Here is a 49862-nt window from a genome sequence, read left to right on the forward strand (position 1 = left end):
AATAATATTCTATATAATAATATAAAAATGATTTTCTTTTATTATGAAAGGATATTAATTTATGACTACAATACAGGATATTGCTGATAAAATGGGAATTTCCAAGAGTACTGTGTCAAAAGCACTGAATGATGCGCCTGATATTAGCGAAAATTTACGCAAACAAGTTCTGGAAACTGCAGTTGCACTGGATTATACAAAACTTAGACGATATAAGAATACAGTAAAAAAAATCTGTGTTTTAGTAGAAAAAGAAAATATTGAATATGAAGAGCCGAATCACTTTGCATATGATATTATTATGGGTTTTCGTCAGTCGGCCGAGCCTGCCGGCTTTGAAGTGGAGATAGTACCTGTTAACAGTGTATTACAAATAAATACACATTATGATGTATTTATGCTTGAACATGGCTATGCAGGCTCATTTGCACTTGGATTTTCGCTCAACGCACCATGGCTTAAAGATTTTAAGAACAGTCGCACTCCGGCTGTACTTTTTGACAATTATGTTATAGGAAATCCTGCTGCCGCCTATGTAGGTATTGACAATGATGAGGGAATGGAGCTGGCACTTACTCATCTTACCAATCTTGGACATAGAAATATAGCCTACCTTAGCGGTTCACTTGGTTCTTATGTACTTCAGATGAGACATGCATCCTTTTTGCGTGCCATGCATCGCCATGGACTTAGAACCGCTTTTGCAAATACAGGATGCTCCTACCATATCTTTGAATGTACAGAAAAGTATCTGCCTAAATTTTTGGAAGCCGGAATGACAGCTGTTATATGCAGCCATGATAATATAGCCTTGGCGGCAATTATAAAGTGTCAACAGCTCGGCTATAAAGTACCTGAAGATATAAGTATTATAGGCTTTGATGATTTGCCGGCATCGGCATATACATCACCGCCGCTTACCACTGTTAAACAGGACAGAGTGGAACTTGGCAAAAGCGGATTCTTTGCACTTTCAAGTCTGTTAAATGATATACCTATAAGTACATTTTTGCTACATGCAAAACTTATTAAAAGAAAATCCACAGCAAATATTTGTCTAAATAAAAGAAGCAATATTCTGTAATAATACAAACGACCCCAAAATTCAGAACAAAAATCTGATATTTAGAGGTCGTTTTTATAGGTAGAATATGCCGAATATCGGCTTTTATTTTACCTTTAACTCCTTTATACGAATTTTCTTTTTATAAATACTTTATTTACACAAACAGATATAAATATAGTAATTATCATGCTCGGTACAGTGCTTCCTATCGGTGTATCCGTCTTTATCAATACTCTGTATATTATAAATCCTATAGCCCATATAAGAATATTTTGTATTGAAAACTTATTTTTTTCATGACTTATTTTTAATATAAAGAAATCAGCTATTTGTATTGCAATCATAGGTGCAAAAACCGATCCTATAAAGTATAAAAATCCTGTTATATCATCCATAGGTAATATGATTGCCCCCAAAGTTCCTATGATTGTAACAACTACAGCCATCCACTTTGACTCTAATTTTGCAAATATGGATTCTGTTGATATTCCCGCAGAATATGCATCCAAAAATGTTGTGGTCACTGTAGAAAGTACCACTATCAAAAGTCCCATTATACCGAATCCGGCTTTTGATAAAATTTGAGCTATATCGGATTCCTTTGTAAATAATGAGGCACTCATTCCGATAACATACATCCAAATACTTACCAGACCGTATATAATACTGCTTACAGCAGTAGCCTTAAAAGGATTTTCGGCTTCTTTTGTATAATCACTTATAAGCGGCAGCCATGAAAGCGGCATGGCTATTGAAAGTTCAAGTGCAGCACCGAAGCTCATACTTTTATCACCTGTATCAAAGGCCGTTCCACCTCTAAATATGATAAAGCTTAGGATAATTGTCATTATAAATAATGCCGACATGGCGACTATATTTATTTTTCCAAGGTTTTTAATCCCTATAAGTATCCATATCAAAATAAGTCCTCCGATAATCGGACACCATATAATATGACCAACGGGAAGTATTCCCCCTGCGGCCAAAGCACCGTCATAAATCATTATACCTGTCCAGCCTAAAAGCTGCATAATATTAAGTACTGCAAAAAAGGTGCTTCCTTTGACTCCGAAGCTTATTTTTACCGTGTCCATTGCACTTTTTTTGGTCTTTGCACCTATCAAACCCGCCAAAAAAAGTAAAATACATCCTATTATATGGCCAAGAATTATTGCAAATAAGCCTTTAAAAAATCCTAAAGATGCAAAATATGTTCCTGTTAAAATCTCCGCTATAGATACCGCAGCCCCAAACCAGATTAGACCGTTTTCAAATACTGATGTACGCTTACTCATTATCACTCTCCTTTGCATACTCTCCTTTTACATTAAAGGCATGATTTAAAGGTCCACTTCCTTTTCCAAGATCAAGCATGGCAAGAAGAGCCTCCGATATATAGCTCTTTGCTCTTTTTACAGATTCTTCAAGAGAATATCCCTTTGCAAGATTAGAAGCTATTGCAGATGAAAGTGTACAGCCGCTGCCATGAGTATTAGGATTATCTATACGTTTTCCAAAGAACCACTTTACCTTTCCGTTTTCATACAATAAATCATTTGCATCATTTATACTGTGTCCCCCTTTTAACAGTACTGCACAGCCATGATTTTCATAAATTTTTTTTGCAGCCTTTAACATATCTTTATCATCTTTAATACTTATACCTGAAAGTACTTCAGCTTCCAAAATATTAGGTGTTATAACTTTTGCTGTCGGGAAAAGTTTTTCCTTTAATGATTTTATTGCAGAGTTTTCTATCAATCCCGCTCCGCTTGTAGCCACCATTACAGGATCAAGTACTATGTTTTTTGCCTTATATTTTGTAAGCTCATATTCAATTATATCTACAATTTCTGATGAAGACACCATACCTATTTTTATTGCATCAGGATAAATATCCTCAAAAACCTTCTCCAACTGCTTCTTTACAAAACCGGTATCTACATTTATAATTCCTGATACACCTGTAGTATTCTGTGCTGTAAGTGCCGTTATTACACTCATTGCATATACATTATTTGCAGTCATTGTTTTTATATCCGCCTGGATACCTGCACCGCCGCTGCAATCACTTCCGGCTATTGTTAATGCTGTTTTCATAATACCTCCCAACAATTAAATCAACTCATTTACCAAAGTATCAAGTTCTTTTGTAGCTTTTCCTATGTCTTTTGCACCGAATATCGCAGAAACTACCGCAACTCCGTCTATTTTGCTGCCCTTAAGTTTCAATATATTTTCAGCATTTATTCCACCTATAGCAACCTTAGGTATATCTACAGCTTCGCATATAGATTTCACTTTTTCATATGGAATAATATCTACATCATTTTTTGTAGATGTTTCAAATACCGCTCCTATACCTATATAATCCGCACCGTCTTCTTGTGCCGACTTTGCTTCATCCACAGTATGAACCGAAACTCCTATTATCATATTTTCACCGACAAGCTTACGTACATCTTTAAGCTTCATATCATCCTGCCCTATATGTACTCCGTCGGCATTTGAAGCAACAGCCACCTTTACATTGTCATTTACAATAAAAGGAATACTATACTGTTTGCATAATTCGGATATTTTCTTTGCTTCTTCTATAAAACTGATTTCATCCAGATTTTTTTCCCTAAGCTGTACACAGGTCACACCGTTTTTAAGTGCCTCATTTATCTGCTCATATAAAGTTTTTTTACCTGTCCATGCTCTGTCAGTCACCGCATAAAGGTGCATATACTTCTTATCTAATCTCATACCTTGCCTCCTTTTCAAGTTCATTCGGTGTGAGATTATAAACGGCATCTATCAAATAATTTCTATAGCTGCTGTTACCGTCCTTATCTGCCATACGTTTTTTTGCAATTTCACCGCAAAATCCCATTGCACATACACAGGCAAGAGCGGCTTCTAATATATCCTTAGGATTGGCACTTATATATGCCGCCATCATTGCTGAAAGCTGACATCCGCTCCCTGTGATTTTACTCATCATCTTATCACCGTTGTATACACAATATGCTGTTTTACCGTCTGTAACTATATCTACAACAGATGTTATAACTGTTATGGCTGAATTCTTTAATGCAAAATCTTTTGCAAAATCAATCACTGTATCCAGATTTTCTTTATTTATATATTCTACCGAATCAACTCCCCTTGTATTGCCGCTTCCAAGAGCCAAACTTTTGATTTCCGACAAATTTCCACGTATTACACTGAATTTTACCTTTTCAAGAAGTTCTTTAACTGTATTGGTCCTTAGTTTTGATGCACCTGCTCCTACAGGATCAAGCAATACGGGATGATTTAATTCATTTGACTTTTTACCGGCAATAAACATTGAAGGAATTGTATTTTTATTTAATGTGCCTATATTTATATTAAGCCCGCAACATATAGATGTTATATCTTCAACCTCTTCCAAATCATCTGCCATTATAGGACTTGCACCACAAGCAAGAAGTATATTTGCACAGTCATTTACAGTGACATAATTTGTTATATTATGTATCAACGGTGATTTTATTCCGACATTTTCAAGCATTTCTTTTAACATAATTCTTACCTTCTTATTTTCTATAAAACTTATAAACTTATATTAGATAAATTTTGCAATAAAAAATGAGATACAAGAACCTGTATCTCCTGAAAAGAAAGTAAAAAACATCTCCCTACGTTGGCATTATCCAAATCAGGTAAACGGTCGAAAGTCACACTTCCCTCTCAGCCTATAATATAAGCTCCCTCGTTAATATAGTTATATTTTATAAAAAGTATATCACTGAAAATAAAAATGTCAATGACTTAAGTTTATTCTTCTCTTCCGTATAAAATAAACAGTGCAACTCCGATAAATAACATTCCGCCTACAATATTTCCGAGAGTTACCGGAAGTTCATTCTTAAGAAAGAAGTTCTGCCAATTAAGTGTAGCAAGTTTTTCAGCTGAGATACCATACTTTGTCATAGCCGATTCGGCAAATTTTGAATTTGAGGATGCAAAGATACCTGCCGGAATATAGAACATATTTGCAACACAGTGTTCAAATCCTCCGGTAACAAAAGTCATAATAGGTAAAAAACTTGCCAAAACCTTACCTGAAATATCCTTTGAAAGTCCTGCCATAACAACACCGAAGCATACAAAGAAATTACAAAGTATACCTGAAATAAAGGCACTCCCAAAAGAAATGTTCGCCTTTGACAGAGCAAGTTTTATAGTAAATGCACCCATTGCACCGTCACCAAGTTTAAACTGACCGCTGTAGGCAACAAGTATTGCAAGTATAATTCCGCCTATAAGATTTGAGATGAATACTGTAATAAGTACTCTGACCATACTTATAAGGCTGTATTTACCTTTAAGCAGTCCCATAATCATAAGGCAGGCTCCTGTAAAAAGTTCTCCGCCAAACAGTACCATCATAACAAAACCTATCGGGAAAACAAGACCTGCAACAAGTCTGGCAAGCCCTGCATTTGCAATATCATGTATAGCCACACTGCTTGCCATAGCACCTGCACCTATCAACATACCTGCAAATATTCCCAAGATAACCGTCTTATGGAGCGGGCGCCCTACTTTAGTATCACCTGCAACTATAAGATTGGAAGTAACCTCAGCCGCCGTGTTGGAAAAATTCATAATACATTCCTCTTTCATTTATATTTATATAAGCTACATTTGTTAAAAAAATAACCCTTTATATTGTACAAAAAATTTATTTTATGTCAATAATAAATCACAGTATTTTTTATCCGAAAGAATATATATTCAGATAAATACTTATCATTTAATTACATCATTTTTAGATTATATTTAGATTGAAATACTCTTACCAACTATCCAAAGAAATAATATAAAAGCGGCGGCACAAATCTGTTAAGAGTTTGTGCCGCCCTTTAAGTTTATACTTAGGAAATTATTTATCTTATCTATAATTTATTTTACCCATGCTCCGTCACTTCCGACTTTGTATTCACCTATTTTCGTATTACGTGCCATACTTCCTTTAATATGATGCTTTTCAGTACTTTCATACATATAATACCATTTTCCGTTTATAAGTTTCCAGCCGGTTGTCATATATCCCTGCTCGTCAAAATAATACCAGCTTTTTACACCGTTATAGCTTATCTCTTTCCATGTTGATTTAGGATATGAGCCGTTTGACTCCTTATACCACCATCCCTTTGCATCACTTATCCATGCACCTGATGTTGAGGAATTGTTGTTTTTATTGTTTGTACTGCCGCCTCTCTTTGAGCCTCCGCCTGAGCCGCCGCTTCCGCCTCTGCTTCTTCCTTTGCCACCGCCCGGTTTTTTCGGTACGGAAGGTGTTGCCTTGCCCGGCACTGTATTCTTTCCCTTATCCGGTTTTTCAGGGCTTACGACATCTGAAGGCTTTTTTTTCTGATTTTGTCCGTTTTGCGGTTGTTGTTGCTGTTTATCCTGTTGTTGCGGTTTTTGAGGCTGTTGCTGCTTCTGCTGCTGCGGTTTTTGAGGTTGCTGCTGCTTATCCTGTTGCTTTGGGTTTTGTGTACCTGTATCCGCCATAGCACTGATTTCAAACGGAATTGTCGCACCAAGCGGCATTGAAGCCGCCAAACAACATGCTAAAACTACACCCTTAAACTTGAACTGTTTCTTTTTCATTACTTTCTTTCCCTTTCATATATATTTATCTGTTACCACAGATAAGCTTTTTAAGGCCTATCTGTAGAATCAGTTATTTGATAAAACTGTTTACTTTAAGATAACAAGTCTGTTTGTCTTTATATTCGGCATTTCCGTACTTGTAGTTGTAATCATAAAGTTTTCCGACCAAAGTAAACATCTGTCACCTTTTTTAATTTCAGAAAAATCCACTTCCTTTCCTGTTGATGCCAAAACAGGTTTTGCAGATTTATCCAAAGTCCACTTAGCCTTATTCAGAGTATCTGTAAGCTCAATTTTTCCGTCTACCTCTTCAACCTTATCAATACTGTCGGTATACATAGGCATATGCAGGTCGTCTTTTTTTACATTTGTCAAAACCACATATGAATTTACCTGTGGAGGCATACTTGCCATATATTCAGGAGCTACCCATGCGTAGATCTCATCACCTGCTTTCGGAGCGTCACTTACAAGACCTGTAGCCATATCTACATAATTTATTCCTGAAGGATCTGTTAATAAGTCAACTTCTTCCGGAGTCTCCTCTTTACTTTCGCCGCTCTCACTGCTTTGAACCTCATTGCTTACATATGATATCCTCTCTATACGGATTACATTATCGGTAACTGATTTTACCTTTCCGTTTTCCGCACCGGGCAGGTTAGGCATTTCAGCGGACATATCTGAACTTGGAGCCGCACTCGGATCTATACTCATTCCTGCCTTATCTGCTTCAACACTCTCCGCCACTGTACTGTCCGCTTCGGCTTTTGTTGTTTCAACCGCCTTGGCATTACTTCCACATGCCATAAGTACCGCTGCCACTGTTGTCGCCATAATAATCTTTTTAAAATTTTTTTTCATATCTTTCTCCTTTTTAATCTGCTTATATTTAAAATAAACCCATACCTATAAGTATTGCTTTACTTAAGTATCTTATTACATCTTACTTAATGCATCCTCGACTGCTTGTGTAAATGCCTCCAAATTTCTGCCGCCCTCTATTTTTCCTACTATATTTCCTTTTGAATCCACCAATACGGTAGTGGGGAATGCCTGAATACCCATTACAAAGTCGGTAACAGCACCCTCCGGCACTATGTTTTGATAAGTGACCTTGTTTTTACTGATAATATCCTTTACCGCATCTATATCGGTTCCGGCATCCTGTGCCAAACCTACAACATTCACACCCTTATCTTTCATATTCTCATAGAGTTTTTGAAGCTCAGGTATCTCGGCTACACATGGTCCGCACCAGCTTCCCCATGTATTTACCACTGTAAGCTTACTGTTTTTAAAGATATCACTGCTTATATCTTCACCGTCCACCGTCTTTGCTTTAAATTCAGGAAATTTTTCTGAATTATCAGATTTTTTATCTGTGCTTGCAACAGTGCTTTCAGTTTTTACATCCGTTTCATCTTTCTTGGTTGTGCCGCTTTTACTGCTGCAAGCTGTTGCACTTGCAATCATCATCAAAGCAACACCTAAAATTAATAATTTTCTTTTCATATCTGTTCTCCTTATAATCTTTTATCTTATGTCTATATCTTAACACAGCCTTGGTTAAGTCTAAGTTAAGATGCAAAGTTTAATATGCATAATTTGATTTTGTTCTTAACAGTTTATAAAGCATACTTCCAAGCGGTAAAAACATAATTATTGTAAAAGTCACCCATATCAAATTTGAAGTCAATTCATATGTTGCCAATGTATTTATAGTTATATGTATTATAACAGGCCATATAAGCTTACGTGTCTTCATATACACAATGCCTGCAATCAAACCCATAACGGTTGCATATACCGATTGAACAAATGATAAATGTACAATTCCGAATAAAAGAGAAGACATTATAAGGGCATATACACTGTTTACTTTTTTTTCAAGAAAACCGAAAATAACTCCTCTGTAAATCAACTCTTCTGTAACAGGACCCAAAACTCCGGCCACCACCAGTGTTATCATAAATGATGATATGGATTTATTTGCCGAAGATGCACCTAAATACTCCAGACTTCTTTTTATAAAGCTCACATCGGACAACGGTGTGTTTTTCAAAAATTCCACCCACACTGTAGACAGTCCTCCAAAAGCTATACCTGCCATTATGCTGCATATCACACCGGTTTTTATATCCCAATGTACATCTTCTTTCGGCTTGTTCTTATTTATCCAATTAAAAAATATCAATGAATATATAAAAATTGAAAGAGGATAAACGACCAAATACAGTCTGTCCGCCTCCTGCGGCAGAGTCAACCAGTCAAGTAATGCATTCCCGGTCTTACTGTAGGCAAAATTCAGAGTAAATACGCTAAGTTCGGTAATTACAAAAAATATCAGTCCGAGTAAGACAGATAAAAATGTGGCTCCAAAAATCTTCAATGCTTTCATCTCTTTCTCCTATCCTATACCTATACATTCAAGACATATATTGACAGCTTTTTTTAATACAATCAGATGCTCTTCTCTTATCACACCTGCAATGATCATTACCACACCAAGTCCCAAAGCTATATAAGGGATTACTTTGTTTTTTTCCGCTTTTTTAATAAATTCCTTCATATAATCATCCTTTTCATCATTCTTTAAAATCTATTATAAATTCAACAAATTCATTTTCTACACTGTTTGCATTTATACTGAAGCCATGTCTGTCCATAATTTCCTTTACTATTGCAAGTCCAAGTCCGCTTCCACCATATTTTTTGGCTCTTGACTTGTCTACACAATAAAAGGCTTCAAATATTTTCTCAAGGCTTTCTTTCGGAATGCTTTCGCCATGATTTTTTATACTCAGCAAACTTTTTCTAAGCTTGATTTCTATAAATGCATTCTCTCTTGAATATCTCACCGCATTATGTACAATATTAAAGACAGCCTGCTTTATCAATACCCTGTCGGCCTCTACAGTCATATCCCGGTTATCAAATACCAAATTTACAGTCTGGTTTTTTTCACTGATCTTATCTTTTAAATCTTCAACTATTTCATTTATAATCTGATATAACCTAACCTTTTCAAGATTTAAGCTTTCCTTATTACTTAAGAGCCTAAGCCCGGTCACTATGGAGTTCATCATTTCAATTTGCCTGTTTACAACTTCCACAAACTCTTTGTACTCTTCAATCTTCGGCTCATCATCCAGATATAACACTTCAAGATTTGCCCTTATAGCGGCCACAGGGGTTTTCAGTTCATGTGCGGCATTTTGTGAAAATCTTTTCTGCCTTTCATATGAATCTCTTATATTTCCAAGCATATAGTTAAAAGCATTCTGCAAATCACCAAGCTCATCAGTACTTTTAACTATATGTATATCGTCATTAATTTTAGTGATATCAAGTTTCTTTATTTCTTTGCTGAATTTATTTAACGGTATCAAAACCTTACCTACCACCCACCACATCAATACCGTTCCGGCAACGGAAAAGATTATTAATGTATAAAAACTGTTTGTTCTGAATATGCGTTGTGCAATATCAAAATCAAAGGTAAAGCTGGCATCACTGTTAAAAGGTACATCCACATTATCAGGAATTATAAAAATATTTGCAGCATTTTCTACATTAAATATAAATAACAATAAAGAGATAATACACAGTACCGCAGCTGTAAGCAATGTTACCTTTATTCTTATAGACAGCTTATTCCACATTTTTGCAACCTCTGCAACTGCTTGCACAACTCTTTATTCCGACACTTTTTGCCTCTTTTTTCTTTCCGAATCCTGCAAATCCCGCATATGATGTAGTAAGTGCAGAATGTCTGCAAGCCGCAGTACAAGCTCCGCATCTGATACATTCCAAGGAATTCGGATTGGCTCTCACATTTATATCCATTTTACAAGACTTTTCACACAGTCCGCAATTTACACATTTATCAGGAACAAATTCCATCTTATAAAATCCTATTTTGTTAAAGAATGAATACATTGCTCCAAGAGGGCATATATATTTGCAAAAAGGTCTGTATGTAAATATCGACAGTGCCACTACTACTATTAAAATACTGAGCTTCCAAAAAAATAAAAAGCCTATCGTACTTCTAAGTCCTTCATTCTTTGCAAGTAGAGGTAATGCTCCTCCCAAAGTTCCTGCCGGGCAGATCAACTTACAAAAATAAGGTGCCCCAAGACCGAAAGCATTGGTCAAAAACATTGGAAGCAATATTACAAAAACCAACAGTATTACATACTTTAAATATCTGAGAGGTCTGTCTACTTTTACAGGTATTTTAAATTTCGGAGTAGGTATCTTATATAAAAGATCCTGTACAAAACCGAAAGGACATAAAAGCCCACATACCAATCTTCCGAATAGCGCCCCGATAAGTATTATTATTCCGAAAACATAATATGATATGTTAAACTTTTTGCTCCCTATTACAGCTTGCAGCGACCCTATCGGGCAGGAGCCTATTGCTCCCGGGCAGGAATAGCAATTCAGTCCGGGAACACAGGCTACTTTAGTATTTCCCTTATATATCTTACCTTCAAAAAATCCTTTTAAATTGGCATTGGTAATTAATGTAGCCGCCGCCTGTATTATATTTTTCTTTATCTCCTGAAGTTTTGTATATTTATTAGTGAAGTATTTCATCTCTTTCTCCTATAATTTATTTTTATATATATTATCATACTTCGGGTTAAGATAAAGTAAATTTTGCTGTATTAAAAAATCTGTTTTCGGCATGTATCAATCTGATTACATTTTTTTGATATTATCCCCTTTTAATATCATGTTTGCATTTTTTACCCTCTCCTTAGTCGGAGGTTCTATTCCGTCCAGCTTATACGTGATTCCAAGATTATCCCATTTATGTCTGCCAAGAGTATGATATGGCAATACTTCCACCTTTTCTACATTTTTCAAGGTGTCAATAAACTCTCTTAACTTCTTAAGATCCTCATCATAGTCACTTCTCTCCGGTACCAATACATGACGTATCCACATCTTTTTACCCATTTCATCCATAGTTCTTGCCATCTCTAAGATGTGGTCATTATTTATACCTGTAAGTATCTTATGACGCTTATTGTTAATCTCCTTTATATCAAGCATTATAAGATCTGTATATTGCATCAATATTTTAAACTTTTCAAAGAATTTCGCCTCCTTGCTAAACGGTCCTCCGGCAGTATCAAGACAGGTATTGACACCATTTTCCTTACAAAGTCTAAAAAGCTCCGTCAAAAAGTCTATCTGCAAAAGCGGTTCACCGCCGCTTACCGTAATTCCGCCATTGTCCTTCCAATAAGGCTTATATCTTATTGCTTTATCAAAGACCTCTTTAGCAGTAAAACTTTGATTTTCATCGGTAGACCAGGTGTCAGGGTTGTGGCAAAATTGACATCTCATAGGACAACCCTGTACAAACACCACAAATCTTACTCCCGGACCGTCTACAAGTCCAAATGTCTCAAATGAATGTATATTTCCTCTTACTTCCATAAATCCTCCAAAATTAAATGGCTATGCAAAGATAAACTTCACATAGCCATTTATCACTGCAAAAGCAGCATTATCAATTAATATATTAATTACAGCCTGTCATGGCATGTTCTTGCGATAACATCAAGCTGTTGTTCCTTTGTCAGGTCAATAAACTTAACGGCATATCCCGAAACTCTGATAGTAAAGTTTGCATACTCTTCTTTTTCAGGATGTTCCATAGCATCTATAAGTTTTTCCGTACCGAAGACATTTACATTAAGATGATGTGCACCCTGATCAAAGTATCCGTCCATTACCTGAGTAAGGTTTTTCTTTTGTTCATCCTCACCATGTCCTAAAGCTGACGGGTTTATAGTCTGAGTATTTGAAATACCGTCAAGTGCATATTCATACGGCAACTTTGTAAGTGAGTTTAGCGAAGCCAACAGACCGTTTTTTTCCGCACCATAGCTTGGGTTTGCTCCCGGTGACAGCGGCTCTCCCGCCTTTCTGCCGTCAGGCATACTTCCTGTTGCTTTACCGTAAACAACATTTGAAGTGATTGTAAGTATTGATGTGGTAGCCTCTGAATTTCTGTAGGTATGTCTTTTCTTTATTTTTGTAAGGAAAGTCTTTAAAAGCCATACCGCAATATCATCAGCTCTGTCATCATCATTACCATATCTCGGGTAGTCACCTGTTGTCTCATAATCTGTCACTATACCGTCTTTATCACGGATTGTCTTTACCTTGGCATATTTAATGGCGGAAAGTGAATCAACCACATGTGAGAAACCTGCAATTCCTGTTGCAAAGGTTCTTCTGACATCTGTATCTATCAGTGCCATCTCGGCAGCTTCATAGTAGTACTTGTCATGCATATATTGTATCAGGTTCAGAGTATTGACATAAAGCCCTGCAAGCCAATCCATCATCAAATCATACTTTTCCATTACCTCGTCATAATCAAGATACTCGGATGTAACGGGTCTGTAAGCCGGTCCCACCTGTTCCCTTGTCTTTACATCCACGCCTCCGTTTATAGCATAGAGAAGACATTTTGCAAGGTTTGCTCTGGCTCCGAAAAACTGCATTTCCTTACCCGTCTCTGTAGCCGATACACAGCAACAGATAGAATAATCATCACCCCATATCGGACGCATTACATCATCATTCTCATACTGAATTGAACTTGTTCTTATAGAAACGGCCGATGCATACTCTTTGAATTCCTTTGAAAGTCTGCTTGAATAAAGCACTGTAAGGTTAGGTTCAGGTGAAGGTCCCATATTTTCAAGTGTATGTAAGAATCTGAAGTCACTCTTTGTAACCATTGACCTGCCGTCTATACCTATACCCGCAACTTCAAGTGTTGCCCATACCGGATCACCTGAGAAAAGCTGATTGTATGAAGGTATTCTTGCAAACTTCACCATTCTAAATTTCATTACAAGATGATCAATAAGCTCCTGTGCTTCGCTTTCAGTAAGCTTTCCGGACTTTAAATCTCTTTCAATATATATATCAAGGAAGGTTGATATTCTTCCGACACTCATTGCCGCACCGTTTTGTGTCTTTATAGATGCAAGATAACCGAAGTACAGCCATTGCACCGCTTCCTTTGCATCCTTAGCAGGTTTTGAAATATCATATCCATAGGATGCCGCCATCTGTTTCATCTCTTTAAGTGCATTTATCTGCATTCCAAGTTCATCTCTCTGACGTACTATTTCATCAAGCATTGTACCGTCGCCACAGTTTGCCAGGTCTTCCTGCTTCTTTTCTATAAGGAAGTCTATTCCATAGAGTGCCACTCTTCTGTAATCTCCTACTATTCTTCCTCTGCCATATGTATCCGGAAGCCCTGTAATTATCCTGTTATGTCTTGCGGCATGCATTTCAGGTGTATACGCCTCAAATACAGCCTGATTATGTGTTCTGTGATACTCTGTAAAAATCTTATGAAACTTCTCATTAATCTCATATCCATATGTACTTGCAGCCTGCTCAGCCATCTTGATGCCTCCAAACGGCATAAATGCTCTCTTTAGCGGCTTGTCGGTCTGTATTCCAACTACCTTCTCAAGATCCTTCATATTCTCATTGATATATCCGGGACCATAGGCGGTTATTGTAGAGACAACCTCGGTTTCCATATCTAAAACTCCACCCTTGGCTCTCTCTTCCTTTTGAAGCTTTGAAAGCTCAGCCCAAAGCTTATTTGTAGCATCTGTAGGGCCTGCCATGAAACTTTCATCTCCATCGTATATTGTATAATTATTTTGTATAAAATCACGGACATCTACATCGTCACGCCACTTTCTTCCTTTAAAACCGTCCCAACACATAAGCACCTCCTTAAAATAAAAGCAATTAGTTAGGCTTTACTAACTTGTTTACATGCTGATAATATCACCAACCGGTTTTTAATTCAAGTGATATATGTTAAAATTTTCTCATGTTCACAATAAAGAACAATTCATACTGATATAGTATGAATTGTATTTATAATTATACATAGTTTTATAATCCTAACTCCCTTAAAATTTTATACTTCCTACTCTTTGGAATATAAAATATTTTTACAAAAATATTATTATACAAAAAACGGAAGGCAAAAACCTTCCGTAAAATCATATTTACAAAAATATTTATAAAATTTTATAAAGCAGGATAACAGTTACAAGTATTATACCATGTAATCAATAGATACCCTTGAGTTCGTATTCGGATTTATAAGAGTATCCACAATATCCATATGCTTTCTTGATGTTGCATATTTTTGTAGTGCCGCCTTATCCGCTACATCCATTGAAAGTATCATGTCATGTGTACTTGTAGGAAGTGTATTGTATATGATATCAGCTCTTACTACTTCATCCATTTTTTCACATAGTGCCAATAACTCTGTCCTTATCTCTTCTCCTACCTTTGGAATATTTACACCGTCATTAAATTTCCACATTACGATATGTCTTAACATAAAATCTCCTTTTTTATTTTTAATATCAAACAAAAATCAAACGTTTTGTTGCTTTGCTTTTATAAAGAACTCATTTACTGCAATTGCCGCCTTCTTATTCATTCCCTCTATCTTCATAAGTTCTTCTACAGTAGCATTTCTGATATTTTCAATATCTTTAAAATGCTTCATAAGTGCTCTTCTTCTTACACTTCCTATGCCGTCAATATCATCAAGTATAGACTTAACCTGTGTCTTTGACCTTAGGCTTCTGTGATACTCTATTGCAAATCTATGTGCCTCATCCTGTATCCTTGTAATAAGCAAGAAACCCTGTGAATGTGTATCTATAGGTATCTCTTCATTATTGTAATACAATCCTCTGGTTCTATGATTGTCATCCTTTACCATTCCACACACCGGAATATGAAGTCCGAACTCCTCTATAACCTGAAGACAGATATTGACCTGTCCCTTTCCTCCATCCATCAAAATAATATCAGGCAGCTTATTAAATCCGTTATCATTACCGTCGGTTACATGTTCAAATCTTCTTGTCAAAACCTCTTTCATTGATGCATAGTCATTCGGACCGATGACTGTCTTTATTTTAAACTTTCTGTAGTCACTTTTTTTGGGTATTCCGTTCTCATATACTACCATAGAACCTACAGATTGAACACCTGAAATATTTGAAATATCATAGGCTTCCATTCTATGTAAATCAGGTAATGATAAAAGCTCCTCAATCTCCTTGACCGCACCTATACTTTTTGCCTCCTGTCTTTGCAGCTTTTCTCTGTCTTTGGTCAATACGATCTCCGCATTTTTCATTGCAAGATCTACAAGTTTTTCTTTTGAACCTTTCTTCGGCACAATGATATTGACCTTTGAACCTCTTTTTGATGAAAGCCATTCACAAATCAGTTCACCGTCCTTTAAATCATATTGTGAAATTATCTGACTTGGAACAAACGGAGTTCCGGCATAGAATTGCTTTATAAAACTCTCCAAAATATCCGCCTTTTCCTCATCCATTGCCACCTGTACATAGTGATGCTCTCTGCCGACCATCTTGCCCTCTCTGATAAAGAATATCTGCACCACCGCATCTTTGTCATCCCTTGCCATAGCAATAATATCTCTGTCTTTTGCATCATCTGAAGTAATTTTTTGCTTTTGTGTTACATGAAGCACCGAGTTTAACAGATCTCTTTGCTTTGCGGCTTCCTCAAACTTAAGTTCTGCTGAAAGTCTCTCCATCTCAGCTCTAATCTTGTCTACTATCGGTTCAAAATCTCCGCTTAAAAAGCGCAATACTTCGGCTACATTTTTATTATAGTCTTCTTTTGAAATATAATTTTGGCATGGTGCATCACATTGATGTATAAAATAATCCAGACATGGGCGTTCCTCTCCTATATCCTTTGGGAGATTTCTGTTACAGGTTCTTAGCTTATAAACCTTATTTAAAAGATTTATAGTATCTCTGACTGCATTTCCGCTTGAAAAAGGACCAAAATATTTATTTTTATCTTTTTTTATCTGTCTTACAATCTGTAGTCTTGGATAATCCTCCTTTACTGTCAACTTGATATAAGGATAGGTCTTATCGTCCCTAAGCATTGTATTATATCTGGGTCTGTTCTCTTTTATAAGATTATTTTCAAGTACCAATGCTTCAAGTTCCGAGTCTGTAACAATATATTCAAATCGCTCAATCTTTGATACCATCTGCTTTATCTTCGGACTCTTGTCCTTACTTGATTGAAAGTATTGTCTGACTCTGTTTTTTAATGAAACCGCCTTACCTACATATATAATATCATCTTTTTTATCATGCATGATATATACACCCGGTTGGCGTGGCAGTTTTTTCAGTTCATCTTCTATTACAAATCCCATTTACTTTCTTAGTCTTTTCCCCTCATATTGTTGCTGCATATCAAGATAGCCTATCAGGTCTGCAATATCAATATCTTTATCAATATTTTGACGCTTAAGTCCATATATTTCATACATTGTATCAAGCTCTCTATCACTTATAAATTCTCTGTTTGCCAGAATTATCTCCTTTTTATCACTGAAACTGTCCGCCTCCAAAAATTCCATAAAATAGTTCTTACCAAGATTTGGTGCTTTATCTGATTGTATATTGTCTTTTAATACTTTATCAGATATATTTTTTTCATCTGTATATAAACTTTCCTCATTTTCACAATTTGATGAACTGCTGTTTTTTGACAGTTCACCTATATTTTCTATTTTTTCAAAGCGATATTTCTGTACCGCATCAGGATACTTTGCTTTATCCACTTCACTCATAAACATATCAAGCGGTCTTGCATACACTCCATACTCCCCATAAAGTGCTTGATATATAACCAGTTTTTCTTTTGTCTCGGAGTGAACGGCAACTGCAATTATCTGATACATCTTATCTTTAAAATGCCTGTAAAACTCTCCAGGTTTTGGATCTTCTCTCATTTTAATCTCTCTTTTTCTATAAAAATTAATACTGCTTAAAACATATTCTTAAGCAGTATCGGTTTATCCTTTACCTGCTTTTGTATTAAGATATAATACTGTAAATACAACTACAGATCATATTGTATTATAACACATTTAAATCAGTTTTTTGGAAGAAACATATGTAATTTCATTTAAAAAATGAACCGCTAGTTGTGGTGAAAAAAGTTATATAATTCTTTTAAAAAGTATTGACTATATATATATAATGGATTAAAAAGATTTTTGGAGGGTAATTTAATGGCCAATTACAAGTATAGTTTTAGAATCAAAGACAGACAAACAGGTAAAGTTACTACTGTTTATGTTGAAGCTGCTAATTCCAAAGAGGTAAGATCAAAGGCTATAGCAACATATGGCGTGGCATATGAAGTCTTATAAACTTTATTTTATATGTAATTTGTCTTTATATGATTGTCTAAAGCCGTGATATTTGATAACTTTTCATAGCTTTGTTTGATCATAGTACTACTATTAAGGAGTGTAAAATAATGGACACTAAACAAGAAATGTTAGATTGTATAACAAGTAGTGTTGATTTGATAATGGTTACCTCAGACTATAGTCTTATACCTTATTATAGTTTAGATAACAATACCATTGGTAGGATAAAAGAATATTTTTCATACGATATAGAAAGTGAAGATATAGTTGCACTTATATCAACATCTGTTATGGATCCGGGAAAAACAGGAATTGTGTTTACTACATCTACTGTATATACAAGAGATTGGGGCTTTTTTCCTGATACAGATGAAAACTGGTATTGGGATGCTGATGGTGCAAATTTCAGTTCTTCAAATGATTTTGATAAGGAAATGCTTAGAATCATTATGAAAGAACTATTTGATATATCTATGAATGGAATAGTGGAAGGATTTAAAGATGTAAAGGATGCTACAAAGGATATAGCACAAGGTTTTAAAGACCTTTTTGATGCACTGGGTAATTTAAATAAATAGTATTTTATTGTACTCTAGAAAATACCGTTTAAAAAGTAAGAAGGATATCAAGTTCAAAAGAGCTTAAATCCTTCTTTTTAAGTATATATTTAGTTATACTGTCAATCTTAGCTTCAATAAACTGCTTACACTTTACAGTATTAATGTCACTATTGTATGTAAATTTTTTGTGACTATGGCTGTGTCAAATTTTATTTCAATTAAAGCCCTACCACAGTTTTGCTATAAATACCATATTTTGAGCCGTCATCATATTGTAGGGACCGACTTCCTTTGACCTTGAAACATTGATTGCAGTCATCTCCGTATCATAGCCATATCTTTTTGCCTGTTTTAGGATATCACTTATCTGTGCAACCGTTTCTAATGTAATAGCCGAGATGACTACAGTCGGGTGCTTTTGTGAAGCAAATATTATATCCATTACAGCATTCAGCTCTCCACCGCTTCCTCCTATAAATATCCTGTCAGCCTCAAGTATATGTTCTAAGCCTTTTGGAGCTTTTGCAAAAATAAGTTCTATATTTTCAGCATTGAAATTATGTATATTCTTTTTTATAAGCTCAATTGCCACCGGATTTTTCTCTACAGCGTATACTTTCCCCTCATAGGCAAGCCCTGCCATCTCTATACTTACAGAGCCGCTGCCTGCACCGATATCATAGCAAATACTGTCCGAACTTATATTAAGCTTACTTAAAATCACAGCTCTTACTTCAGACTTTGTGATTGGCACTTTATCCCTTGCAAATACTTCATCAGGAAGACCGAAGCTGATTGCTTTCTCACTGTCAGGATTAGAAATAATCATGCAATTTAAATCTGATATATCCATATCAAGCAAATCCCATGCCTTTGCCGTAGTTATTCTTTCATTAACATAGGACAGATTCTCACCAAGTGTAATATCAAGGTCAAAAAATCCGAAGCTTATAAGTTTTCTACAGATTTCCTTTGCTCCCTCACCATTTGATGTAATTATAAAGGTATATTCATTTGATCCTATATTGTGGTATAAAAGCTCATCTTTACCATGAAATGATAATATCTTAACCTCAGATATATCAATATTTGTCTTTGCGCATAGATAACTTAGACTTGATATTCCCGGGAATGTATTTATCTTACAGTCCTTAAGATCTTTCAGTCTTTCAAACAATTTAGAACCGCCGCTAAAAAGTGAAATATCACCGCTAAATATTACAGATATTTCACTGCCTGCATTTGACTTTATTATATCTGCTATCTTTTCTGTACTATATTCCAAAAAAAACTTCTTACCTACAAAGTCGGACCTTATACTGTCTACTATTCTTTTTGCACCTATCACAATATCTGATTTTGATATAGCATTACAGGCCGCTTTTGTTAGAAGCTCGGGATTACCAAGCCCTATTCCTACCAGATTTATATTCATACTTTTTCCTTATTAAAGATTTTTTATATTTTGTATACATTCTTCAAGACTTATTCCGACAACCTCTGATTGCGGTAATATAATCACAGGTATGCAACCTGTATTCTCACAGGCCTTTATCTTTTCATCAAAACCTCCACTCTTACCTGAAACTTTGGTAACAAGGTACTTACAATGAAATTCTTTTATTATTGCTTCATTTAGGTTTTTTGAAAAAGGTCCCTGCATCGCTATTATGTTCTTTGACTGTATACCTGCATTTATACAGGTATTTATAGAGTCTATACTTGGAAGTACTCTTGCAAATATACGGTTTGAAAGTTCACAAAACTGTACTATATCCTTACTGCCGGTAGTCAGAAGAATATTTCCTTCGGTTTTTAAAAGATAGTCTGCCGCCTTAATATTTGAATCAAATTCAAGAGAATATCCTATATTCAAATCTGCGGTTTCTCTTTTTATTCTAAAAAATATCACCTCTTTTGTAAGCATTTTTATAGCAGATAATATATTTTTAGAAATCTCGTAGGCATACGGATGTGTAGCATCTATAATGCAGGTGATTTGATTTTGCTCTATCAAATGCACTATTTCATCTACATTGAGCCTTTTATCACTGATATTTACATATTGAAATTTCGGCAATACTTCCTTACCGTACCCGGTAGCTACACAAAGTATTGTAGAAAGCTTCAGTTTATCACAGACTGATGCAAGCTCTCTGCCCTCTGTAGTACCGCCAAATATTAAAATTTTATTCATTTTTATAGCCTCTTGGAGTTACAAGCTTATTATCAATTACCTTTGTCATTGAATTGCCTATAAATACCGTTTCAAACATTCCTACTTTAATATCTTTTAATTCATTTAGAGTATAAAGCGTATACTCCTCCTTATCTCTTCCGATATTTTTTGCTATAGCACATGGTGTATCCGCACTTTTATATTTTAAAAGTATTTTACAGGCCTTTTCTAAATAGTCTGCACGCTTTTTGCTGCCGGGATTATAAAGGCAGATGCAAAAATCTCCTATTGCCGCACATTCAAGCCTCTTTTCTATCTTTTCTAAAGGTGTTAAAAGGTCGCTTAGGCTGATTACCGCAAAGTCATGTATCAGCGGTGCACCTATTATTGCAGCCCCTGAAAGTGCGGCAGTTACACCCGCTACAATCTTTACCTTTACTTCCTTAAACCGCTCTGAGATACCAAGCATCAGCCCGGCAAGTCCATATACTCCGGCATCTCCCGAACAGACAAGTGCTACAGTCTTTCCCTTATCAGCCTCTTCAAAGGCAAGTATACATCTGTCATATTCCTTTGTCATCGGTGTTGAAATACAATTTTTATCAGGCCAAATGTTTTTTATAAGATCCGTATACACTGTATAGCCTATTACAATATCACTTTCTTCTATCTTTTTGACAGCCTCAACTGTCATCTGCTCATACTTGCCGGGGCCCATACCTATTATATAAATTTGTTTCATTTTAAGTCTCTCACTATAATTATTGTAAAATATCCGCTTGTTTCAGGGAGATTTTTTGCACCTACAAACAATCTTTCATTCTCCATGCCGCAATTTTCCACCATATATATATCACAATGCGGCTTGTTTTCTCTTATATATGAAACCAGCTTTTCATAACTTTTTCCTGATTTCATAAGTACCAGAGTTCCTTTCAGACTGAAGGCTTCTTCAAAGGAATAAGATGAAGGTATCACATGAAGTTTTTCATCCGCAACTGTAAGCGGAATACCAAGTCTTGCAGCGGCGGCACTAAAGGACGTGATTCCCGGTATTGTAACTACCTGTATATTATCTGCTCTCATCCTGTCTGCAATATATGAATATGTAGCATATATTCCGGGATCACCCAGTGTAAGAAGTGCTACATCACCTTCTTTTAGAAGTTCTTTTATTTGAGAGGATATCTTTAAATGTGACTCTTCAAGTATATATTTATCTTTAGTCATCGGAAAATCAATACATATCTTTCTTTTCTCATTTATCTCAGGCATCGCCTTTTTTGCAATACTAAAAGCAATTGATGTATCTTCACTTTTACCCGCAAAGCACACCACATTTGATTTTTTCAGTGCCTTTAATGCCTTTAAAGTCATAAGATCCGGATCTCCCGGACCCACGCCTATTCCAAACAATTTACCCACATTTTTCTCCTGTATCTATTACTGTTTCATTGTCACTGAATACGATAATTCTTATTTGTAACTTTTCTTTGAACTCGTCAATACTTGCAAATTTATTCTTATGATAGAATATCTCCGCTTTAAACGCACGATTATATGCATAATAAAGCATCTTGTTTGCAATTATATCAAAACATTTTTCTAATTTATATTCTTTTATTATACTGACAGCAGCCGTAGTAGTCTTTTGTTTCAGTATATCTAAGAGAATAGGAGCAAGTAAAGAAAACTCCATCACATTATTTTGTAATACTTCTTTTATAACTGCTGCAAGCAAAAGTTCAAGCCTTGAATCCGAATCATTTGAATGTGTATTCATTATTCCGCCTGAGAGCTTTATAAGTTTTCCCATATCTCCGCAAAGTACTATATTTTTTGCATCATTTGATATGGCATAATCAATGCTCTCACCGATAAAATTGCTTATGATTGCTACTGTAGATGCCTCTATTGCAAAGTTTTTTTCAAGGAATTTTGCTCCGATATTTCCCGGTGCCATATATACGGTATTTGTATCTGAATTTTGTATTCTGAATTTTATATCCGCTTCTATAGTCTCAAGCAGTGCCGTTTTACTCATAGGCAACACCATACCTGATGTTCCAAGTATTGAGATACCTCCAATCACTCCAAGCCTTTCATTAAAAGTCTTTTTTGCAACTTCTATACCGTTTTCAACCATAATGGTGATATTTACCTTTGCGATCAGGTTATTCGCCAGCAGAACCTTACTTATATTATCAATCATCATCTGCCTTGGCACCGGATTTATAGCCGGCTCTCCCTTCGGCAGTGCAAGACCGTCTTTTGTAAATGTACCTACTCCCTCACCTGCAAAAAAATGAAATTCAAGTTTATCGCCCTTTATAAACTTAAGCTTACTGCTGATTAGGATACCGTCTGTAACATCAGGATCATCCCCTGCATACTTTCTTACACAACAGATGTATTCATCATTTTCGACTTTTGAATACTCTATCGGAATACTGAGAGTTATACCGTAAGGCAATTCCACATCCACTGTCTGTTTTTCTTTTTGCAGATATAGGTATACTGCTCCCAGAGCTGCGGCTGTTGCGGTTGTACCTGTAGTAAATCCGTATCTTTGTGTATGACCGTTTTTATTGTTAAACTCATCAATTGTCATTCTTTCATCCTTGGTATCTTAAAGCCGAACTCCACACCGTCTGTTTTGTTGACTACTCTTACCGCTCCGCCATGTGCCTCAACTATCGCCTTTACTATAGACAGTCCTATACCGCTGCCTCCATAGCTTCTTGAGTGTGCTTTATCCACCTTAAAAAACTTCTCCCATACATTGTAAAGATCTTTTTCAGGTATTTGTTTGCCGGTATTATATACACTGAAACATATATCTTTATCATCTTCAGATACATTTATCCTGATTGTACCGTTGTCATTTACATGGTTTATAGCATTGCTTATATAGTTTGTGACAACCTCTTCTATTTTAAATTCATCGGCATATAAAAATATATCCTTCTCAGTATCAAAATCTACTTTTACATTCTTTTCACTTATAAGTATAGATGTGGAGTTTAGAACTCCTTCCGTAAGTGAGGTCAAATTGAAGTTTTCTTTATGTAGTATACTGTTGCCTGACTCAAGTGATGAGAGTGTAAGCAGTTGCTTTACCATCTTATTCATCTTTTCACTCTCATCCATAATAACTTCGGTATAGTACTTTCTGCTTTCTTTATCCTCACAAAGTCCCTCATTAAGTCCTTCCGCATATCCTTGTATCAACGAAATGGGGGTCTTTAACTCATGTGATACATTGGCTATAAAATCCTTTCGCATCTCATCAATAGCTTCTTTTCTCTTTATATCCTCTTTCAGAACCTCATTGGCTTCCCGAAGTTTGCCTATTGCCTTCTTTAATTTATCTGACATATAGTTCATATTTTGACCCAGAATCTGAATCTCATCATTTCTGTTACCTGTATATCTGGCTGTAAAATCAAGTTTTCCCATTTTGACGGAAATTTCAGCCAGCTGTAAAATAGGATCGGTAATCATCTTTGTAATAAGGAAGGTAATTATTACAGTAATAAAAAATCCGATGATTGCAACATATATAAGAAACTTATTTGAAATATTTACACTCTCTTTAAGTCCCGCCACAGGAGTGGACATAATAACCATAGTCTGATTATCACTGCAATATCCGAAGCCCTCTATAAATGAGCTGTTTTGAGGCGTATTGTGAAGTATTATTGTATAACTGTCACTACTGTACAGGACTTTCTTTGTTATATTTTTATTTCCGATAAAGCTCTCCTGTATTCTGTCCAGCAGCATATCTCCTTCTCTTTGAGAAGAATATATTGCCTTATTGGTCATTGAATCTACCAAAGCAATGGTAATATTATGCTTATTTGAGTAGTCTAATATAATATTTGATACTCTTTCATTGACAACGGAGCGGTTATCGGCACTTTCTCCTATAATAGACTGACCGTCATCTGTCAGTTTTTGTACTTCATTATCAAGTTTTAGATATGCCTCATGTATTTCACTGACCTTTTCATTCTGATAGTACCAAGTCAGACCGAAGTTATTTAAAATACCTATAGACAAAAGCAGTATAGAAATCAAAAGCAGTATTACAAGAGTTATTTTAACACGCAGTGAATGACTGAACTTTTTTATCATATATATTCCTTATTTAGGTTTTGTAGAAAGTTCTATAACAAAGTTTGACTTACCTATAGACTTCCCGAAATTTTCCTTACAATAACATATAAAAAGCTTTTTTTTCGCTCTTGTCATTGCAACATATAACATTCTTCTCTCTTCTTCAATCTCATCTGCCCCCTTTGCCTTCTTATACGGTACACTTCCCTCATTAACATCAATTATATAGACTATATCAAATTCAAGCCCCTTTGATGAGTGAAAAGTCATAAGTCTTACACCGTTATCATTTTCATTTGACTTTTTTCTTGCCTGTATCAGCTCATTTCTGTACTCATCCATATGTACAAACCAGTCATTAAAACTGTTGTAGTCTGTAGCACTGTTTTCAAGGTCCCCTAAAACAGTGTAACATTCATCGCTTTCAACACCGTTCATATCACAGTACTCTTCTATATATTCATCATATCCGACCACATTTCTTATATATCTGATCGCAACGGCAGGTTTTAAATTCTTTATAGTGCGAAGTTGTTCTCTTAATTCTATTATTCTCTTTATCATATAGCTTTTATCATCATAGTAGTCAAAAAGCGTTTCAAGGTTTGCTCTTGAAGAGGAAAGTGAATCCCTGCTTATATACCTGTTCGGCTTATTTGAGATACGAAGCAAATCGCTTCTGTTTCCCATATTTAAAGCAAGTTTTATATATGAGATAATGTCCTTTGCTATCCAGTGATCAAAAAGGTTCGGAATAGCATCCCTTATAGTGAACGCAATATTATTTCTCATAAGTCTTTCTATCAAAAGTCTGGGTGAAAGATTGGTTCTATAAAGTATGGCTATATTATTTATATCCTGCTTTGCCTTTATATACTCCTTAATATCCTTTACAATAGTATTGACCTCAAGAAACGGATTTTTAAATTCAATCAAAGATACAGGAGCTCCATCTCCGTTCTTTGCCTTAAAGCTTTTTGGAAATCTCTTATTGTTAAAGGATATAAGCTTTGTGGAAGCATTCACTATCTGTGTAGTCGATCTGAAATTTATGTCAAGGAATACCTTTTTTACATTCTTAAAGTCTCTTTCAAAACCGAGCATTATCTCAGGTCTTGCCCCTCTAAATCTATATATTGACTGGTCATCATCTCCTACTACAGTGATATTTTGTTTATTACCTGCCATAAGCTTTATTATATTATACTGTAAGAAGTTGATATCCTGAAACTCATCCACCAGTATATAGCGGTATCTGTTTTGTACAGCCTGTAAAATATCAGCTCTCTCACTTAACAGTTCAAATGTAAGTGAGAGCATGTCCTCAAAGTCAAGCTTCCCTCTTGACTCAAGTTCAGTTTCATAATCTCTATAAAGCTTTTTGAAGGTGTCACTTGATATGCTGTTTGAATAATAATTTTTTATATTGATATTGTCCTGCTTTACAAGTGCTATCTCATTTAAAAGATTGCCGGCAAGTGTATTTATATCCTCATTTTCTATAGCATTTCTTTTTATCAGCTCCTTAATAAGGTTGTATCTAAGCTCATCTGAAGCTATCTGCTCCGAGCCAAAGCCGTAAGCCGTTTTTAACAAACTGAAAAAAACCGAATGAAATGTTCCGAATGTTACAGGACTTTTTGAATATAACTTTTCAAATCTGTCCTTCATCTCTTTTGCCGCCGCTCTTGAAAAGGTTACAACTAAAATATGAGCCGGGTTTATACCCGGCCCCTTTATCAGATATTTTATTCTATGTGTAATAACAAAGGTTTTTCCGGAGCCGGGTCCTGCCAATACCATTAAGGGACCGTCACCATGCTCTATGGCTTTTTTTTGATTACTGCTGTAATTTATCAATTCCAATCTTAATCCTTTTTATTGATTCGTCTTTTCCAAGAATTTCCATAATTTCGGTAGCACCGGCAGGAGTCATTTGCTTTCCTGAAAGTGCTGTTCTTATAGGCCACATAATAAATCCTGTCTTGTACTCATGTTCTTTACCGAATGCAGACAGTATACCAAAGAGATTGTCATTTGAGTAGTCATCTGTAGTCTCCAAAATCGGCAATACCTCTTTTAAAAGTTCAAGTGAATTCTCACTGTCTGTCTTCATCTTCTTATGTGTATACATTGAAATATCATACTGCGGCAACTCCTCAAAAAAGTCTATATGGTCTGCAATCTGAGGTAATACCTCAATTCTTGTCTTGACCATATTTGCAATTTTTCTTATATCAAGCGGTTTTGTAATAACCTTATCGATATATGGCTTTGCAAGCTTAAAGAAAGCTTCCTCATCCATCTTTTTTAAATATTCACCGTTCATCCATGAAAGCTTTACCATATCAAAAACAGCCGGTGACTTTGAAATATGCTTATAGTCAAAGGCCTCAACAAGCTCTTTAAGTGAGAATATTTCTCTGTCATCCTCAGGTGACCAGCCAAGCAATGCCACAAAGTTTACAATAGCCTCTGCGACATAGCCCTGTTCAATCAAATCTTCAAATGATGAATGACCGCTCCTCTTTGAAAGCTTCTTATGTTCTTCATTGGTTATCAGCGGACAGTGTACATATGTAGGTATTTCCCATCCAAATGCCTCATACAGTCTGTTGTACTTCGGTGAGGATGAGAGATACTCATTTCCTCTTACTACATGTGTGATACCCATAAGGTGATCATCAACCACATTTGCAAAGTTGTAGGTAGGATATCCGTCCGACTTTATAAGCACCATATCGTCAAGTTCTAAGTTATCCACTGTGATATCTCCGTAAATATCGTCATGGAAGGTAGTGGTTCCTGTAGCAGGGTTATTTTGACGGATAACATACGGAATACCGCTTTCAAGATTTTTCTTTATTTCTTCCTCAGTCAGTGAAAGACAATGCTTGTCATATTTCATTATCTCTTCACCGTTTACATTTGAGCGAAGCGAATTAAGACGCTCAGGGGTACAAAAACAATAATATGCCTGCTTTTTATCTATAAGTTCCTTTGCATACTTCAGATAAAGCCCCTCTTTTTGTCTTTCACTCTGCACATACGGACCATATCCTCCATCCTTATCAGGACCTTCATCATGTATAAGCCCCGTTTCTTCAAGTGTTTTATAAATTATCTCTGTAGCACCCTCTACATATCTTTCCTGATCTGTATCCTCTATTCTAAGCAGGAAGTCTCCTCCCTCATGCTTTGCAATCAAATATGCATATAATGCTGTTCTAAGATTTCCGACATGCATTCTTCCTGTCGGACTTGGTGCATATCTTGTTCTTATCTTTGTCATACCTGCTCCTTATCTATATTTAATCATGGTGTGATTTCAAACTTATATCCCATGCCCCACACAGTTTTTATATAGTCACCTCGCTCACCCATCTTTGCACGAAGTTTTTTTACATGAGTATCAATAGTTCTGGCATCACCGAAATAATCATAGTTCCACACTGAACTTAGGATTTTTTCTCTTGACAGTGCAATCCCCTTATTTTCAATAAAATATGTTAAAAGCTCATATTCTTTGAAGCTTAAATCTACCGGCTTTTTATCGATATATACACTTCTGGCAACCTTATCCACCTCTATCGCACCTGCCACCAATTTTTCTTCGGGTTCACCCACTGTTCTTCTAAGTACCGCCTCTACCCTTGCTACAAGTATCTTCGGTGAAAACGGCTTTGTGATATATTCATCTACACCGAGCTTATACCCTTCAAGCTCATCTCTTTCTTCACTTCTTGCAGTCAACATCATAACAGGCACTTTAGAGTACTGTCTTATGGCTTCCAATACTTCAAAGCCGTCCATTTTGGGCATCATTACATCCAACAGTATAAGCTTTATATCCTTATTAGTATCAAAGACCTTCAGTGCTTCCTCACCGTCTTCTGCTTCTAATACTATGTAGCCTTTAATGCTTAGAAAATCTTTTACAAGTTTTCTCATTCTGGCTTCATCATCCACCACCAATATTTTTATATCTTCCATATAATCTCCAAATCAGCAGACTTTATGTCAGTTTTCTTCTATTTTTATTCCAAGTTCCTTTAGCTGTGCATCATCAACTTTATCAGGTGCATTTGTCATAAGATCGGATGCATCCTTTACCTTAGGGAAGGCAATCACATCTCTGATTGAATCTGCACCTACCATAAGCATTACCACTCTGTCAAGACCGTATGCAAGACCTGCATGAGGCGGAACACCGTACTTGAATGCTTCCAACAGATATCCGAATCTCTCATCGGCAACTTCCTTTGAAAGTCCAAGTACATCAAACATCTTTGACTGAATATCCGCCTGATGTATTCTGACAGAACCTCCGCCAATTTCAGTACCGTTAAGTACTATATCATATGCCTTTGCCCTCACTCTGCCCGGATCCGAGTCAATATACTGCCAATCCTCATCCATAGGTGCGGTAAAAGGGTGGTGCATTGCCTTAAATCTGTTCTCTTCATCAGACCACTCAAGCAATGGGAACTGTGTAACCCAAAGGAATCTGTAGTCATCCTTTTTTAAAAGTCCAAGCTGATTTGCAAGTTCAACTCTTAAAGCTCCAAGTGTATCCCAAACTATCTTATTGCTGTCGGCAGCAAAGAAAAGCATATCGCCCGGCTTGGCATCAAGAGCTTTCCTTAATCCTTCGATCTCTTCTTCCTTCATAAACTTGGCAAATGACGACTTGATACTTCCGTCAGCTTCAACAGCCATATATGCAAGTCCCTTTGCCTTATAGCTCTTTACAAACTCAACAAGTGCATCAATCTTTTTTCTCGGCATACCTGCCTGTCCGCTTGCATTGATACCGCGAACACTTCCGCCGTTTGCAAGTGCATTTTTAAATACTGCAAATTCGGAGTCCTTTACAATATCCGATACATCTTTTAATTCCATACCGAATCTGAGATCGGGTTTGTCGGAACCGAATCTGTCCATAGCTTCCTGCCATGTCATTCTTTGTATCGGAAGTTTTATATCAATATCCAAAACATCCTTAAACAGTCTTTGCAACAGTCTTTCATTTACATCCAATACATCATCTACATCTACAAATGAAAGCTCCATATCTATCTGTGTAAATTCAGGCTGGCGATCCGCCCTTAAATCCTCATCTCTGTAGCATCTTGCAAGCTGGAAGTATCTGTCATATCCCGATACCATCAAAAGCTGTTTAAAAAGCTGCGGAGACTGTGGAAGTGCATAGAAGCTTCCCGGATATACACGGCTTGGAACCAGATAATCTCTGGCTCCTTCAGGTGAGCTTTTTATAAGTGTAGGAGTTTCAATCTCTAAAAATCCGTTCTCGGCAAGAAAGTTTCTTGTGGTGGTAGCCACTTTACTTCTGACCATAAGATTTCTTTGAAGATCAGGTCTTCTAAGGTCAAGGAATCTGTACTTTAATCTAAGCTCTTCTTTAGTCTTTGAGTCCTCTTCGATATGGAACGGCGGTGTCTCCGACTCTGAAAGTATTCTAAGTCCCATAGCTCTTACTTCAAGTTCACCTGTTTTTAGTGATTCATTAAAAGCACCGCTTCTTTTCTTTAAAATTCCGGTTACAGCAATGCAAAACTCCTGTTTAAGCTTCATTGCCTTATTAAATACTTCACTGCCACATTCATCCTCTTCAAATATTATCTGCAATATTCCTGAACGGTCTCTAAGGTCACAGAAAATAATTCCACCCTTGTTACGGTTTTTTTGAACCCATCCCATTACAGTAACTTCACTCTCAAGCGGTGCGTTTACCACCTCCGCACATCTATGACTTCTCTTTAAGCCAAGCATTGATTCTGCCATCTTTATCTCCTAACTCTATTTATTTTAAGGCTTCTCTGTAAAATTCCTTAAACTCCACATACCCCTGTTTTTCAAGTCCTTCTTTTTGAAACTTTTTATTCTTATTCATCTTTGAAACCAGTACAATATTTCCGGCTTCACGAAGAGATGCCGCCTCTTTTAATATGTCCTTTAAAACATTGCCGTCTATATTCTTTTCATATAGGAAAGCAATCTTCCTGCTCTCATCAGGGATCTTAAACCCTTCATCTAAGAGTATTGCAATGATACGCTCAAAACCTATAGAAAATCCGCAGGCAGGTATATCATTGCCTGTAAATTTCCCGATCATCTTATCATATCTTCCGCCACCGGCAACAGAACCCGAAAAACCTTCCATACTGACTTCAAATATAGTACCGGTATAATATCCCATACCGCGAACCAGAGTAGGGTCAAATACAAGTGAAAACTCATTTGTCTTTACTTCAAGTACCGTATCTATTATCTCACAAAGACTGTCAAGTACACCGTCTTCAATAAATCCTGCAAGCTTATCCTTCAAAGACAAAACAGCTTTTGCATTATCCGATAATCCGTTAAACAGGCTTAGATATTTAACACATTTTTCCACACCGTCCAGTTCGGTCAGCTCTTTTTTCACTCCGTCCGAACCGATTTTATCCATCTTGTCAAGGATTATAAATACATCATTTATATTATCCTCGTTATAGCCTGCAAAAAGAGCCATAGCCATAAGGATTCTTCTGTCATTTATTCTTACCTTGAAGTGTTTTCCATTTGCTATCTCACCAAGTGCCTTTGTGGTGGCAAGTATAAGCTCTATTTCTGCAAGATTTGAAGCTTCACCCAAAATATCTATATCACATTGAGTGAACTGCCTGAATCTACCCTTTTGCGGTCTGTCGGCTCTGTATACATTACCTATTTGTAATGCCTTAAACGGGCTTGGAAGATTTGCCTGATTGTTTGAATAATATCTGGCAAGAGGCAATGTAAGGTCGTATCTTAAACCGGCATCAACCAAATCATTCTCATCCTTTATATTTTCAAGTTTGAGTTTTTCTCCTCTTTTTAAAATCTTAAAGATAAGCTTTTCATTGTCACCGCCTTGCTTACTTAAGAGATTTTCGATATGCTCCACAGCCGGAGTTTCTATAGAGGTAAAGCCGAAGCTTCCATAAGTTTTTTTAATAATGTTTATCAGATAATCCCTGATAAACATCTCTTCAGGAAGAATATCCTTCATTCCGGTGACACTTTTTTTAATTAATGCCATTCATATTTTCCTTTCTCTTTATCATTTCATCAAGTCTTTCAATATACAGCTTCGGATCCTTTACATTTTCTATTCTTTCTATTCTGCCGTCTTCAAACACAATCTTACTTGATGTTCCGGCACCACAAGCTATGATAGTCTGTTTTTCTTCCATAATCAATATATTATAAAGACATTCTTTATCAGGTTTTGAAAAGCCTATATTTTCAAGATTACCTGCCATATTTTTTTGTCTGTACAGATAGTAAGGCTTTAGGCCAAGCTCATTGCAGTTATTCGTTGCCACATCTGTCATAGACAACATCAATTCATTGTCCACAATTTCTCTTTTATTTTCGGTATTCAGTCCTGCCGCTCTTTTTAGTGCCAGAGAATGTATGGTTATTGACTCAGGAGCCAATTTTTTTACCTTTATAAAACTGTCCTTTATATCAGAGAGAGTTTCACCGTTTAAACCGATTATAAAATCCATATTTATATTGGTAAAACCCGCTTCTCTTGCCAGTCTGAAACTGTTGTAGATATCTTCTGTCGTATGCTTTCTGCCTATCAGATCCAAAGTCTTTTGTTGCATAGTCTGAGGATTTACAGATATACGGTTTACTCCCGAAGCTTTCAGTGCAATCAGCTTTTCTTTTGTTATACTGTCAGGCCTGCCTGCTTCTACAGTCAGCTCTAAAAGATTTGAAAGATCAAAGTTTGTCTTTACGGTGTCTAAAATCTCAGTGAGTTGATAAGCCTCAAGCGAAGTCGGTGTGCCTCCACCCATATATATTGTTTGAAGCTTCTTTCCTCTAAACATCTTTGATACTGCTGTCAGTTCTTTACAAAGTGCAGCCACATATGTATCTGTTTCTTTTTTCCACAGTGCTATAGAATAGGAAGTAAATGAACAATAAAGGCATCTTGTCGGACAAAACGGAATACCTATATATAGGCTGTATCCATCCTTGTAATCAATCTTTTTTAGAATATTAAACTCTCTTAAAGCGGTGCTTATACAGAGATTTATTCTCTGCTCACCTACCAGATATACCTCTTTTAGATGTATTTTTATATCTTCAAGAGGAATATTCTTTTCAAGCATTTCCATTACTATCTTTGTAGGTCTTATCCCTGTAAGTGTACCCCAGGGCAACTCTTTATTCCCAAGTTTTAAAAGATTTAAATAAATATTTCTTTTTAACTCATTCTTCGTATCAAACTTGGCAGCTTTTATCTCTGAACAAAACTCTATGGCTTCATTTTCCGTATTTATACTTATATGATACTCCTGCTCTTTCTTATATAAGTGAAGCCTTAACAATACCGTATCGTCTGTATAAATATATTTTTCACCGGGATAAAATGCCATCAAAAGCTCTCTTATGTCCTGTTCAAAGGTCATATCCTCCAGTAGCAGTGAAATCATCTGTCAATACCATGCTTTTTAACATAGATTGCTACCGGATTATACTTTTTCTCATGTGCTACTGTGGTCATATCCATATGTCCGGGCAATATATTTACATCCTCAGGCAAAGTTAAGACTTTGTCATAGATTGACCTTATAATAGCAGGATTGTCACCGCCATACAGGTCGGTTCTGCCACAGTCTTCTCTAAAGACTGTATCACCTGAAAATAACAGTTTTTCATCTGCAATATAGTAGCAACCTGAACCCTTTGTATGTCCGGGAGTGGCAATAAACACTATATCTTTATCAAGCAGATGCAATACATCATTATCATTTAATAATACATCAGCCTTTGTAACATATCCGCTTCCGATAAAGGAACTGCCGCCTGATTTTCGGCTGTCATAAAGCATCTCTTCATCAAGTTTTGAAATATATACCTTTATATTATATTCTTTTAACAAATCATTTACCGCCATTATATGGTCAAAATGCCCATGTGTCAGTAAAATGGCAACCGGCTTTAATTTATGTTCCTTTATTACATTTATAATCTCCTGTGCCTGTGCGGACGGATCCACTATAAAGCATTCCAAGCTTTCTTTATTATATGCTATATAGACATTAGTCTGTACCGGACCGAGTGTCATCACATATACTCCTATTTTATTCATTAACCTGTAGTCCTTTCAATATCTATTACTCCACTGACCTGCCGCAACTTGCCTATAAGTGAATTGAGGGCTTCCCTTCCTTTTATATCAAAAACAAGATTTATAGTGGAAATATCATTCTTATTTGTACGAACATTTATGGATGTAATGGAAATATCATTTTCACTATAAATTTTTGTTATATCCATAAACAGTCCTGTACGATTGTGTGCAAAAATCTGCAATTCAGTCTGATACTTCTCACCAAGCTTTGAATCCTCAAACTCCTGCCACTCGGCAGGTATAATTCTGATTCTGTCATCTGACGGCAAATTCATGATATTGATACAATCAGTTCTATGAATGGATATACCTCTGCCTCTTGTTATAAATCCGACTATCTCATCTCCTGGAACAGGGTTACAACATTTTGAAAACCTTACCGCCAGATCATCCACACCCTTTACGATAATGCCTGTTTTTGAATTTTTTACAATGACTTCCTTGTCACTGCCGTCACCAATGCTCTCTAAAATTGCATTGTCACTAAACTCTTTCTTTGTGATTCTGTTTTTTTCTTCCATCATCTTATTGATGATTTGTCCTTCTTTCAGTCCGCCATGTCCTAAAGAAGCCAGAATAGAATCCCAATCTTTTATGGCATACCGCTTCATTACCTTTTCCTGGAATTGAGGTTTGTTAATCTCAACCCAGTTGATACCTTTTGCCTTGCAGTATCTTTCAAGCATATCCTTACCGCGAAGAATATTGTCCTCTTTTAATTCATTTTTAAACCACTGCTGTATCTTTGATCTGGCTTGATTTGATTTTACAATATTCAGCCAATCTCTGCTTGGTCCTTTTGAGTTTTGTGAAGTGATTATTTCAACCCTGTCACCGCTTTTTAACTCATAGTCAATATTTACAAGTCTGCCGTTTACTCTGGCACCCACCATCTTATTGCCTACAGCAGAATGTATAGAATAGGCAAAATCTATAGGGTTTGAACCGGCAGGCAGATTCTTTACATCTCCGTCAGGAGTAAAACAGTATACATTATCTGAAAATAAGTCAAAATCACTCTTTATTACTTTTAAAAACTCAGCATTGTCAGACATATCTCTTTGCCATTCAAGGATTTGTCTAAGCCAATTCATCTTGGCATCTTCAGCTCCCTTTGCTTCAGAACCGCTTCCGCTCTCTTTATATTTCCAATGTGCCGCAATACCGAACTCAGCAGTCTTATGCATCTCATAGGTTCTTATTTGTACCTCAAAAGGTTGTCCCGTATCGGAAATCAAAGTAGTATGTAATGACTGATACATATTAGTCTTGGGCATAGCTATATAGTCTTTAAATCTGCCGGGAATAGGCTTATATATCTCATGTGCGGTACCGAGTGCAAGATAACAGTCTGTAACACTTTCAACTATAATCCTTATAGCAAATACATCATATATCTGATCCAGAGTTTTATTTTGATTTACCATTTTCTTATAGATAGAAAAAAGATGCTTTACTCTGCCGTTGATTGTATACTTCATACCTGTTGCAGACAGATGTTGTGAAAACTTTTTTATAATTTCGTCAACAAACTGTTGTCTCTGTTCTTTTCTGAATGCAAGTTTTTCAGATAAATCATAGTATACATCAGGATGCAGATACTTTAATGAAAGATCATCAAGCTCTACCTTTATTTTTGAAATACCGAGCCTTTGTGCTATAGGAGAATATATATCCATAGTCTCCCTTGCCTTTTCTTTTTGCTTTTCAGGCTTCATATACTGAAGAGTACGCATATTGTGGAGTCTGTCCGCCAGCTTTATAAGTATAACTCTGATATCCTTTGCCATAGCCAAAAACATCTTTCTTAAGTTTTCAGCCTGCATCTCAATCTTATCGTTCTTCAGTGAGAGCTGTGTCAGCTTTGTAACGCCGTCTACAAGATTGGCAACATCTATACCGAACATATCTGCAAGCTCATTATATGTGATGACTGTGTCCTCTATCACATCATGCAAAAGCCCCGCAGCTATTGTTTCTTTGTCAAGTTCAAGTTCTGCAAGAATTATCGCAACACAAATAGGGTGAATAATATACGGTTCACCGGACTTTCTTTTTTGATCATTATGTGCTTTTTTTGCCAATTCATAAGCCTTTGTTATCATAGAGATATCATCTGAAGGATGATAATGCAATATGATTTCAATAAGCTTTTTATGCAAGCTTTCAGGTGATGTAAAGTCAGCAGGCTTATCAATCTGAGTTTCTATATCTCCATTTAGACAGTAAAAATTATCCTCTTTCATCAAACTCCTTACTCTTAGGCTAAATATTGCAACTTATTGTATATTTGTCTAAGGTTCCATTATACGAATATAATGTAAAAAAAGCAATAAGACCAAAATAAAAACCGGCATAAATATGCCGGTTTTTATTGTTTTAAATATATTATCTTCCTTTTTTACTCTTACAAAGCTCAAGCAAGATATAAATCGGTAATCCTATGATTATAAGCAAAACCATGCCGAACATACGTAAAGCCTTGCCGAAAGCCTGTGATGATTTACTGCCTTTAAACACACATAACCCACTAAAAATTACAGCAATATTATTTTGCCATATTTACTTCTCTGAAAGCATTGCCGTTCTTTAAAACAGGTGAAAACTTTTTGTATAAAACTATAGTAAGCATTGACACCAAAGTACCTTTTAATAAATTCATCGGTGCTACAATCATAAGTGCAAAGGTCTGAATATTACTTACTGCCGGATTTACTGTACTTCCCATACCTATAATAGAACTTAAATCCATTCCGAAAAGCTGTGCAAACTTCGGTAAAAGATAAACTGCATTAAATACTGAACCGAATACCGTCATAGTGATTGTACCTGCGATACTGCCAATCAAAGCACCTTTTCTGGTCTTGTTGAAGATATAGATAATACTTGACGGGAGAATAAGTGATGCACCTACACAGAAATTTGCAAGTTCACCTACAAAAGCTGTAGATGTGGATTTGAACATTACCTTAAGTAAAATCTTTACAAACTCTGTAAGTACTCCTGCTACAGGACCGAAGGCAAAAGTCACTATCATAACAGGCAACTCTGAAAAATCAAGTTTATAAAATGTAGGTGCAAACGGCAATGGAAACTCAAACATCATAAGTATAGTACTTATTGCACCGAATATACCGATCATAGCAATTTTTTGAGTGGTAATAACAGGCCCTATATATCCCGACCTGTCATTTGCAATCTTCTCAAAAATAAATGCGACTACAAATGTGGCAAATACAATCCCAAGGAACTCTGCCACAAAAACCAAGTTGTTAATTACTGCTGTCAACATAAACTACCTCCATAGCATATGCTTCGGAGTGTGTTTTCAAAATAAAAAGCCCCCTATGCTTAGGGGGCAAAAGACGAATCATGAAAACACTCTTCTCTCATCCAGACTATACTGTCGGTTTTGGAATTTCACCAAATCAACTGCCATGCAGGTCGCAGACTATACTGCCGGTGGGGATTTTCGCCCCGCCCCGAAGATTTATTTTTTATTAATTCAATCTTAAAACTTTTTGGTAAAAAAGTCAACAACTTTTTACCGGCATTCCGTTAATTTCTACATCATCCTCAATAGGCACAAGCAAATACTTTCTTCCGTCTATCACTCTTGTTTCAAGCTTATCAATAGAATCGGTATCGGTTTTTACAGTAATACCCGGAGTTTTTACCTCAAACTTTTTTGTATCTATAACATTATCCGCCAGCACTTCAATATCCGCATCTTCACTTTTTTCATAGGACTCTATTGCCTCATCAGATACACCGCTCTTTGATATAAGCTTAACCATATCATTCTTTGTAAGTACTAAAGGCTCGGGATTATCGAAATTTTCAGCTATCAAATCAAGCATATTTGAGCTTAGAGCGGACATAACGGGCATTGTAAGTTCATCTCGCAATATATCATACAGCACCGCCTCAAAAGTTTCCTTTTGCATAGCGGATGACATAGGCGGATTTACTCCTATTATTTCATTTATAAAGCTTTCGTTTAATGCATCATTTTTTTTGCTGAAATAAAGTGTCGCATGTATATCTGTAGTTCGCTCCGTAAATGCCGGGAACAAAAAACCGTGCATAGGCATTCCCACAACCCAATCTCTGATTCGATTGGTTATAACACCTTCATTTGCAAAATAGCTTAATGCCGGTTTTGAAAGACTTACAGGGCAAATACTGCAAAGCAAAGCATGATATACCTCACTTGAAGCATCATCCATAGCAAGTTTATCACTTGCCTTGCCCGGTATATCATACATAATATCTATTAAAATTATGTAGTAATTCTCGGCATATTCATATGATTCTATTACTTTTCTAAAAAACTCATCCAAAAGCAGTTCATCATCAAGTTTGCTTTCTCGAAGCTGCATTAAAAAGGAATGTGGACTGCCCTCTTCTTCATTATCAATAGAAAAATCCAGAGTCAACAAAGATTTTCCGACAGCACCTGAAAGAGTCTTTCTGAAAATCTCCTCATATTTGAAGGCGTCTTCCTCAGGTAATGAGTAAAAAGCATCCTTTGTCATAAATTTTATATTTTTTTCTGCATCAACATAGCAACCGGCATACTTTGTAATAACATTGGTATCCTTATTAAATTGCTTTTTGATTTCATTTATTTCTTCTCTAATCATCTAAATCACCGCTTTCTTCTTTCAACTCATCCAGATAAATCAAGTCTTTTTTGCTAAGATTGGCGTCTTTTAATAAATCCGGTCTGTTATAAAAAGTTCTCTTTATAGACTCTTTTCTTCTCCATTCTTCAATATTTTTATGATGTCCCGAAAGCAGCATATCCGGAACTCTAAGCCCCTCATATTCCACAGGTCTTGTATACTGAGGATATTCAAGCAAATTGTCCTCAAAAGACTCAAAATCCGCACTTTCATTATTGGTAAGTACGCCTTCCACCATTCTTGCTATTGCATCCATCATTACCAGTGCCGGAAGTTCACCTCCAGTAAGCACGTAATCACCTATGGAATAACATTCGGCATTTGTAAGTTCCAATGCCCTTTCATCCACACCCTCATAATGACCGCAAAGAAAAACTATTTCATCAAGCTTTGCAAGCTCTTTGGCATCATTTTGATTAAAAACCTTGCCCTGTGGAGAAAGATATATAAGCTTTGCTCTTTTATCAAGCCTATTACAAATACTTTCATAGGCTTTATGTATCGGCTCCGCCTGCATAACCATACCTGCACCGCCGCCATATGGATAATCATCCACCCTTCTATGTTTATCCAATGTAAAATCACGAATATTTATGGCTTCCATTGAAATAAGATCGTTTTTTATAGCTCTTCCGACAATGCTTGTGTTCATACACATATCTATCATTTCGGGAAATAATGTCAAACAAAAAAAATTCATATCTATAAATCCAAAAGTCCGTCCAAAACATGGACTCTAATTTCTCCCTCTTCAAGGTTTACATCCAGTATACATTGGCTGATATATGGGAATAATACCTTTTTTTCACCCATATCAACCTCCATTACATGATTTGCACCGGTTGGAAATACATCGGTAACCTTACCGAGTATAATCCCATCTTCATCAGTAACCTCAAGACCTATAAGATCTGCAATATAGTTTTCATTTTTCTTTAGCGGAATGGCATTATCTCTATCTACAAACAAATCAGTATTTCTTAAAGCCTGAATCTCTTCCGGTGTGTTAAACTGCTTAAATTTTACAAGTGCCATATTCTTTTGAAATCTGACCGTTTCAATATCAAGTACTGTCTCAACTCCCTTAATATCAGCATATACTTTTTTTATCTTTTTTAATCTGTTGCTGTCATCAGATGTAGGATACACCTTTGCCTCACCCTTTATACCATGGGAACTTGTAATAACCCCCACTCTAAATCTGTCTATCATCTTATTCACTTTCTTTTTATTTGATAATATCATTATCTAATGCAATATCATATATAGCATTTACAATAAGTTCAATATTTGTTATATATTTTTCTACAAACTCTTTTGTAATATCCTGTTTTTTTGCTGAAGCATGACTTCTATCATTTTGGTGAGCAATATCATTTCTTCTTTGAAATAAATCTATTACAACTTGTTTACCATACTTAAGAGGATCTTCGCTTTCTTTAGAGAAAGCCCTTTTCATAGTCTTACTAAAATCAATTCCGATTAAATTTAATTGATCTTTCATACTTTCATGAGATAAAAAGACATCTCTGCTGAATCTATCATTAAGATAATCAAAAAACCAATCTTTTGAATTCACAGTATTTATTGCATCCTCTACTTTTGACATAGGAACCATAAATCTGTAGTATTTTTCCGACTTACTCCATTGTCCTGTAAACATTTTAAATAAACAGAATTTACTCATCTCATGAATAAAAAAATCAAGGAGTCCCTCTGCAAGAACAACTTGAGAGCGCCATATTGTTTTACCATCGTTTTCATTTCCATTTTTATTTAACAAATCCGCTACAGGATACTGTGCTTTTACTTCGTTTAAACTTTCTTCAAAATGTTCCTTAATTTCTTTAAGTGAGAACTGTACCGGTAATTCGATTACTTTAAGTTCTCTTTTTTCTTCAACTCTTGGTGAAAGGGATAAGTCTCTTCTCATTATTTACCCTCACACTCATATTCCGTCTACGATTTTAGCAAAATCAAGATTTAGCATCGGAATCGCACCATATTTACCTGTAATATAACCATTCCCAAATTTTTCTTCGCGCCTTACATTTTTGATTTCTGCCAGCGAGAAAAGATCCGTTGAACGATCGTTCTTCATCTCTGTAAACCAAATTTGATCTCTTCTAAATAAATCAAAATTCAATAATCCTGTTTCATGTGTAGTAAAAATAAGCTGCGGAGTTTTATCTGTTTTAGTAGAAACAAAAAGTTTTATCAGTCCATAAACCAATGCTTCATGAAGATTGGCCTCCAATTCATCACAAATTAGTACTTTGCTATTTACCATAATATCAATAATAGGGCATAGCATTCCGAAAAGCTTCTTTATACCCGTTGATTCTTCTGACATAAGATCGGTTTCAAATTCATCATAAACAATCTTAGTTGAAATGCTCTCAGCCCTCGCTTCAGCTATCGCCTTTTTAAATTCATCCGATAAAAACGGAAGAAATTCAACAGATTCAACTTCAGCTTCATTGATGGTAACATTTATGTCTTTTATTCCTGTGTCCAATTCCTTTAGAAAAGTCAACACAGAGTTCTTAATATTCTCATTTTTATATATTTGATGTAAAGAATAATCCATCCATATATCCTGTTTACTGTCTTTATATATAATTAAATAATCATTGAAAAAATTAAAAACATCTTTAACCTCATCTACATTACTGAAGTTTGCAGCACATGACAACATTAATCTGTTTGGCATCAATACATCTTTGCATGTTTCGAATTTTTTACGAAACTTACTTCCCTCAGTGAACTCATTATTTGTTCTTTCAAAAATTTTAGTCTGTTTTCCGTTAGGAAAATAATATAAATACTCTTCTACTACAAGCATGTTTTTTAGAGAAAAACCGAAAACATATCTTATTTCTTTTACTACAAAATGAAGTTGATATCTGCTTTCTTTTTCAAAACCGTCCAATTTGTGAGGTGATTGTCTTATACCCTGCCCGGGCTGATGTAGTATACTGTTTAATACAAGATTTCTTACAAAATCAATTGCATCAACAAAATTGCTCTTTCCCGATCCGTTTGCACCATATATCACTGCCGATTTTAAAACATCCAAACCTGCAATCTTTTCTATTTTTTCCTCATGTGAAGTGTCTTTCCCTGCCAAAGCGGAAAATATTATTTTTTCTCGAATAGATTTATGGTTTGAACAGGTGAATTCAATTAGCATATTATTCCTCCTTATTCTTATAATATAGATGATATCATATAAATTAGAATTAAACAACGATATTTGTGATTAATATGCAAATTCACAGCTTTAAATTGTCGTAAATATCATTTTATATTCTTTAAAATAAAAATAAAGCCACTACATATGTAGCAGCTTGCTTGTTATTTTATCTCTAATACTACTTTTTTTTCAGCTCTTATAGATGCTGATTTTATAATAGAACGTATAGCCTTTGCTATCTTTCCGGACTTACCTATAACCTTGCCCATATCAGCCTCGGCTACAGACAGTGTACAAACAGTAGTATCACCGTCAATTGTTTCTTCTACTTTTACCTGAGACGGGTCATCTACCAAAGCTTTTGCTATAACTTCAATGACTTCTTTCATAATCAGTCCTTATTATACCAATCCCGCACTCTTTAAAAGCTTGGCAACTCTGTCTGTAGGCTGTGCACCGTTTGCAAGCCACTTCTTTGTGTTTTCCTCATCAAACTTGATTACACTCGGATCAGCTGTCGGATCATATGTACCGACTTCAGCGATAAATCTACCGTCTCTTGGTGAACGTGCATCAGCAACCACTACTCTATAAAAAGGTGCCTTCTTCTGTCCCATTCTCTTTAATCTCATCTTAACTGCCATTTTATTATCCTCCTAATAGCTATAAAAATCTATATATGATCAATTCTAATATTTAGAATAAAATCCTTTAAAAACCTAATTTCCCCCCAAAGAGGCCTCCAAGGGCTCCTCTTTTTTTGTTGTTTTTCATCATTCCGGGGAATTGTTTCATCATCTTTTTCATCTGCTCAAACTGCTTGACCAGACGATTGACTTCTCCGATATTTACTCCCGAACCCTTTGCAATCCTGTTTTTTCTTGAAGGGTTTAAAAGACTCGGATCAAGCCTTTCCTTTTTTGACATACTCTGTATTATGGCCTTTATCTTTACCACTTGACCGTCATCTACCTGAGGCAACGCCGACTTTCCTCCGATTCCCGGCAACATACTGAGAATACTTGTCATACCGCCCATCTTCTCAAGCTGTTCAAGCTGCTCAAGAAAATCATTAAAATCAAAATCGGCTTTTGCAATCTTTTGAGAAAGTTTTTTTGCTTTCTCACTGTCCATATCCATTTCAGCTTTCTCAATAAGTGAAAGAATATCTCCCATACCAAGTATACGGCTTGCCATTCTGTCAGGATAAAACTGCTCCAAGTCGGAGAGTTTTTCACCCATACCTACATAAAGTATAGGCTTACCTGTAACGGCACGTACTGAAAGTGCAGCACCACCTCTGGTATCACCGTCAAGCTTTGTCAGAATTACCCCTGTAATATCAAGCTTTTCATTAAAGGTTTCCGCTACATTTACAGCGTCCTGACCTGTCATAGCATCCACTACCAAAATAATATCATCAACATTTACATTGTCCTTAATTTCTATAAGCTCATTCATCATATCTTCATCTATATGAAGTCGTCCCGCGGTATCAAGGAATACGATATTGTGATGATTTTCTTTAGCATATTCTAATGCTTTCTTTGCAATCTCTACAGGCTTATGGTTTGTTCCCATATCAAAAACAGGCACATCCACTTTCTCACCGTTTCTTTTTAACTGCTCTATTGCAGCAGGTCTGTATATATCACAGCCTACAAGCACCGGTGAATTACCTTTTTTCTTTAACTTGGCGGCAAGCTTTGCGGTAGTGGTTGTTTTACCCGCACCCTGAAGACCTGCCATCATTATAACGGTTATATCCCCTGACGGTTTTATCTTAAGCTCAGTGGTCTCACTTCCCATCAGTGAAACCATCTCTTCGTTAACAATTTTAATAACCTGTTGAGCAGGTGTAAGTGAGTTCAGTACATTGGAACCTGTTGCCTTTTCCTGAATACCCTTTATAAAATCCTTTACCACCTTAAAGCTTACATCTGCTTCAAGAAGTGCCAGCCTTACTTCCTTTAAACCGATTCTTACATCATCCTCGCTCAGTCTGCCCTTGCCGCGAAGATTCTTAAAAACATTTTGAAGTTTTTCAGATAAGCTTTCAAAAGCCATTTAAAACCTCCTATACATCCAGTATCTTAGATAATAACTCATTTATTTCAGTTATAAGCTTCTCATCCTTTATATTCTGATATATCCCTACAATCCTTTGTATTTCTTTTACATAAGATTTTGTTTCATCAAACTTTTTTATCAAACCAAGCTTTTCCTCATAAGAAACCAGTGATTTATTGCATCTTTTTATAAGATCGCTTACTCCCTGTCTGCTGATGCCTTCATTCTCGGCAATCTCACTAAGTGATAAGTCATTAAATACAACATCCTCATAAATCCTTTGCTGATGCACTGTCAAAAGCCTACCGTAAAAGTCATATAAAGTACCTTGATTGATATATTTTTCTATATCATTATTTTCCATACTGAGAGAGTATAACAGCATAAAAGGAAGCTGTCAAGTGTTTTTACTTGACAGTAGCTATTTCAGCCGGAACTCTATAGTCACCAACACGATATCTCCACTGACCACTTCTATTTGCAAACAGTGCTTTACCATAATATTAGAAAATTTAATTAAATATCATTCACTGAAATATTTTTCCATTAAGTTAATCCACTCTTGACTTCCGGGGCTGTAGCAAACAGAGTTTCCAAAAATAAATCCTTCTCCTGCAAATATTCCTAAGTAATATGGCGTAATCTGTAGTTCTATCTCGCTTCCGTCTTTTTTTGTAAGAATCAATAAATCCTCATAAGACGGTCTGCCCATATAAGATACTTCAGAGCTTTTTAAAATTTTAACTATTTCATTAACAGAATCCGAATCATCTATATTTATAATCTTACTTTGCCAATCTTGTGCATTTTTTCGAATCAGTTTTATGGAAGAAATATCTGTAATCTCATCTAAAGAACGAACCTCAAAAAAATCTTTAACATTTTCATAAAGAGTTTGATTAACGGAGTCCATAAACGGCATAGCTTCACCATTATAACCATATAAAAGTACACATTCATTGTTTATTTTTGATGAATCGACTTTTCTATTGTCCTCTGTAATTGCAGTCAGTTCACCATATGAAATCGGTTTGTATGCATAAAAATCCTCCCCATGTTCCCATTTATACATCAATATATATGGTGTCTTAAAAGGCTTAAGGGCTCTTAATTGTTTTTCATGTAATTGATTGATATATTCAAACCTGTTTTTATTTAGTATTTCATTAAATACCTCGCCTAAATTCATACCTGAGTATTTTATATCACCTGATATATCCTCAAAATCTGAATATTGTTTAATACCTAAGTATATATATTCCCCGTCTTTACTTTGATAAAAGGACAAAACTCCCGGAAAATCATATATTTTCTCAAAACTATCCTCATTACCCATTTGATCGTCAATCAATTTTCCCAGCTGAACATATCCGTTTTCTTCAATCCATGAATTTAAATCCATCAAAGGTGGGGTTTCAGTTTTAGATATCCCAAGAATGTATGCATATCCGTTATCAGAAAATCGCCCCAAAAACTTATAGTCATCTTTTATAGGCTTTGTATAGAACTCTAAAAGAGCCCCTTCCATGTCCATATATTTGATTTCCGGAGTTTCTTCCTCCATTATGCTTATCAAACCCCTTATTTCACCCATTTCTGTACCGGTAAGCTCATTTTCTGCAACACTCTCAGAAACAGAACTTGTTTGTTTATCAATATCCGTATTTTCAATAGTTTCTGTAGATTTTAATTCCTGCCTCCCGTTACAGGCAAACAATAATGCTATCGGTATAAAAATATATAGCCAAGTTTTTTTCATAGATTTGCCCTCCCATAAAATATCATCAGTATGGATTTTTATAACCATACTAAAATCAAGTTCTTTTTTAAGAAATTTATCTCTAATCTGTAGCAAATAATCTTAATAATATTATCCTGATACTAAACCATCTCTTTATATAATTATATTATATTTATTTTATACCGTCTATGATATAAGTGTATAATAAATATATCTATATCCGGCAGGTTTTATTTTAAAAATAATGACCGTTCTTTCCGATAATAATTATGTGCTGATCTATAATGTATACATTTACAAAAGTTTATATTTGACATATACTAATACTGAAGCACAAATATGTACATCCATATTAAGGATGTTTATTTTATAAAGGAGATTTATGAAGGATATAAAAAGAATACTTAATCTGAATCTGGCACTTTATGAGAAATATGGCATACCTGTTGCAAGGCTTGAAGAATTTGTTTTCGGATTCAAATGGGCAATGGCAATTGATGATAACAAAAAGATAAGCTTTGCACTCAGAATAGGTAAAGAAAAACCTGTTAAAGAGTATGAGCCTATTATAAGAAATCTTATCGGAAAGCCTCTTGATGAGTGCATTAAAGAGCTTTTACTTATGGAAGATGAAACATTGCGTACACTGCTTGTTGTACTTAGCAGTCTTATGAGTAAGCCTCTTAACAGTGTTGAATTTTTGGCAGACAGAGGTATTGAACGCACTCCCGGACTCAATTTCAGATATGATGTAAGCGGTATGAAAGTAGGTCTTGTAGGCTACGGTGTCTATATAAAATTTTTCTTAAACAAGTGCAAAGAGTTCCATGCTTTTGACCTCTCACCACAGGATAAAGTTTTAAGCTATAGAATTTCAAAGGATAATACGGAAGTTTATCCGAAGGATATATATTTCCATTTAGGTGAGGATGCACTAAAGCATAAAGATATACTTGAAAGCTTGGATATAATAATTATGTCAGGTTCTACACTGGTAAATGAATCCTATCTTGATATATTGCATGCCTGCAAAAATGCTACAATAAAAGGAATATACGGACCAAGCAGTGAGCTTTCTCCCGACTATCTCTTTGAATGTGGCTACAATTATATTTTCAGTATGGATGCAAAAGACAGTGCCGAATATCTTAAATGCTCATTTGCACCGATACCTGATTTTTCAACTTTTGAACTTATGAATTTATATGAACTGAAAAAATAAATAAAAATTCCCCCGGATAGTCAATATCCGAGGGATTTTTTAATTTTCAAGATTTTTTAATATATCTTTTTTATATTCTAAAAACTCTTTACTGAGCCTGAAATTATTAATTCTGTTATCAACATTTATTTTTATTTCTCTTATTATTGTAGCCGGCTTTCCTCCCAGTATATAAATCCTGTCTGATAAAAGTATCGCCTCATCCACATCATGTGTGATAAATATAGTTGATGTATTATATCTTTTTCTCATATTCATATACCATTCATGCATTTCATCCTTTGTAATAGCATCAAGTGCAGAAAAAGGCTCATCAAGCAGCGACACATCCTTTGAAAAAAGATATGTACGCAAAAGTGCAATCCTCTGCCTCATACCGCCTGACAGTTCCTTCGGATATTTTTTTGCATATGACTCCAGCTTAAACTCTCTAAGCATATCATTTGCTTTTCTTATAGCTGTCTCTTTCTTTTCTTTCTTTATCAAAAGCGGTAATGCCACATTCTCTTCAATCTTCATATATGGAAGTAATAAATCTTTTTGAAATGAGTAGCTGATAATTCCGGATTTTCCTGTTATATCTTTACCATTATATATTATCTTCCCTATATCAGGTTTTAAAAGACCTGCTATTATATTAAAAAGTGTACTCTTTCCGCTTCCACTTACTCCAAGCAAAGATACAAGCTCATTTTTATTCAAAGTCAAATTTATATTTGAAATGATTTTTCTATTATCATATCCAAAACTTATATCTTGAACAGCTAAAAGCATCTCACTGTTTTGTGATAAATTCATTGTCAAGTCCTGCTCCCTCATCTATCCGGTGCTCCAACAGATTGTTATCATTTATCCACCTATAGAAGTTTTTCCATCTTTCACTGTCAATATATCCCCATGGAATATCCTTATCAATATAACAGGTGGATAAGTACCCCTGTGAAGCATTTGCAAGTTTACTGTCTATTTCAGGAGCATACTTAAGCAATATTTCAGCTGCATCCTGTGGATTACCTGCTGCAAACTCATAGCCTTTCTTAGTCGCTTCCAAAAATTTTTTGACCGTATCACTGTTGTTTTTTATCATATCATCATTTGTAATAAGTACAGGAGTATAGTAATCAAATGTCGGATTGATATCTTTGAATGCAAAATAATCAAAATCAAATCCCTTTTCTTTAGCTGAAATACCTGCCCAACCATAATAAACCCATACCGCATCTATCTGTTTTGTGCTTAATGCAGACACCTCATCTGTAACTGTAGAAGGTATAAGCTCCACCTTTGCAAAGTCACCACCATCCTTTTCCACTACATTTTTCAAAATTGCTTTTTCTATAGGAAGATCCCATGTGGCATACTTTTTTCCTTCAAGTCCCTTTGGAGTGGTAATACCGTCTCCTTTTCTTGACATTATTCCGGAGGTATTATGCTGTGTTATTGCAGCAACAGCCTTTATAGGAAGCGGACTGTCTTTTGACAATGCTCCTGCCATAGTATCTTGAAATGATATACCGAAATCGGCCTTACCGCTTGCAACCAAAACTTCCGCACCGTCCTCAGGCGGCTGTACTATCTCAAGTTCAATACCTGCATCCTTATAGTATCCCTTATCCATTGCAACATACAATCCTGTATGATTTGTATTAGGTGTCCAGTCAAGCACCAATTTTAATTTCTTCTCAATGGAAGTTGATTGTTTTTCACTTCCACAAGCCATACTTGCCGCAGCTATTGCAAATAAACTCAAGCCGATATATAAACCTTTAATTATCTTTTTCATTTTTCCTCCCATGGCATGGCTATCTTCTGCAATAAATCCACTACCTTTAATAATAATAAACTAAGTATTGAAATAATAATAATTACTGCAAACATCTTGTCAAATGCATATGCTTTTCTCACTCTGGTCATATAAACTCCAAGTCCTCTAAAGCCTCCAAGCCACTCTGCTATCACACCGCCTACTACAGAGTATGAGGCGGAAATCTTCAGTGCCGCAAAGAATTTTCCCATAGATGACGGTATCTTGATAAACTTATATATATCAAATTCACTTGCACCCATTGACTTAAGCAGGTTTATCTCATCACTGTCCGCACTCTTAAAACTTTCTAAAAGTCCTATAGTTATAGGGAAGAATGTAACAAGCACTATAAGTATAACTTTGGGCAAAAGATCATACCCGAACCAAAGTACCAAAAGCGGTGCTATTGCTATGGTCGGTATGGTTTGAGTAATAATAACAAAAGGATAAAATGTCTTATACACATTTATAAACCTGTCCATTAAAAGAGCAAATATAAATCCCAGAAATACGCCTACAACCAGTCCAATCAAGCTTTCTGCCAAAGTGATGACAAGGTGATACATAAGCAGCAAAAAATCTTCTGTCAATGCCTTTACTATCTGTATCGGTGACGGCATCAAAAATACCGGTATTACCTTTAATGTACAAAGTATCTGCCAAACCGCTAAAAATATAATGCCGAAGGCAACCGGATATATACTGTCTGTTTTATTTTTCATCTAAATGGTGTTTTGTTACCTTTCTGTCTATTGTAAGCAAATCCCCGTTCGGTCTGAAACTTACCTTGATATATGCCATCACCGCAGGGGCACCTGCTCTTATTGCTATATGCTGACATTCCTTTACCATATCCATAAGCTCATCATAATCTCCCTCAACAGTAGTTTCAAACGGACCTACATAATATTTATATCCTGTACTTTTTATATAAGCTATCACCTCATCCACTATCCTGACTGTCTCATCATTGTCATAGACTTCAGGTAATGTCTGTATTGCTACACTTGCATTCATATCTACCTCCAAAAAAAGGGGGTGTG

General features: G+C 35.7%; 51 protein-coding genes and 2 riboswitches. Of the genes, 4 read left to right on the plus strand and 47 right to left on the minus strand.

The genetic code is table 11. The features are described from left to right. Positions 1-61: 61 nt before the first annotated feature. Positions 62-1084: a LacI family DNA-binding transcriptional regulator gene (locus HMPREF0381_RS08440; RefSeq protein ID WP_008751543.1), complete on the plus strand. Its 1023-nt coding sequence runs from the start codon at positions 62-64 to the stop codon at positions 1082-1084. 104 nt (positions 1085-1188) lie between these two features. Here the strand turns inward: HMPREF0381_RS08440 and cytX are convergent, their stop codons facing one another. From cytX to HMPREF0381_RS08520, 17 genes are all read right to left on the minus strand, one after another. Further along, on the minus strand, positions 1189-2361 hold the full coding sequence (gene cytX / locus HMPREF0381_RS08445) for a putative hydroxymethylpyrimidine transporter CytX (RefSeq protein WP_008751544.1): 1173 nt from the start codon (positions 2359-2361) through the stop codon (positions 1189-1191). After that, positions 2354-3166, minus strand: coding sequence for a bifunctional hydroxymethylpyrimidine kinase/phosphomethylpyrimidine kinase (gene thiD, locus HMPREF0381_RS08450; protein ID WP_040461314.1), 813 nt, complete (start codon positions 3164-3166; stop codon positions 2354-2356). Before thiD ends, cytX begins: the two co-directional genes overlap by 8 nt. A 15-nt stretch (positions 3167-3181) precedes the next feature. Then, the gene (thiE, locus tag HMPREF0381_RS08455; protein WP_040461317.1) at positions 3182-3817 is read right to left on the minus strand and encodes a thiamine phosphate synthase; all 636 of its coding nucleotides are present in this window, start codon (positions 3815-3817) and stop codon (positions 3182-3184) included. Then, positions 3804-4619 carry a hydroxyethylthiazole kinase gene (gene thiM / locus HMPREF0381_RS08460; protein ID WP_008751547.1) on the minus strand — a complete coding sequence of 272 codons (816 nt, stop codon included), beginning with the start codon at positions 4617-4619 and terminating at the stop codon, positions 3804-3806. The genes thiE and thiM overlap by 14 nt, the downstream gene beginning before the upstream one ends. Before the next feature lie 95 nt (positions 4620-4714). Next, positions 4715-4820: riboswitch (TPP riboswitch) on the minus strand. A 53-nt stretch (positions 4821-4873) separates the two neighbouring features. Then, a complete protein-coding gene (locus HMPREF0381_RS08465) occupies positions 4874-5707 on the minus strand; it encodes a formate/nitrite transporter family protein (protein ID WP_008751548.1) in 834 nt (277 codons plus the stop codon). Between the two features lie 297 nt (positions 5708-6004). Then, positions 6005-6718, minus strand: a complete 714-nt coding sequence (locus HMPREF0381_RS08470) for a cell wall-binding protein (protein ID WP_008751549.1) — start codon at positions 6716-6718, stop codon at positions 6005-6007. 90 nt (positions 6719-6808) lie between these two features. Continuing rightward, positions 6809-7585: a hypothetical protein gene (locus tag HMPREF0381_RS08475; protein WP_008751550.1), complete on the minus strand. Its 777-nt coding sequence runs from the start codon at positions 7583-7585 to the stop codon at positions 6809-6811. 75 nt (positions 7586-7660) lie between these two features. Further along, positions 7661-8236 (minus strand): TlpA family protein disulfide reductase, encoded by a 576-nt coding sequence (locus HMPREF0381_RS08480; RefSeq protein WP_008751551.1) that lies wholly within the window; start codon positions 8234-8236, stop codon positions 7661-7663. A gap of 79 nt (positions 8237-8315) precedes the next feature. Next, on the minus strand, positions 8316-9122 hold the full coding sequence (locus HMPREF0381_RS08485; RefSeq protein ID WP_008751552.1) for a CPBP family intramembrane glutamic endopeptidase: 807 nt from the start codon (positions 9120-9122) through the stop codon (positions 8316-8318). Positions 9123-9131: 9 nt separating this feature from the next. Then, on the minus strand, positions 9132-9293 hold the full coding sequence (locus tag HMPREF0381_RS15030) for a CD1871A family CXXC motif-containing protein (protein ID WP_008751553.1): 162 nt from the start codon (positions 9291-9293) through the stop codon (positions 9132-9134). Between the two features lie 16 nt (positions 9294-9309). After that, positions 9310-10413, minus strand: coding sequence for a sensor histidine kinase (locus HMPREF0381_RS08490; protein ID WP_242824415.1), 1104 nt, complete (start codon positions 10411-10413; stop codon positions 9310-9312). Continuing rightward, positions 10376-11329, minus strand: coding sequence for a 4Fe-4S binding protein (locus HMPREF0381_RS08495; RefSeq protein ID WP_008751555.1), 954 nt, complete (start codon positions 11327-11329; stop codon positions 10376-10378). The genes HMPREF0381_RS08490 and HMPREF0381_RS08495 overlap by 38 nt, the downstream gene beginning before the upstream one ends. Positions 11330-11434: 105 nt before the next feature. Further along, complete coding sequence (pflA, locus tag HMPREF0381_RS08500; protein WP_008751556.1) at positions 11435-12181, minus strand: pyruvate formate-lyase-activating protein; 747 nt, start codon at positions 12179-12181, stop codon at positions 11435-11437. An 89-nt stretch (positions 12182-12270) separates the two neighbouring features. Next, positions 12271-14511 carry a formate C-acetyltransferase gene (gene pflB / locus HMPREF0381_RS08505; protein WP_008751557.1) on the minus strand — a complete coding sequence of 747 codons (2241 nt, stop codon included), beginning with the start codon at positions 14509-14511 and terminating at the stop codon, positions 12271-12273. Positions 14512-14852: 341 nt separating this feature from the next. Then, complete coding sequence (locus HMPREF0381_RS08510) at positions 14853-15146, minus strand: Dabb family protein (protein WP_008753144.1); 294 nt, start codon at positions 15144-15146, stop codon at positions 14853-14855. 36 nt (positions 15147-15182) lie between these two features. Then, entirely contained in the window at positions 15183-17030 is a 1848-nt protein-coding gene (gene uvrC, locus HMPREF0381_RS08515; RefSeq protein WP_008751559.1) for an excinuclease ABC subunit UvrC, read from the minus strand. Then, positions 17031-17612 (minus strand): DUF1653 domain-containing protein, encoded by a 582-nt coding sequence (locus HMPREF0381_RS08520; RefSeq protein ID WP_008751560.1) that lies wholly within the window; start codon positions 17610-17612, stop codon positions 17031-17033. Between the two features lie 282 nt (positions 17613-17894). Here HMPREF0381_RS08520 and HMPREF0381_RS15035 point away from each other — a divergent pair, with 282 nt between their 5' ends. After that, a complete protein-coding gene (locus tag HMPREF0381_RS15035) occupies positions 17895-18035 on the plus strand; it encodes a hypothetical protein (RefSeq protein ID WP_008751561.1) in 141 nt (46 codons plus the stop codon). Between the two features lie 110 nt (positions 18036-18145). Continuing rightward, entirely contained in the window at positions 18146-18616 is a 471-nt protein-coding gene (locus HMPREF0381_RS08525; RefSeq protein WP_008751562.1) for a hypothetical protein, read from the plus strand. A 208-nt stretch (positions 18617-18824) separates the two neighbouring features. On the opposite strand, the gene cbiE is transcribed toward HMPREF0381_RS08525, so the two are convergent. The 26 genes from cbiE to HMPREF0381_RS08650 form a co-directional block, all read right to left on the minus strand. Continuing rightward, complete coding sequence (gene cbiE, locus HMPREF0381_RS08530) at positions 18825-20033, minus strand: precorrin-6y C5,15-methyltransferase (decarboxylating) subunit CbiE (RefSeq protein WP_008751563.1); 1209 nt, start codon at positions 20031-20033, stop codon at positions 18825-18827. Positions 20034-20045: 12 nt separating this feature from the next. After that, positions 20046-20795, minus strand: coding sequence for a precorrin-6A reductase (gene cobK, locus HMPREF0381_RS08535; protein ID WP_008751564.1), 750 nt, complete (start codon positions 20793-20795; stop codon positions 20046-20048). Then, a complete protein-coding gene (gene cobJ, locus HMPREF0381_RS08540; protein ID WP_008751565.1) occupies positions 20788-21519 on the minus strand; it encodes a precorrin-3B C(17)-methyltransferase in 732 nt (243 codons plus the stop codon). The genes cobK and cobJ overlap by 8 nt, the downstream gene beginning before the upstream one ends. Beyond that, complete coding sequence (gene cobI, locus HMPREF0381_RS08545) at positions 21516-22202, minus strand: precorrin-2 C(20)-methyltransferase (protein ID WP_008751566.1); 687 nt, start codon at positions 22200-22202, stop codon at positions 21516-21518. Before cobI ends, cobJ begins: the two co-directional genes overlap by 4 nt. Next, the gene (gene cbiD / locus HMPREF0381_RS08550) at positions 22195-23388 is read right to left on the minus strand and encodes a cobalt-precorrin-5B (C(1))-methyltransferase CbiD (protein ID WP_008751567.1); all 1194 of its coding nucleotides are present in this window, start codon (positions 23386-23388) and stop codon (positions 22195-22197) included. The genes cobI and cbiD overlap by 8 nt, the downstream gene beginning before the upstream one ends. Beyond that, complete coding sequence (locus tag HMPREF0381_RS08555; protein WP_008751568.1) at positions 23385-24917, minus strand: sensor histidine kinase; 1533 nt, start codon at positions 24915-24917, stop codon at positions 23385-23387. The genes cbiD and HMPREF0381_RS08555 overlap by 4 nt, the downstream gene beginning before the upstream one ends. Positions 24918-24926: 9 nt before the next feature. Beyond that, complete coding sequence (locus HMPREF0381_RS08560; protein WP_008751569.1) at positions 24927-26765, minus strand: ATP-dependent helicase; 1839 nt, start codon at positions 26763-26765, stop codon at positions 24927-24929. Beyond that, positions 26740-28191, minus strand: coding sequence for a glutamate--tRNA ligase (gltX, locus tag HMPREF0381_RS08565; protein ID WP_008751570.1), 1452 nt, complete (start codon positions 28189-28191; stop codon positions 26740-26742). Before gltX ends, HMPREF0381_RS08560 begins: the two co-directional genes overlap by 26 nt. 23 nt (positions 28192-28214) lie before the next feature. Then, the gene (locus HMPREF0381_RS08570; RefSeq protein WP_008751571.1) at positions 28215-28892 is read right to left on the minus strand and encodes a response regulator transcription factor; all 678 of its coding nucleotides are present in this window, start codon (positions 28890-28892) and stop codon (positions 28215-28217) included. Positions 28893-28919: 27 nt separating this feature from the next. Next, positions 28920-30704 (minus strand): aspartate--tRNA ligase, encoded by a 1785-nt coding sequence (aspS, locus tag HMPREF0381_RS08575; protein WP_008751572.1) that lies wholly within the window; start codon positions 30702-30704, stop codon positions 28920-28922. A 19-nt stretch (positions 30705-30723) separates the two neighbouring features. Further along, the gene (gene hisS / locus HMPREF0381_RS08580; protein WP_008751573.1) at positions 30724-31983 is read right to left on the minus strand and encodes a histidine--tRNA ligase; all 1260 of its coding nucleotides are present in this window, start codon (positions 31981-31983) and stop codon (positions 30724-30726) included. After that, the gene (hemZ, locus tag HMPREF0381_RS08585; protein ID WP_008751574.1) at positions 31970-33394 is read right to left on the minus strand and encodes a coproporphyrinogen dehydrogenase HemZ; all 1425 of its coding nucleotides are present in this window, start codon (positions 33392-33394) and stop codon (positions 31970-31972) included. Before hemZ ends, hisS begins: the two co-directional genes overlap by 14 nt. Continuing rightward, positions 33391-34053: an MBL fold metallo-hydrolase gene (locus tag HMPREF0381_RS08590; protein ID WP_008751575.1), complete on the minus strand. Its 663-nt coding sequence runs from the start codon at positions 34051-34053 to the stop codon at positions 33391-33393. Before HMPREF0381_RS08590 ends, hemZ begins: the two co-directional genes overlap by 4 nt. Further along, positions 34053-36341 carry a RelA/SpoT family protein gene (locus tag HMPREF0381_RS08595; RefSeq protein ID WP_008751576.1) on the minus strand — a complete coding sequence of 763 codons (2289 nt, stop codon included), beginning with the start codon at positions 36339-36341 and terminating at the stop codon, positions 34053-34055. The genes HMPREF0381_RS08590 and HMPREF0381_RS08595 overlap by 1 nt, the downstream gene beginning before the upstream one ends. 142 nt (positions 36342-36483) lie before the next feature. Beyond that, positions 36484-36615, minus strand: coding sequence for a hypothetical protein (locus HMPREF0381_RS15595; RefSeq protein ID WP_008751578.1), 132 nt, complete (start codon positions 36613-36615; stop codon positions 36484-36486). Between the two features lie 28 nt (positions 36616-36643). Further along, complete coding sequence (locus HMPREF0381_RS08600; RefSeq protein ID WP_008751579.1) at positions 36644-37387, minus strand: ECF transporter S component; 744 nt, start codon at positions 37385-37387, stop codon at positions 36644-36646. Positions 37388-37472: 85 nt separating this feature from the next. Next, positions 37473-37589: riboswitch (FMN riboswitch) on the minus strand. 39 nt (positions 37590-37628) lie between these two features. Further along, positions 37629-38741, minus strand: a complete 1113-nt coding sequence (locus HMPREF0381_RS08605; protein ID WP_008751580.1) for a DUF4317 domain-containing protein — start codon at positions 38739-38741, stop codon at positions 37629-37631. Continuing rightward, complete coding sequence (gene trmD, locus HMPREF0381_RS08610) at positions 38734-39483, minus strand: tRNA (guanosine(37)-N1)-methyltransferase TrmD (RefSeq protein WP_008751581.1); 750 nt, start codon at positions 39481-39483, stop codon at positions 38734-38736. The genes HMPREF0381_RS08605 and trmD overlap by 8 nt, the downstream gene beginning before the upstream one ends. Before the next feature lie 2 nt (positions 39484-39485). Continuing rightward, the gene (gene rimM, locus HMPREF0381_RS08615; RefSeq protein ID WP_040461804.1) at positions 39486-39995 is read right to left on the minus strand and encodes a ribosome maturation factor RimM; all 510 of its coding nucleotides are present in this window, start codon (positions 39993-39995) and stop codon (positions 39486-39488) included. 16 nt (positions 39996-40011) lie between these two features. After that, complete coding sequence (locus tag HMPREF0381_RS08620) at positions 40012-40716, minus strand: HEPN domain-containing protein (RefSeq protein WP_008751583.1); 705 nt, start codon at positions 40714-40716, stop codon at positions 40012-40014. Between the two features lie 15 nt (positions 40717-40731). After that, positions 40732-41976 carry an AAA family ATPase gene (locus tag HMPREF0381_RS08625; protein WP_008751584.1) on the minus strand — a complete coding sequence of 415 codons (1245 nt, stop codon included), beginning with the start codon at positions 41974-41976 and terminating at the stop codon, positions 40732-40734. A gap of 164 nt (positions 41977-42140) precedes the next feature. Further along, on the minus strand, positions 42141-42368 hold the full coding sequence (locus HMPREF0381_RS08630) for a KH domain-containing protein (protein WP_008751585.1): 228 nt from the start codon (positions 42366-42368) through the stop codon (positions 42141-42143). A gap of 12 nt (positions 42369-42380) precedes the next feature. Then, a complete protein-coding gene (gene rpsP / locus HMPREF0381_RS08635) occupies positions 42381-42623 on the minus strand; it encodes a 30S ribosomal protein S16 (RefSeq protein WP_008751586.1) in 243 nt (80 codons plus the stop codon). A 67-nt stretch (positions 42624-42690) separates the two neighbouring features. Continuing rightward, positions 42691-44046 (minus strand): signal recognition particle protein, encoded by a 1356-nt coding sequence (ffh, locus tag HMPREF0381_RS08640; RefSeq protein ID WP_008751587.1) that lies wholly within the window; start codon positions 44044-44046, stop codon positions 42691-42693. A 10-nt stretch (positions 44047-44056) separates the two neighbouring features. After that, entirely contained in the window at positions 44057-44413 is a 357-nt protein-coding gene (gene ylxM / locus HMPREF0381_RS08645) for a YlxM family DNA-binding protein (protein ID WP_008751588.1), read from the minus strand. 159 nt (positions 44414-44572) lie between these two features. Next, positions 44573-45808, minus strand: a complete 1236-nt coding sequence (locus HMPREF0381_RS08650; RefSeq protein ID WP_040461322.1) for a hypothetical protein — start codon at positions 45806-45808, stop codon at positions 44573-44575. A 364-nt stretch (positions 45809-46172) separates the two neighbouring features. Between HMPREF0381_RS08650 and HMPREF0381_RS08655 the strand changes: the two genes are divergently transcribed. Beyond that, positions 46173-47012 (plus strand): Rossmann-like domain-containing protein, encoded by an 840-nt coding sequence (locus HMPREF0381_RS08655; RefSeq protein WP_008751590.1) that lies wholly within the window; start codon positions 46173-46175, stop codon positions 47010-47012. 39 nt (positions 47013-47051) lie between these two features. On the opposite strand, the gene HMPREF0381_RS08660 is transcribed toward HMPREF0381_RS08655, so the two are convergent. Genes HMPREF0381_RS08660 through HMPREF0381_RS08675 form a run of 4 tightly spaced genes read right to left on the minus strand, consistent with a single transcriptional unit; the run spans position 47052 to position 49836 of the window. Beyond that, positions 47052-47810, minus strand: coding sequence for an ABC transporter ATP-binding protein (locus tag HMPREF0381_RS08660; RefSeq protein WP_008751591.1), 759 nt, complete (start codon positions 47808-47810; stop codon positions 47052-47054). Then, the gene (locus HMPREF0381_RS08665) at positions 47788-48795 is read right to left on the minus strand and encodes an ABC transporter substrate-binding protein (RefSeq protein WP_040461324.1); all 1008 of its coding nucleotides are present in this window, start codon (positions 48793-48795) and stop codon (positions 47788-47790) included. The genes HMPREF0381_RS08660 and HMPREF0381_RS08665 overlap by 23 nt, the downstream gene beginning before the upstream one ends. Continuing rightward, positions 48792-49541, minus strand: coding sequence for an ABC transporter permease (locus HMPREF0381_RS08670; RefSeq protein ID WP_008751593.1), 750 nt, complete (start codon positions 49539-49541; stop codon positions 48792-48794). Before HMPREF0381_RS08670 ends, HMPREF0381_RS08665 begins: the two co-directional genes overlap by 4 nt. After that, entirely contained in the window at positions 49531-49836 is a 306-nt protein-coding gene (locus HMPREF0381_RS08675) for a thiamine-binding protein (RefSeq protein WP_040461327.1), read from the minus strand. Before HMPREF0381_RS08675 ends, HMPREF0381_RS08670 begins: the two co-directional genes overlap by 11 nt. Between the last annotated feature and the right edge of the window lie 26 nt (positions 49837-49862).

Origin of the sequence: Lachnoanaerobaculum saburreum DSM 3986, assembly GCF_000185385.1 — a bacterium.
In the GTDB taxonomy this organism is placed as follows: Bacteria; Bacillota; Clostridia; order Lachnospirales; family Lachnospiraceae; genus Lachnoanaerobaculum; species Lachnoanaerobaculum saburreum.

Excerpts from the sequence above, each read along its gene's own strand:
- HMPREF0381_RS08525 (WP_008751562.1), top strand. The coding sequence starts at position 18,146 with ATGGACACTAAACAAGAAATGTTAGATTGTATAACAAGTAGTGTTGAT.
- HMPREF0381_RS08495 (WP_008751555.1), bottom strand. The coding sequence starts at position 11,329 with ATGAAATACTTCACTAATAAATATACAAAACTTCAGGAGATAAAGAAA.
- HMPREF0381_RS08605 (WP_008751580.1), bottom strand. The coding sequence starts at position 38,741 with ATGATTAGAGAAGAAATAAATGAAATCAAAAAGCAATTTAATAAGGAT.
- HMPREF0381_RS08485 (WP_008751552.1), bottom strand. The coding sequence starts at position 9,122 with ATGAAAGCATTGAAGATTTTTGGAGCCACATTTTTATCTGTCTTACTC.
- HMPREF0381_RS08660 (WP_008751591.1), bottom strand. The coding sequence starts at position 47,810 with ATGAATTTATCACAAAACAGTGAGATGCTTTTAGCTGTTCAAGATATA.
- cbiD (WP_008751567.1), bottom strand. The coding sequence starts at position 23,388 with ATGACAATTGATGAGTTTAACAATAAAAACGGTCATACACAAAGATAC.
- HMPREF0381_RS08465 (WP_008751548.1), bottom strand. The coding sequence starts at position 5,707 with ATGAATTTTTCCAACACGGCGGCTGAGGTTACTTCCAATCTTATAGTT.
- HMPREF0381_RS08675 (WP_040461327.1), bottom strand. The coding sequence starts at position 49,836 with ATGAATGCAAGTGTAGCAATACAGACATTACCTGAAGTCTATGACAAT.
- HMPREF0381_RS08440 (WP_008751543.1), top strand. The coding sequence starts at position 62 with ATGACTACAATACAGGATATTGCTGATAAAATGGGAATTTCCAAGAGT.
- hemZ (WP_008751574.1), bottom strand. The coding sequence starts at position 33,394 with ATGATTTCACTGCTACTGGAGGATATGACCTTTGAACAGGACATAAGA.
- HMPREF0381_RS08570 (WP_008751571.1), bottom strand. The coding sequence starts at position 28,892 with ATGGAAGATATAAAAATATTGGTGGTGGATGATGAAGCCAGAATGAGA.
- HMPREF0381_RS08510 (WP_008753144.1), bottom strand. The coding sequence starts at position 15,146 with ATGTTAAGACATATCGTAATGTGGAAATTTAATGACGGTGTAAATATT.
- trmD (WP_008751581.1), bottom strand. The coding sequence starts at position 39,483 with ATGAATTTTTTTTGTTTGACATTATTTCCCGAAATGATAGATATGTGT.
- cobJ (WP_008751565.1), bottom strand. The coding sequence starts at position 21,519 with ATGAAACAAATTTATATAATAGGTATGGGCCCCGGCAAGTATGAGCAG.
- HMPREF0381_RS08555 (WP_008751568.1), bottom strand. The coding sequence starts at position 24,917 with ATGATAAAAAAGTTCAGTCATTCACTGCGTGTTAAAATAACTCTTGTA.
- HMPREF0381_RS08520 (WP_008751560.1), bottom strand. The coding sequence starts at position 17,612 with ATGAGAGAAGATCCAAAACCTGGAGAGTTTTACAGGCATTTTAAAGAT.
- ylxM (WP_008751588.1), bottom strand. The coding sequence starts at position 44,413 with ATGGAAAATAATGATATAGAAAAATATATCAATCAAGGTACTTTATAT.
- HMPREF0381_RS08670 (WP_008751593.1), bottom strand. The coding sequence starts at position 49,541 with ATGAAAAATAAAACAGACAGTATATATCCGGTTGCCTTCGGCATTATA.
- HMPREF0381_RS08665 (WP_040461324.1), bottom strand. The coding sequence starts at position 48,795 with ATGAAAAAGATAATTAAAGGTTTATATATCGGCTTGAGTTTATTTGCA.
- HMPREF0381_RS08470 (WP_008751549.1), bottom strand. The coding sequence starts at position 6,718 with ATGAAAAAGAAACAGTTCAAGTTTAAGGGTGTAGTTTTAGCATGTTGT.
- uvrC (WP_008751559.1), bottom strand. The coding sequence starts at position 17,030 with ATGGGATTTGTAATAGAAGATGAACTGAAAAAACTGCCACGCCAACCG.
- cbiE (WP_008751563.1), bottom strand. The coding sequence starts at position 20,033 with ATGAATATAAATCTGGTAGGAATAGGGCTTGGTAATCCCGAGCTTCTA.
- HMPREF0381_RS08655 (WP_008751590.1), top strand. The coding sequence starts at position 46,173 with ATGAAGGATATAAAAAGAATACTTAATCTGAATCTGGCACTTTATGAG.
- aspS (WP_008751572.1), bottom strand. The coding sequence starts at position 30,704 with ATGGCAGAATCAATGCTTGGCTTAAAGAGAAGTCATAGATGTGCGGAG.
- HMPREF0381_RS08595 (WP_008751576.1), bottom strand. The coding sequence starts at position 36,341 with ATGAAAGAGGATAATTTTTACTGTCTAAATGGAGATATAGAAACTCAG.
- HMPREF0381_RS08590 (WP_008751575.1), bottom strand. The coding sequence starts at position 34,053 with ATGAATAAAATAGGAGTATATGTGATGACACTCGGTCCGGTACAGACT.
- HMPREF0381_RS08625 (WP_008751584.1), bottom strand. The coding sequence starts at position 41,976 with ATGCTAATTGAATTCACCTGTTCAAACCATAAATCTATTCGAGAAAAA.
- HMPREF0381_RS08630 (WP_008751585.1), bottom strand. The coding sequence starts at position 42,368 with ATGAAAGAAGTCATTGAAGTTATAGCAAAAGCTTTGGTAGATGACCCG.
- HMPREF0381_RS15035 (WP_008751561.1), top strand. The coding sequence starts at position 17,895 with ATGGCCAATTACAAGTATAGTTTTAGAATCAAAGACAGACAAACAGGT.
- cytX (WP_008751544.1), bottom strand. The coding sequence starts at position 2,361 with ATGAGTAAGCGTACATCAGTATTTGAAAACGGTCTAATCTGGTTTGGG.
- ffh (WP_008751587.1), bottom strand. The coding sequence starts at position 44,046 with ATGGCTTTTGAAAGCTTATCTGAAAAACTTCAAAATGTTTTTAAGAAT.
- HMPREF0381_RS08600 (WP_008751579.1), bottom strand. The coding sequence starts at position 37,387 with ATGTTGACAGCAGTAATTAACAACTTGGTTTTTGTGGCAGAGTTCCTT.
- pflB (WP_008751557.1), bottom strand. The coding sequence starts at position 14,511 with ATGTGTTGGGACGGTTTTAAAGGAAGAAAGTGGCGTGACGATGTAGAT.
- HMPREF0381_RS08480 (WP_008751551.1), bottom strand. The coding sequence starts at position 8,236 with ATGAAAAGAAAATTATTAATTTTAGGTGTTGCTTTGATGATGATTGCA.
- HMPREF0381_RS08650 (WP_040461322.1), bottom strand. The coding sequence starts at position 45,808 with ATGAAAAAAACTTGGCTATATATTTTTATACCGATAGCATTATTGTTT.
- HMPREF0381_RS15030 (WP_008751553.1), bottom strand. The coding sequence starts at position 9,293 with ATGAAGGAATTTATTAAAAAAGCGGAAAAAAACAAAGTAATCCCTTAT.
- hisS (WP_008751573.1), bottom strand. The coding sequence starts at position 31,983 with ATGGCATTAATTAAAAAAAGTGTCACCGGAATGAAGGATATTCTTCCT.
- cobK (WP_008751564.1), bottom strand. The coding sequence starts at position 20,795 with ATGAATAAAATTTTAATATTTGGCGGTACTACAGAGGGCAGAGAGCTT.
- rpsP (WP_008751586.1), bottom strand. The coding sequence starts at position 42,623 with ATGGCAGTTAAGATGAGATTAAAGAGAATGGGACAGAAGAAGGCACCT.
- HMPREF0381_RS08620 (WP_008751583.1), bottom strand. The coding sequence starts at position 40,716 with ATGAGAAGAGACTTATCCCTTTCACCAAGAGTTGAAGAAAAAAGAGAA.
- gltX (WP_008751570.1), bottom strand. The coding sequence starts at position 28,191 with ATGACAAAGATAAGAACAAGATATGCACCAAGTCCGACAGGAAGAATG.
- HMPREF0381_RS08475 (WP_008751550.1), bottom strand. The coding sequence starts at position 7,585 with ATGAAAAAAAATTTTAAAAAGATTATTATGGCGACAACAGTGGCAGCG.
- thiM (WP_008751547.1), bottom strand. The coding sequence starts at position 4,619 with ATGTTAAAAGAAATGCTTGAAAATGTCGGAATAAAATCACCGTTGATA.
- thiD (WP_040461314.1), bottom strand. The coding sequence starts at position 3,166 with ATGAAAACAGCATTAACAATAGCCGGAAGTGATTGCAGCGGCGGTGCA.
- rimM (WP_040461804.1), bottom strand. The coding sequence starts at position 39,995 with ATGATAGACAGATTTAGAGTGGGGGTTATTACAAGTTCCCATGGTATA.
- pflA (WP_008751556.1), bottom strand. The coding sequence starts at position 12,181 with ATGGAAGTAAGAGGAAATATACATTCATTTGAGACATTTGGACTTGTA.
- thiE (WP_040461317.1), bottom strand. The coding sequence starts at position 3,817 with ATGAGATTAGATAAGAAGTATATGCACCTTTATGCGGTGACTGACAGA.